This is a genomic window from Polaribacter sp. IC073 (assembly GCF_007997075.1).
In the GTDB taxonomy this organism is placed as follows: Bacteria; Bacteroidota; Bacteroidia; order Flavobacteriales; family Flavobacteriaceae; genus Polaribacter.
Map to the genome: position 1 here is coordinate 1 of NZ_VORS01000004.1, position 57671 is coordinate 57671.

General features: G+C 32.4%; 40 protein-coding genes and 1 pseudogene (1 of these 41 running past the window's edge). 28 read left to right on the plus strand and 13 right to left on the minus strand.

Annotated elements, in window-relative coordinates:
- Positions 1 to 302: 302 nt before the first annotated feature.
- From ES045_RS06970 to ES045_RS06980, 3 genes are all read left to right on the plus strand, one after another.
- The gene (locus ES045_RS06970; protein WP_147114533.1) at positions 303 to 1028 is read left to right on the plus strand and encodes a phospholipase D family protein; all 726 of its coding nucleotides are present in this window, start codon (positions 303 to 305) and stop codon (positions 1026 to 1028) included.
- Positions 1029 to 1277: 249 nt separating this feature from the next.
- Complete coding sequence (locus ES045_RS06975) at positions 1278 to 1532, plus strand: helix-turn-helix domain-containing protein (protein ID WP_147114535.1); 255 nt, start codon at positions 1278 to 1280, stop codon at positions 1530 to 1532.
- A gap of 19 nt (positions 1533 to 1551) precedes the next feature.
- Positions 1552 to 1911, plus strand: a complete 360-nt coding sequence (locus tag ES045_RS06980) for a DUF4870 domain-containing protein (protein WP_189663043.1) — start codon at positions 1552 to 1554, stop codon at positions 1909 to 1911.
- Between the two features lie 171 nt (positions 1912 to 2082).
- Here the strand turns inward: ES045_RS06980 and ES045_RS16595 are convergent.
- The 8 genes and pseudogenes from ES045_RS16595 to ES045_RS07020 all read right to left on the minus strand — a co-directional run.
- A pseudogene (locus ES045_RS16595) lies at positions 2083 to 2247 on the minus strand (IS1595 family transposase); the annotation flags it as partial.
- 930 nt (positions 2248 to 3177) lie between these two features.
- A complete protein-coding gene (locus ES045_RS06990; RefSeq protein WP_147114541.1) occupies positions 3178 to 5421 on the minus strand; it encodes a beta-N-acetylglucosaminidase in 2244 nt (747 codons plus the stop codon).
- 11 nt (positions 5422 to 5432) lie between these two features.
- Complete coding sequence (locus ES045_RS06995) at positions 5433 to 7193, minus strand: DUF4091 domain-containing protein (protein WP_147114544.1); 1761 nt, start codon at positions 7191 to 7193, stop codon at positions 5433 to 5435.
- 3 nt (positions 7194 to 7196) lie between these two features.
- Positions 7197 to 8765 carry a sulfatase gene (locus ES045_RS07000; RefSeq protein ID WP_147114547.1) on the minus strand — a complete coding sequence of 523 codons (1569 nt, stop codon included), beginning with the start codon at positions 8763 to 8765 and terminating at the stop codon, positions 7197 to 7199.
- Positions 8758 to 11055 (minus strand): family 20 glycosylhydrolase, encoded by a 2298-nt coding sequence (locus ES045_RS07005; RefSeq protein ID WP_147114550.1) that lies wholly within the window; start codon positions 11053 to 11055, stop codon positions 8758 to 8760. The genes ES045_RS07000 and ES045_RS07005 overlap by 8 nt, the downstream gene beginning before the upstream one ends.
- 2 nt (positions 11056 to 11057) lie before the next feature.
- Complete coding sequence (locus ES045_RS07010; protein ID WP_147114553.1) at positions 11058 to 12737, minus strand: beta-N-acetylhexosaminidase; 1680 nt, start codon at positions 12735 to 12737, stop codon at positions 11058 to 11060.
- Between the two features lie 21 nt (positions 12738 to 12758).
- The gene (locus tag ES045_RS07015; protein WP_147114556.1) at positions 12759 to 13715 is read right to left on the minus strand and encodes a M28 family metallopeptidase; all 957 of its coding nucleotides are present in this window, start codon (positions 13713 to 13715) and stop codon (positions 12759 to 12761) included.
- Positions 13716 to 14004: 289 nt separating this feature from the next.
- Positions 14005 to 18096, minus strand: coding sequence for an ATP-binding protein (locus ES045_RS07020; protein WP_147114559.1), 4092 nt, complete (start codon positions 18094 to 18096; stop codon positions 14005 to 14007).
- A gap of 290 nt (positions 18097 to 18386) precedes the next feature.
- Between ES045_RS07020 and ES045_RS07025 the strand changes: the two genes are divergently transcribed.
- The 8 genes from ES045_RS07025 (at position 18387) to ES045_RS07060 (ending at position 32827) form a co-directional block, all read left to right on the plus strand.
- Complete coding sequence (locus ES045_RS07025) at positions 18387 to 19730, plus strand: Gfo/Idh/MocA family oxidoreductase (protein WP_147114562.1); 1344 nt, start codon at positions 18387 to 18389, stop codon at positions 19728 to 19730.
- 141 nt (positions 19731 to 19871) lie between these two features.
- The gene (locus ES045_RS07030) at positions 19872 to 22889 is read left to right on the plus strand and encodes a SusC/RagA family TonB-linked outer membrane protein (RefSeq protein ID WP_147114565.1); all 3018 of its coding nucleotides are present in this window, start codon (positions 19872 to 19874) and stop codon (positions 22887 to 22889) included.
- A 13-nt stretch (positions 22890 to 22902) separates the two neighbouring features.
- The gene (locus tag ES045_RS07035; RefSeq protein WP_147114568.1) at positions 22903 to 24498 is read left to right on the plus strand and encodes a RagB/SusD family nutrient uptake outer membrane protein; all 1596 of its coding nucleotides are present in this window, start codon (positions 22903 to 22905) and stop codon (positions 24496 to 24498) included.
- A gap of 188 nt (positions 24499 to 24686) precedes the next feature.
- A complete protein-coding gene (locus ES045_RS07040) occupies positions 24687 to 25181 on the plus strand; it encodes a hypothetical protein (RefSeq protein WP_147114572.1) in 495 nt (164 codons plus the stop codon).
- 39 nt (positions 25182 to 25220) lie between these two features.
- Positions 25221 to 26573, plus strand: a complete 1353-nt coding sequence (locus ES045_RS07045; RefSeq protein ID WP_223267199.1) for a DUF3472 domain-containing protein — start codon at positions 25221 to 25223, stop codon at positions 26571 to 26573.
- Positions 26574 to 27022: 449 nt separating this feature from the next.
- Positions 27023 to 30277 carry a SusC/RagA family TonB-linked outer membrane protein gene (locus ES045_RS07050; RefSeq protein ID WP_147114575.1) on the plus strand — a complete coding sequence of 1085 codons (3255 nt, stop codon included), beginning with the start codon at positions 27023 to 27025 and terminating at the stop codon, positions 30275 to 30277.
- A gap of 11 nt (positions 30278 to 30288) precedes the next feature.
- The gene (locus ES045_RS07055) at positions 30289 to 31797 is read left to right on the plus strand and encodes a RagB/SusD family nutrient uptake outer membrane protein (RefSeq protein ID WP_147114578.1); all 1509 of its coding nucleotides are present in this window, start codon (positions 30289 to 30291) and stop codon (positions 31795 to 31797) included.
- 124 nt (positions 31798 to 31921) lie between these two features.
- Positions 31922 to 32827 carry a dihydrodipicolinate synthase family protein gene (locus ES045_RS07060; RefSeq protein WP_147114580.1) on the plus strand — a complete coding sequence of 302 codons (906 nt, stop codon included), beginning with the start codon at positions 31922 to 31924 and terminating at the stop codon, positions 32825 to 32827.
- Between the two features lie 219 nt (positions 32828 to 33046).
- Here ES045_RS07060 and ES045_RS07065 read toward each other — a convergent pair whose 3' ends face one another.
- Entirely contained in the window at positions 33047 to 33772 is a 726-nt protein-coding gene (locus tag ES045_RS07065) for a FadR/GntR family transcriptional regulator (protein ID WP_147114583.1), read from the minus strand.
- A 126-nt stretch (positions 33773 to 33898) separates the two neighbouring features.
- Between ES045_RS07065 and ES045_RS07070 the strand changes: the two genes are divergently transcribed.
- The 8 genes from ES045_RS07070 to ES045_RS07105 all read left to right on the plus strand — a co-directional run bounded on the left by ES045_RS07070 (position 33899) and on the right by ES045_RS07105 (position 45885).
- Positions 33899 to 35065, plus strand: a complete 1167-nt coding sequence (locus ES045_RS07070; protein WP_189663044.1) for an AGE family epimerase/isomerase — start codon at positions 33899 to 33901, stop codon at positions 35063 to 35065.
- A gap of 25 nt (positions 35066 to 35090) precedes the next feature.
- The gene (locus tag ES045_RS07075; RefSeq protein WP_189663045.1) at positions 35091 to 36224 is read left to right on the plus strand and encodes a sialidase family protein; all 1134 of its coding nucleotides are present in this window, start codon (positions 35091 to 35093) and stop codon (positions 36222 to 36224) included.
- Between the two features lie 26 nt (positions 36225 to 36250).
- Positions 36251 to 38323 (plus strand): GDSL-type esterase/lipase family protein, encoded by a 2073-nt coding sequence (locus ES045_RS07080; RefSeq protein ID WP_147114589.1) that lies wholly within the window; start codon positions 36251 to 36253, stop codon positions 38321 to 38323.
- A gap of 16 nt (positions 38324 to 38339) precedes the next feature.
- Positions 38340 to 39521, plus strand: a complete 1182-nt coding sequence (locus tag ES045_RS07085; RefSeq protein ID WP_147114592.1) for a glycoside hydrolase family 27 protein — start codon at positions 38340 to 38342, stop codon at positions 39519 to 39521.
- A gap of 10 nt (positions 39522 to 39531) precedes the next feature.
- A complete protein-coding gene (locus tag ES045_RS07090; RefSeq protein ID WP_147114597.1) occupies positions 39532 to 41583 on the plus strand; it encodes a family 20 glycosylhydrolase in 2052 nt (683 codons plus the stop codon).
- Position 41584: 1 nt separating this feature from the next.
- Positions 41585 to 42235 carry a GDSL-type esterase/lipase family protein gene (locus ES045_RS07095; RefSeq protein ID WP_147114602.1) on the plus strand — a complete coding sequence of 217 codons (651 nt, stop codon included), beginning with the start codon at positions 41585 to 41587 and terminating at the stop codon, positions 42233 to 42235.
- A 215-nt stretch (positions 42236 to 42450) separates the two neighbouring features.
- Positions 42451 to 45072, plus strand: coding sequence for a sodium:solute symporter family transporter (locus ES045_RS07100; RefSeq protein WP_147114607.1), 2622 nt, complete (start codon positions 42451 to 42453; stop codon positions 45070 to 45072).
- Between the two features lie 90 nt (positions 45073 to 45162).
- Positions 45163 to 45885 carry a tRNA1(Val) (adenine(37)-N6)-methyltransferase gene (locus tag ES045_RS07105; RefSeq protein WP_147114611.1) on the plus strand — a complete coding sequence of 241 codons (723 nt, stop codon included), beginning with the start codon at positions 45163 to 45165 and terminating at the stop codon, positions 45883 to 45885.
- 79 nt (positions 45886 to 45964) lie between these two features.
- Here the strand turns inward: ES045_RS07105 and ES045_RS07110 are convergent, their stop codons facing one another.
- Positions 45965 to 47335, minus strand: a complete 1371-nt coding sequence (locus ES045_RS07110) for a saccharopine dehydrogenase family protein (RefSeq protein ID WP_147114614.1) — start codon at positions 47333 to 47335, stop codon at positions 45965 to 45967.
- A 72-nt stretch (positions 47336 to 47407) separates the two neighbouring features.
- Here ES045_RS07110 and ES045_RS07115 point away from each other — a divergent pair, with 72 nt between their 5' ends.
- The 5 genes from ES045_RS07115 to ES045_RS07135 all read left to right on the plus strand — a co-directional run bounded on the left by ES045_RS07115 (position 47408) and on the right by ES045_RS07135 (position 50659).
- Positions 47408 to 47788, plus strand: coding sequence for a DUF423 domain-containing protein (locus ES045_RS07115; RefSeq protein ID WP_147114618.1), 381 nt, complete (start codon positions 47408 to 47410; stop codon positions 47786 to 47788).
- Between the two features lie 88 nt (positions 47789 to 47876).
- A complete protein-coding gene (gene pckA / locus ES045_RS07120; protein WP_147114623.1) occupies positions 47877 to 49487 on the plus strand; it encodes a phosphoenolpyruvate carboxykinase (ATP) in 1611 nt (536 codons plus the stop codon).
- A 267-nt stretch (positions 49488 to 49754) separates the two neighbouring features.
- Positions 49755 to 50087 carry a YtxH domain-containing protein gene (locus ES045_RS07125; protein WP_147114627.1) on the plus strand — a complete coding sequence of 111 codons (333 nt, stop codon included), beginning with the start codon at positions 49755 to 49757 and terminating at the stop codon, positions 50085 to 50087.
- Between the two features lie 3 nt (positions 50088 to 50090).
- Positions 50091 to 50438: a hypothetical protein gene (locus ES045_RS07130; RefSeq protein ID WP_147114629.1), complete on the plus strand. Its 348-nt coding sequence runs from the start codon at positions 50091 to 50093 to the stop codon at positions 50436 to 50438.
- 20 nt (positions 50439 to 50458) lie between these two features.
- Positions 50459 to 50659 carry a DUF6327 family protein gene (locus ES045_RS07135; protein ID WP_147114632.1) on the plus strand — a complete coding sequence of 67 codons (201 nt, stop codon included), beginning with the start codon at positions 50459 to 50461 and terminating at the stop codon, positions 50657 to 50659.
- A gap of 92 nt (positions 50660 to 50751) precedes the next feature.
- Here ES045_RS07135 and ES045_RS07140 read toward each other — a convergent pair whose 3' ends face one another.
- The gene (locus ES045_RS07140; RefSeq protein WP_147114635.1) at positions 50752 to 51786 is read right to left on the minus strand and encodes a helix-turn-helix transcriptional regulator; all 1035 of its coding nucleotides are present in this window, start codon (positions 51784 to 51786) and stop codon (positions 50752 to 50754) included.
- Positions 51787 to 51948: 162 nt separating this feature from the next.
- Here ES045_RS07140 and ES045_RS07145 point away from each other — a divergent pair, with 162 nt between their 5' ends.
- From ES045_RS07145 to ES045_RS07155, 3 genes are all read left to right on the plus strand, one after another.
- Complete coding sequence (locus ES045_RS07145) at positions 51949 to 52389, plus strand: hemerythrin domain-containing protein (protein WP_147114638.1); 441 nt, start codon at positions 51949 to 51951, stop codon at positions 52387 to 52389.
- A 210-nt stretch (positions 52390 to 52599) separates the two neighbouring features.
- Positions 52600 to 53049, plus strand: a complete 450-nt coding sequence (locus ES045_RS07150; protein ID WP_147114641.1) for a ferritin-like domain-containing protein — start codon at positions 52600 to 52602, stop codon at positions 53047 to 53049.
- Between the two features lie 177 nt (positions 53050 to 53226).
- Complete coding sequence (locus tag ES045_RS07155) at positions 53227 to 53388, plus strand: DUF1328 domain-containing protein (protein WP_147114643.1); 162 nt, start codon at positions 53227 to 53229, stop codon at positions 53386 to 53388.
- Positions 53389 to 53447: 59 nt separating this feature from the next.
- Here the strand turns inward: ES045_RS07155 and ES045_RS07160 are convergent, their stop codons facing one another.
- Complete coding sequence (locus ES045_RS07160; protein ID WP_147114646.1) at positions 53448 to 54452, minus strand: App1 family protein; 1005 nt, start codon at positions 54450 to 54452, stop codon at positions 53448 to 53450.
- 210 nt (positions 54453 to 54662) lie between these two features.
- On the opposite strand from ES045_RS07160, the gene ES045_RS07165 reads away from it, so the two are divergent.
- Positions 54663 to 55250 (plus strand): hypothetical protein, encoded by a 588-nt coding sequence (locus ES045_RS07165; protein ID WP_147114649.1) that lies wholly within the window; start codon positions 54663 to 54665, stop codon positions 55248 to 55250.
- Positions 55251 to 55407: 157 nt separating this feature from the next.
- Here the strand turns inward: ES045_RS07165 and ES045_RS07170 are convergent, their stop codons facing one another.
- Positions 55408 to 57671: the 3' portion of a sodium-translocating pyrophosphatase gene (locus ES045_RS07170; RefSeq protein ID WP_147114652.1), read on the minus strand. 160 nt of this gene lie beyond the right edge of the window; the window shows 2264 of its 2424 coding nt (coding positions 161-2424); its start codon lies off the right edge, out of view; the stop codon is at positions 55408 to 55410.

A 57671-nucleotide genomic window follows, 5' to 3' on the forward strand; every position in this document is an offset into this window, starting at 1 on the left:
TACGAAATCTGTGTAGAAAAGAGAGGTGATTTTCAATGTTGACGAGATCTATAGTCTCTGCGTATAAAATAACCTTAATCCCCTCTTTTGTGCTTTCTAATTTATATTGTTTAAGTTAACATATTTAGTATAATGCTAAGTTAAGCCGTATATAATTTATTGCTGGGTTCTTGCCTACTTACGAAAGTCCTCGCGGACTTTCTTGGTCGGTAATTATTTACTAAATTAGTTGCTTAAAACACGCAACAAAGCATATACAACAACATAAAACATTAAAAGAAAAATTGTAACTAAAATTTAAAATGGCGAAATATTTAAGAACTTCAAGTATAAGTGCAGAACTGGTAAATTTAATCAAAGATGCTCGAAAAGAACTTTATCTAATTAGTCCATATCTTAAACTTTCAGACCAAGTTAAAGAACTTCTAAATGACAAAGAAAGAGAAAAAGTTGATGTACGAATAATTTTCGGAAAGCAAGAACTTGCACCTTCTGAAATGAGTTTTTTAGAAAATTTAAAATATGTAAGACTTTATTTCTCTAAAAATCTTCATGCTAAATGTTACCTTAACGAAAATAAAATGATAATTGCATCAATGAATCTTTATGAATATTCTCAAGTACATAATCGAGAAATGGGAATTTTAATTGACCTGGAAAACGAAGAAGATAAAAAGATTTATGAAGATGCAACAAAAGACATTGAATCTATGATTCATAATAGTGAAGACTTTTCATACATCAAAGCGCCACAGAAAAAAATACAACCTAAAAAAATATCTAAACCTGAAAAGTCTAACCAAGCAAATTTTTCAAAATCTGTTTATAAAACGACAAAGGAATTATCTCAAGAAACCGAATTAAGTAGTAGGAAAATTAATTCTATTCTTGTCAAAAAGAAAATGATGATTAAGAAAGATGATGATTGGTTTGTCACAGAAAACGGAAAAGAATTTGGCGGAATTGAAAAAGAAGGACAATATGGACAATTTGTGATTTGGCCAGAAGAAATAAAAATTGAAATTTAGGAATAATAACGTTTTACAATACTTTGTGTATTTAATTGCTGGTAAATCGCTTACTTACGAAAGTGCAAACCAACTTTCTGGGGTCGTGTTTTATTTACTAAACTCACTGCTTAAAAGACAAGTTTAAAACCTTTACATGTCATTAGTGCTGAACATTGGCGTACATGTCATAAGATTGACATAGAAATGACGCAACCAATAGCACAACATAAAAATATCTTTGCTGAGTAATCATTAAAACAAATCAAAATGAATAATCAAAACTTAGCAATCAAAATTAAAGACTTACGGAATCGAAAAGGATTTTCTCAAGAACAATTATCGGAAGCGTCAAAATTAAGTATAAGAACAATTCAGCGAATTGAAAAAGGAGCGTCAATTCCTAGAGGAGACACGCTTATAAAATTAACGCGTGCTCTTGGGGTAACACCAGATGACCTTTTAGAATGGACAGATATTGAAGATAAAGGGTATTTAATTCTTTTAAATTTAAGTGCAATTTAGTATTTTAATTCAGCCGCTATTGGGAATAATAATTCCTCTTGTGATGTGGGTTTTAAAAAGGGAAAAGATAAAACTTGTAGATGATTCTGGTAAAAAACTAATCAGCTTTCAAATTACTTGGACTTTAGTGCTTTATGTAGTTTTAATGATAGCAACGAAGGGATTATATGTGTCAATTAATTTTAACTTAATACATTCATTTCCCGTATTTATAGCTGATTACTCAATATTCACAGTAACGATATTATTCTTATACTTCTATAATATAATTTTCATTATTTTAAACATTAGAAGAAGTAAAAAAGGATTAAAAAATAAATATGTACCTGCAATTCCTTTTTTAAAACCCGAGTTCGATGTAAGAAATTTAAATAAATAACAGGGAAAAAGACAGGGAAATAGTATACTTAAGCTCTGAAAATAAAATATGTAACTAATCTTTTACCTTATAATTTTTATAGATAAAGCAACAACTATTATTTGTGATATTGACGACTTTTGCCAAGTCTTTGAACCTTCTTTAAATAAAAGTTTGTATGACTGTAAGTATTCATAACCCTGTAATAGTAGCAATTACGAGCCTATTAAATATTTTTTCGCAAAAGTATCTTCTGTTGCGTTTTTAAACAAATTCATTTAAGTATAATTGCAAGTGTTTCTTCTTTGTTTTGTGATAATTTCCTGTTAAGTTTCGTTTCGCATTACGAATTGCAATCATTGTTGGCTGATTAAAACGAGTTACAGAATAATTAATTAGTGTAGCCTTTACGCTTATACAATTAGTTTTTTTTAAATTTACTGGACACCAAAAAATTAGCGAAGTAGTACTGGGTTATTTTGGTAGTATGTTTTTGTTATTTGTTACTAGAGAGTTTTGTCATTGTTACGGCAGAGTTAGAACATTGTTACGGCAGAGTTTTGTAAATATACTAGCATAATTTTATAAATATACTAGTATATTTTTATGAATATACTAGTATATTTTAATATTTAATGTAGTGTTTTTTTGTTACTTGTAAAAAGCAAGCGTAGAAAGGGCTACAGCAAGGTACAAAGAATTAAATTAAAAAATAGCATTACGGTACAGAATTACTAAAAGAAGCACTACTATTGGCAATAAGAAAAATAAAAATATTTTACCGGCAATAATTACCAACCGTCTTTAAAACTGAAAAGAAAATTACACACGGGTATTGATGCTTTTAAAAAAGGTAGTTTGTAGCCTTGTTTTTAGGAAGACATAACCCTATAGTTTGTTATTGCGCGTGCAGCATAACCCGAGCATCTTTACACGAAACACTGTGGGTATTTTAAACGCTGTAAATTGTTTTATTATAGTAACATGTTTATTTGATTACAGAAAATAAATAGTTGTTATTATTCTGCGAACAATAGCCAGTTGGCAGGCAGTTCTGCGTAAACCAGCTATAAAATTTGAAAAATAAAATCCTACACAATTAGCACTTTTCTGCGAATCGTTAAGGCGAACTCAGGTTTAAAATAAAAAAAGTCAGTTGGCAAGACCTTGTAAAATTGCTTTCTTTTAACAAATAAAAAATCTCAAAACGAATTTCATTTTGAGATTTTTGTTTTTTTATGAATTGCTAAACGAACCAGCTTCATCATTTTTATTTTATAGCGTATGTTATTTCACTTCAATTTTAAAATGAACAATCTTAGTCTCTATGTTTTCTGTGCTCGAATTTACAATTCGGATGTATTTTACCTGTTTGTTTAGGCTAACATGAATGGCGTCTTTTTTAACTTCCGTTTTTATAGTTGCCCAAGCAGTTCCATTAGTAGAAGTTTGTAGTTCTAAATTTTTATAAATAGAAGTATTTTCTAATTGATACTGAACGTTAGGCACGCGCGTTGTTTTGTCTAATTCGAAACCAAAATAGGCATTGGCACCCATTTGAATTACTTCTAATGGCGGATTTAAAACCAATGTTCTGTCTGTTAAACTTATTTGTTGGTTCTGTAATTGTTTAATATTTGTAAATAAAAGATGTGGATTGTAATTGGATGCTACCGCTAAATTTTTATTAAATTCTTTGTTGTAAGCAGCTGTTAAATAAGCAAAACTGTCATCAATTAAAGGGGAAGCCACTAAAGTAGCCGTTTTTACTCCTGGTTGATACGGGTTTTGGTTTTTTGTACGATCAATTTGATACATTTCTGCTTTAACTGCAATAATAGCATTGTAACTTCTTTCGAAATCATCAGTTTGTTTTGCTTGTAAAGATGTGTACATATGTAGCATACCAAGCCCAGATTGACCTAATAATTTAAATTGTTGTACCCAAGGACGAATTTCATCTAAAAGCACCGCATTGTCTGAACTGTTTAGTAAAATATATGAAGCTTCTACCATTGCATGAAACTCATTTTCTACTGCTTTAAAATTATCAATATTTTCACCTGCTTTTAACTGTTTAAGAAAAGCGGTTGCTTTCGGCGAAAAAGACACAGATTCTTTTCGTCTGTATCGATGTCCATTCGAACCTAAATCGCTGTTATGACGAGCGAAAACCTCTAGCGCTTTATAACTTTTTGGCATCACTACTTTTAAAGCGTCTAACCAACTTTTTTGAGGTTGGTATGCTGCCATATTCCAAGAATAATCTGCAACACCATAAATAGCAATTTTAGAAGCTTCTGCATGTTCCATCGGGTTAGAAACAAAGCCAGATACATCATTGGCAATATCTTTTCCGTTTCCGTAGGTAGGGCCTAAAAGCATATGATTTCTTACATAATCGGATACTGGAAAATTCCACCAAATAAAAGCTTTACGCTGTATTTTAGCATTAATCCAATTCATTGTTTCCTTATCAATATCAGCAACAACGCTGTTTCCTGTCCACATAATTCGAACAGAAGCATCTAATTCCTTACCTAAAGTTTCTAAATAACCACCCTCTGGTTTAGACCAACCTTTGTTGTATTCTGTCGGACACATAATTAAAGGTTTTACATCTTTTTTAACTGTGATAAAGTTGTTGTGCAAATAGTTTAATAATTTTGCTTGCTGACTAGGGTTTGTACCTTCACCAGAAATATCATCAAAAAAAACAGCGTAGGCACGCACACCTAAATCATACATCAATTCAAATTTATTTAATAGATTTTTTCTGTCTTCATCATTCCATTTGATGTCTTTTCCTGGGTGAATTGCCCACACAAAATCCACTTGATTCATTTCAGCTCTGTCTATTAATTTTTTTAATTGCGCTGCTTCATTTTCTGGATAGGGTTTTCTCCAATTTGGTGAACTATGATAAGGGTCATCTTTTGGTCCATAGATATACGTATTTAATTTATTTTCGCCATAAAAATCTAGCTGACGAATTCTATGTTCAAAACTCCAAGGAGTTCCGTAAAAACCTTCTACAGTTCCTCTTGCCGCAACATCTGGATAATCTAAAATTTCTCCTAAAGGCATTTTTTCATTTTGCAATAATGCCAATAATGTACGAACACCATAATAGGTTCCTCTGGCATCTCTACCAATAATAGTGATGCTTTTTTCGGTACTTTTAATAAAATAACTTTCTGCTTTCCCAGGAACTTTTCTTCTTAGTTTTCTGGATATTTTACTATCAACATCGCCAATAATGATAGAAAAGCCTGTAGCATCTGTATGATCAGTAGTAAAAAAAGAGCTCAATAAATGTTGTGTAGCTTTGTCTGTATTTTTCTGTTGAATATTAAAAATAGTTGGCATTTCCATACTTCCTTCACTCATAAATTGTTGAGGTGTAGGATTTATATCTAAACTTTGTGCAACACTAAAGTTGGATACTAAAACGAAAGCTATTAAAAAAGTAAGACGCATCTTTAAGTTCGTTTTGTTTTTTTTCTGTTGATGATTTTTCTGGATTTTCATTGTATTCAATTTTATTTTTCAGCGAAAGCATTAATTGTATTTTTTGCATCTTGTAACATCTTTTCTAAATCTGCTGGTTTAGTAGTGATGTTAAAAGTGGCTACTAAATTATTTAAGGATTTTAGTTCCGCTAACATTTCTTTTTTAGAAAACTCTTCTCTTAAAATTCTAATTTTTTCAGCATCCTGAATCCCTTCTCGAAGCGTTTCGAAACGAATAGAACTTCTATTTTTAGGATACACAATATACGTATCGCCCGCAGGCCACGCTCTAAAACGAGAATCTTGCAATGGGTTTTCTGTCCAACTATTGTAAGACCAACGTAAAAACCCATCAAAATTTGCAGCCATGGTGTACCAGCCTATAAAAACACCTTCTGCAGGAGGAGAAAAGGTAAACGTATTCGGAAATTTATCTGTACAACACACATAATGGGTACTGATATGACCAACTGCTTTTCTTTGCTGTAAGTCTTTTTCGTCTACAGGATGCCCAAAAGCAACAGACATATCTTTTAATTCATCTGGATATAATTTATAACTTTTATGATTATCGGCAAAAGAAACGCCAAATTCTGGCGCATGCTCATTTAATAATTCAAGCATTGCTTTCATTTCTTTAGGACCGCGTTCATCCATTGCAATTCTTGTGATTTTATTCCATCCTTTTTGCTCTACATGTATCTTAAACTGTTTTAAAAACGGAATCCATAAATCTTCGTAAGCTTTGGTTCCTGGTGCTGCAGCTATTTTAATTTCCTTGTTTTCTGTTTCATCAAAATAATAAAACTCATTTCCCCAAGGAACCATAGAATAACAACTAATTTGATTTTTAATTCCTAAATCCATCATCAACTGCACCCAATTGTCAAAAACAGTAAAATCATAGGTCCAAGTACCGTCGGTTTTCTTTTTCCAATCAATCATAGCCTCAAACGGGTCAAAAGTTTGACCATTCCAAGGGCGTTTATTTAGCGATACGGTAATTACTTTTTGTCCGGCATCTGCAAGTCTTTTCATCACGGGTTTTAATAGCTCGATATGCTCCGAAGACCAAGGTTTTACATTGTGAACACGTGCAACGGCATACGGATTTTGCCATAAATCTAAATGAAATTTCCATTCGGTTGCTGGTGGCAATACTTTATCAATTACATGTAAAGTGAATTCGAATTCCTGAGTCTTTTGTCCGTTTATTACTATTTCAAAAGTACTTTTATAGCTTCCTGCTTTGGCGTCGGATGGTGTGTTTATCGCAATCCAAATTGGTCTTGTTTCATTTGCTTTAATAGCATAAGAACTCACAGGGTCTAAAACATCTGCGGCTAAAGAAGCGGCGAAATCTTCTGGTTTTCTATAACCACAACCGTTCGCAAATTCATCGGTAATTAGATATTTCACAAAACTGATTTCAGCAATATTAGAAGGTAAAACGTCCCCAGTATCAGATTTGAAAGCTGAAATAGTCGTTTTTACTTCTGTTATAGAGTCCGTGCTCCAAAGTACTAATTGTGCAGATGTTCTTTCGCCTTTCCAAACATTTCCAGACCAAATGTTTTGTGGTTCTATAGTTGGAATTTCACTTCTAACAAAACGAATGTTGGTAGAAGTAATAGCTGCTTGTAATCCTTTAGGAACGGCAGCCCAATTGTCATCTAAACTAGGTGACGGATCTTTTGGCTCTTGATACGTTTGTTCAATTTTAAAGTCTTGTTTTTGACAACCAAAAGCGATAAGACTGATACTTAAAAATAGTAAAATACGATAACTCATAATTTATTTTATATAAGATTTTAATACGAACTCATTGTCTGGTAAAGGCACAAGCTCATTGGTGTTTGTGTTCGTTGGCATTTGAGCATCTACACTTCTTAAGTAAGTACTTAACTCGTTTGCTAATGCGTGTAGCTTTTCACCCTCTTTGGATGCTAAATTGGTTGTTTCACCAATATCTGCAGTAATATTAAACAACTCGAAACTGCTGTCTAAATGATAATAAATTAATTTCCAATCTCCTTTTCTGATGGTGCTTGTTGCTCCAATTCCTGGGCCTGTTGGTCCCCAGTTATTAGGATAATGCCAAATTAAGGATCTGTTGGTATTGTCTTGTTTTTCTCCTTTTAGAATAGGAGTAAAACTTTTACCGTCTATCGTTTGTACGGTTTTGTAACCATCTATTTTTGCAAGTTCAAGAATGGTAGGAAAAAAATCTTCAATAATAACAAAATCGTTACTTATTGAGTTTTCTTTGGTAATTCCTGGCCATTTTACGAGCATTGGTTCGCGAATACCACCTTCGTGCACAGAACCTTTTCCGCTAGACAACGGTTTGTTATGCGTATGTTTTTCACCTCCGCGAGCAACTGCGCTTAAACCTCCATTGTCTGACATGAACAGAATAATAGTATTTTCTGCAATGCCTTTATCTTCCAAATGATCCATTAAATCACCCAAACTTTTATCCATTCCTTCAAGTAACGAAGCGTATTTAGCTTCTGTTGGATGCAATCCTTGGTCAATATATTTTTGTTCAAACCTAGAATCTCCTTGAATAGGAGTGTGTACTGCGTAATGAGACATGTATAAATAAAAAGGTTTATCAATAGCAATAGCATTGTCCATTGCAATGATTGCTTCTTTTGTAAGTGCTTCTGTAAGAAAAATATCTTTTCCGTGGTATTTTTCTAAACCAGGAACATCCCAAATGGTGGTTTGACTGTTTAGATTTCTAAAATCATCCGTCCCGTAATAACTTCCGGGTTGTCCTGCAGCATGACCACCAATATTTACATTAAAACCAAGCATTTTTGGATCTGCACTAGGCGTACCAATTGCACCAAAATGCGCTTTACCAACATGAATGGTTTCATAGCCATTGTTTTTTAATAACTGTGGTAACGGCGTAATATGAACAGAACGTGGAACTGTATCTGTAGGTTGCGCTCCATTTAAATTCCAAAGGGGCATTTTTAACCCTTTGGGAGGCGTTACCATAGAAATATCTCTTTTAAAAGTCCAGTTGGTTACTTTATGTCTCGCAGCATTCATTCCCGAAATTAAACTCACCCGCGTTGGCGTACAAACCGGTGTTGCGTAGGCTTGTGTAAATTTCATACCCTGACTTGCAAGACGTTCCATATTTGGTGTATGATACCGACTATTAAAAGCTGTTTTTTGTTTCCAAAACGGAACAGAAGTATCTTGCCATCCCATATCATCTACCATAAATAAAATGATATTTGGTTTTTTTTCATTTATTTTAGTGTCTTTATTTACAGTTTTACAACTTGTAAAAACAGCAAGAAATAGTAGAAAGTAGATGTTTTTTCTTTGTGAATTAATCATGTGCAATTGTGTTACCTTTTAAAATTGTCTTTTCGCCATTAGGAGCCGTGTACCAAACGGTTAATTGTCCGCCACCAGTTGCTTCATGAAATTTTACGGTAAGAGGATGCCATCCTTTTTTTAATGCGACCATTCCATTTTTTTCAATTGCAGAATGGTTTCCACCATTATCTACCACCAATTGATCACCAATATAAAGTAAACTTCCATCGTCAGATTTTGTAGCAAACTCAAATAAACCCTCTTCTTCAGCATAAAAATATCCTTTAAAAACCATTGATAATTGTGGTACAACATCATATTTTTCAATATTAATAGCAGCAACCGAAGTAAAAGAAGCTTTTTTAGGCAATACAATAGCATCCACTACTTTAAATTTTTTAACACCTACCCAACGTTTTATTAAACCCTTCTTAGGAGTAATCGTTACAGGCTCTAAATACGTTTGTTTTTCGATACTAGCAGCCCTTGTATCACTAGCAATATCGCCTCTAAAAGCAATGGTGTTTAAGGTAATTTTTTCTGTAAATTCTAAAGGAGCAGTATATTTTTTAGATTTTTTCGAAGGAACGCTTCCATCTGTCGTGTAATAAATATCCATTCCTTTCAATGGAGGATTTAAGGTTACAATTGCTGTATCTAAAAAGGCTACTTTGTCTTTAAAACCAGTTACAGACGGAATGTGATATTGAATATCTAACGCATCTAATCGATCATATTGAATGGCCATTCGTTTTTGAAAGGCTTCATAGTTTTTATTACTTTTTAAAGACCAAGCTGTTTCTGCCATTGCTAACATTCTTGGAAAAGCTTGATATTGTAATCGCTTAAAGTTAGGAATCATTTCTGACCATAAATTGGCTTGAATTCCTAAAACGTGTTTAGATTGCGCTTGTGTAAATCCTTCAGGAATCGGTTCGTATTTGTATACTTTTTCAAATGGCGTTACCTCATGTTTTGCATCAAAATAATACTCGAAACAAGGCGTAATAATCATATCACTATCATTATTTGCAGCAATATCTCGCATTTTAGGTGCCCAGTTACGCCACCACATCATCGTGGCATCTTTAGACAAACCACCTTCCACAATTTCATCCCATCCCATTAGTTCTTTTCCTTTTGTTTTTAAGAAAGCTTCAATGTCTTTGTTGAAAAAAGATTGCAATTCATGTTCGTTCTTTAAGTTGTTGTGCTTTATCGCTTTTTGACAAAGTGGACATTCTTCCCAAGATTCAATATTTACTTCATCACCACCAATATGAATGTATTTTGAAGGGAATAAAGCGGCAATTTCAGCTAAAATATTTTTTGTAAACTCATATGAAGATTCCTTTCCCAAACATGCCGGAGTTGAGAAATCTTTACCCCAACCTGGTTTTCCTGTACAAGATAAATACGGATAATTATCGATAGCAGATTTAAAATGTCCTGGCATATCAATTTCTGGAATTACCTCAATTTGTCTTTCTGAAGCATACGCAATAATTTCTTTAATTTGTTCTTGTGTAAAGAAACCTCCATACATTTTTTTACCATCTCTTTGGTGGTAATGCTGCGGATCTATTGTGTAAGAAGGATCTGTTTTAGCCAATTCGTTACATGTTTTATCATGAGAACTTTCTACGCGCCACGCACCTTTTTCTGTTAATAAAGGATATTTCTTTATTTCAATTCGCCAACCTTGATCATCTGTTAAATGCATGTGGTATGTATTTAACTTGTACAATGCCATGTAGTCTAAAAAGGTTTTAACCTCATCGATACTAAAAAAATGACGACTAAAATCCATGTGCATTCCTCTCCAAGAAAAACGAGGAGCATCATTAATTACAATGCTCGGAATTACCCATTTTTGTTCTTTATTCGCGGTCTTCTCTATATTTGAAGGAAGCAATTGACGGATGGTTTGTACACCATAAAAATAACCTGCAGCATCACTTGCTTTTATAATTATTTTTTCTGGACTTACTTCTAAATGATATGCTTCTGGCTCAAGACTTGCGTCTTTCATCAAAATAATGCTTGCATTTTCTACTGTTTCTGAAAACGGAAGCGCATATCCTACAGCATTTTCAAATAAATCTGATAAATAGTTTGCAGCTGGTTTTTGCGCCTCTTCTTCAATTAAAATAGAAGTATTTTTAGAAAACGAATACGAACCTTCTCCTATAATGGTTTGAATAGGTTTCGGTACGATAGAGATTTCTGCTTCTGTAAATGTTTTTGTTGGTTTTTGACAGCTAAAACAGATAAGTAGTACTGCTGATAGTATCGATATATATTTCATTTTTATTCTTTTTTATTCTTTTTTGCTGCTGCTTTTGCTTTCAATTCAGCTTCAATCTTATCGCTATCTTTAAAGTAATTAATCCCTAGGGTGTCCCAATGTTTTTGCATTTTTTTAAGAGCAACTTTAAAACTTTCGTAATCTTTATTGTCTAACGCAGTCCAACCAACTTCTGCATACGCAGCAATTCTAGGAAAAGTTTGACGTTCTACATCTGCATTTGTAGGGGTCCATTCGCTCCACATTTGACTTCCTAAACCATAAATATTTTTATGATATTGGGTCTCTAAACCTGCTGGAATAGGATTGAAATTATAAGCCTTTTCTAATGTAATATTTCTGTGATTATAGTCTAAATACGTGCTGCTATGTAAAGAATTTACAATACTGTATCCTTTTTTTGCAGCATCTGTTAATAGTTCTAAATTACCTTTCCAAAAATGTACGACTACGTTTTTTGCCAATGCTGTTTCTGCCTCTTTATCACCTTTTTTTTCTGCAAAATCGGTATGAATATTTTTACCTAAAATTTCATTCCAACCCATCATTCTGCGGTCGTTTTTTTCCATGAACTTAGAGATACTATTCGTAAAATCTATTTGTAAATCTGCAGGAGATTGAATCTTGTTTTCTTTCATGTATTTTTGAACCGATTTAGAATTCTCCCAAACTTCATAACCAACTTCATCACCACCAATATGGATTACTTTCGAAGGAAATAACTCAAAAATCTCTGTTAAAACATCTTTAATAAATGTTATTACTTCTGGTTTTGTAACATCATAGTTATCATACAGACGACCAAACTTAACAGGAACATCGATATCTACACCAGCAGTACCCAACCAAGTGTATGCAGCAATTGCAGCACTAGAATGCCCGGGCATTTCAAATTCTGGTACAATATTTATACTTCTGTCTTTAGCATACGCAACAATATTTTTTATTTGTTCTTGGGTATAGAAACCACCATGAGGTTTGCCAGATGTTTTGCCACTTTTCCAGGTTCCAATTTCACTATCTGAACGAAAAGCACCTACTTCTGTTAACAAAGGATATTTTTTTATTTCTATTCTCCAGCCTGCATCATCAATTAAATGCCAGTGAAAAGTATTCATTTTTAACAAAGCCATTTGATCTAACAGTTGTTTTACAAATTTTTCGCCATGAAAATAGCGAGACTCATCTAACATAAATGCACGCCATTTAAAACGCGGATTGTCTGTAATTGTAATTGCAGGAATTAAATAGACCGTTTTTTTAGTTTCTGCTGAAGTTTCAATAGATAATAACTGTTTTAAAGTTTGCACTCCGTAAAAATAACCTGCGGCATCACTTGCTGTTATATTAATATTATTTGCATTTACGACCAACTCATACGCTTCAGAAGCTAATTCTTCATTTTTGTAAAAAGAAATAGAAGCATTTGTACTTTCGCCAGTATTCATGTTAAAACCAGCAGTTTTAGAAACATAGGTTTGTAAATCTTTTACGGCAATTTGTTGCGCGTCAAGATCTGCAAAAATTATTTGTCCGTCTTTAAAAGCAAAAGAACCCTCTTTTAATGTTGATGAAGTCGGTTTTGGTAATAAGGTAATTTCAGACTGTGAAAAAGTCCTGTTATTTTCGGTACATTCTGTAAATGCAAAAAGCGTTATGAAGGCTAGTAAAATAAATCTCATGTTTTTTAATTTTAGTAGTTGTTAGTCTTGTTTTATAAATTTCATGTTATAATTTGTAGTTGCAATTTCCATCAATGCTTTATAAATGTAGTCGCTTACTTGTTTCTCTCCAGCAATATTTATCAATTCTAAAGTATCTTCTGGGGTATGGTATTGGGGATGGCCACCTGTGTGTAATCCTAAAACGGAGATGTCTTTTTTATAAAAGGACACATGATCTGAACCGCCAACAGAACCGGCATGCACAATCGGGTTTAGACCTAAAGATTCTCCTAGATTCTGCATGAAACTTACGCCGTTAGGAAACGTACCAGCACCACCCATGTATATATGTTTTTCGGTATTTAATCGACCAATCATGTCCATATTTATCATCAATTTTATTTGAGAAATAGGAATTGGTAAATTATTTACAAAATATTCACTCCCTAATAAACCTTGTTCTTCTGCACCAAATGCAATAAAAATAACACTGCGTTTTAGGTTTTGTTGATGGGCTACTATTTTTTCTGCAATTTCTAGCAAAGCAGCAGTTCCACTGGCGTTGTCATCTGCGCCATAATGGATTTTATTTTTTTTATCAGATTTAGAAGAGGGGCCTCCCAAACCTAAATGATCGTAATGTGCACCTAAAATGATATACTCGCTTTTAAGGATAGGATCTTTGCCTTCTATAAAACCAACTACGTTTGAAGTCTTTACAAGTGGTTGTTCTGGAGTTCCCTTTTCTACACGCAAGCGTACTTTAAACTTTTGTAGGTATCGTTTATCAAAAGAAAGAAGCCCTTGTTTTTTGAACTCTTTCTGTAAATATTTTACCACTCTTTTTGTTGCTTTTGTACCTGGATAACGGCCTGCATTTTTTTCTGAAGCTAGGAACTCTATGTGCTTTCTAATTTCTTTTTCTGTGATGTCATCTTGCGAAAAAGTATGGAAGCCAAGTAGTATAAAGACAAAAAATAAAAGTGTTTTTTTCATAATTATTTCAGTTGTTTTGCTGTTTTGAATTGTGTTTTTTTGTGCTATGGTAATCTAATATTTATTGCTTATTTTAATGAATTAAGAATCGTAATATATCTTTAAATGAACTTCAGTATTTTTATGATTATACTTTGAAATCACTAATTATTTTAAAATTAGACCAAATACAAATCTACAAATTATTATGTTATACATAATTTAATTGTTTCTTTTTAATTGTTCTTTTACAATACTCAAATAAGGAAAGTTGTGCCTGTCTTTTTTATTTCGTATTTCTGATTCACGCTTATAAAATAGATTCTACTTTATACTTACTCAAATATTCATTTACGCCTATTTTTTGAGCTTCACTTTTAAAGTCCATCGGATTTTTTTTGAACTGTTTTTTAAAGCATTTAGAAAAGTATTTAGGATCATTAAATCCTGTCATAAAAGCAGTTTCAGAAACGGTATACCCTAATTTTGTAATTAAGATTGCTGCCTTTTTTAAACGCAGTATTCGAACAAAATCTACCAAACTATGGCCTGTTAACGCGTGGCATTTTCTATAAAGGCTAGAATATCCCATGTTTAAAGAAACCGCTAATTCTTCCATTTTAAATTTAGAATCTTCAAATCTTAAATTGATATTGGCAACTAAGTTTTCAAGAAAAATTTCGTCTTGAGATTTCTCTAATGAGACTTCGGGTCTAGAAATAACTTCTTTTCTGTATTTAGAAATAATATGCTCTTTAGAAACAAGAATATTCTGAATTTTAAGAAGCAGTTCATTTGTATTAAATGGTTTATTAATATATTCTATTGCACCAGATTTTAAGCCTAATATTTTAGAATTGGTAGAGTTTTTTGCGGTTAATAAAATAACAGGAATATGTTTTGTAAGATGGTCTTCTTGTAGTTTCTTACACATGGCAATACCATCTAAATCTGGCATCATAATATCACTTAAAATAAGATCTGGAATATTACTTTTTGCGTAGTAGTATCCTTCGTTACCGTTTTCAGCTAAAATAATATTGTACTGGTTTTGTAAAAGTTCTTTTAAAAGTTGCTGTAAGTCTAAGTTATCTTCTACAATTAAGACTGTTTTCTTAAAGGCATCATCTTCATTTTTACGTTCTATTTGCGCTGTTAAATCTTCTACTTTTATCTGGGTTGCTTTGTCTTCAGTAACCGATATAATTCTTTCGAGATCTGTATATGCTTCTTCATTTATAGGAAAAGTAATTGTAAATGTTGTGCCTATTATTGGGGAAGATTCAACTTCAATTTTTCCTTTATGCAAATCGATTAATTCTTTAGTAAGTGCTAACCCAATACCAGAGCCTTTGTACTTTTTGCTGGTGTTAGATTGATAAAATAATTCGAAAATGGTGTTTAATTCTTCTTTAGAAACTCCAGAGCCAGAATCTACAACAGATATTTTTATCATTTTTTTAGAATTAATAGGCAATACCGTTACTTGAATGTTGCCTTCTTTTGGTGTAAACTTAAAAGCGTTTGATAATAAATTGTAAATAATATGTTCTATTTTTTCTTTGTCGTACCATGCTTCCGTTAAGTTTTTAGGACAGTTAATAGCAAAGTCTATATTTTTTTTTCTTGACAGTTCTTTAAACGATTGGGTAATCTCTTCAATATTTGTATGCAAATTATTTTTAGTAATATTTAATCTTAACTTATCTAATTCTTTATTTCTAACCAAGGTTAATTCGTAAGCTATTTTAGAAAGACGATTGGTATTATAAGCAATAATATTAAGACGCTGCTTTAGAAGTAAATTGCCATTCTTTTTCGCATTATTTAGCATGTCTTCTATAGGGCCTAAAATTAAGGTGATAGGCGTTTGTATTTCATGAGACATTTTTGCGAAAAAGTTCATTTTTAGTTGATGTAACTCGTGCTCTTTTTTATTATTTATTTTCTCTAATAATAATTTCTTTTTCAATTTGTACCAATGCCTAATGGTATAGGCAATTAAAGATAAAAAGGCTAGGTACAATATCCATGCCAGTGGTTTGTTCCAAAAAGGTTGTTCAATGGTAATTTCTATCCTTTTTGTAGGAATGTTCCAAGTATCATTTTTTGTACCAGCTTTCACTTCAAAAGTATAATTACCAGCAGGAATGTTTGTGTAGGTTGCCAATCGTTCTTGACGGCTAATTATCCAGTTTTTATCAAAACCTTTTAAGCGATAGGCATAATAATGTTTAGGATTTAGGATGTTTTGCAAAGCTGCAAATCGAAAGGAAAAAGAAGATTGATTGTACTTTAATTTTAGTGACTTTACATTGGGTGTACTACTTTTTATTTGTTGTGGTAGTAAAACCTCTGCGGGTTGGTTTAGCACTTCTATGGTATTTATTTGTAGCGTAGGTTTTGTGTGTTTTTTTTCTAAACTTTCTGGATAAAAATAATTAAATCCTTTTAAGTTTCCAAAATACAACATGCCTGAATAATCTTTAAAGGCACTTCCCAACATAAAATTATTGTCTTGAAGACCATCTGAAACGGAATAAGTGACAGCGGTAGTATCTTTAGCATTAAAATTTACAATACCATTGCTTGAGCTAATCCATAAATTGTCATTACCTGCGTTTATTACAGCAGTTAAATATCTAGTTGTAAAAGATTTTACATGATCAAACGTTTCAAATGAATTTTTTCTAGTGTCGTACTTTAATAACTGTCCTAAATCATTAATTAGCCATAGTGTATTAAAAGCACCAACAGAAATATCTTTAACACTATTAACTCTGTCTAATTCTGCATTCAGTATAGATCGATCTATAAAGGTAGAAGCATTTAAATTGTTAAGATTTTCATTAAACTGAAACAATCCTCCAAGAGAAACACCTAACCATATGGTACCATTTTGTTCTTCTGTAATAGTCTCTGTAATTGTTCCTTTTAGTCCGTTTGTGCTATGTTCAAAAGAGGCTAAAAGTTTTAATTCATCTGAATAGATATTTAAACAAGTGTTAGAGGCTGCCCAAATTCTACCTTTACCATCTGTATACACCTTTCTAACATCAGAAGCTTTTTGATTTTTAGCATTTACTATTGGTATTTGTTTAAATGAATCTTTCTTAGAATTATAAAACCATAACCCCTTTTTATAAGTTCCAAACCAAAAATTACCATTATTGTCTTCTGTAATCGCTTGTATGTAAAAGCCTTTGTGAGTCGTGAAATTATTAAAAAATTGTTGTTCATTGGTGCTTCCATCTGTGTTAAAAGTTATTTTGGTTAATCCAGAACCATCTGTACCCGCCCATAACACATTATTAGAGCCTTTGTAAATACTTAAAATTCTTTGAGGTGTTTTGTTTTCCGAACCTTCATGATACTTAATATTATTATGGGCATTTGGTAAAATATTTAAATCACCATAATTCGGAACAATCCAAATATTCTTATGACTATCTTCATTGATGTGTAAAATGGTATTGCTACTTAAAGAAAAGTTGTTTTGTGGTTGGTTTGTGTATAAAAAAACTTTTCCAGTAGTTAAATTCACTTTATACAAACCACCTCCATCGGTTCCACCCCATAGATAACCATTACTATCACAAAATAAATCTAGAAACAACTCACTTCTTATATTATATGTGTTTCCTGTTAGAAAAGAGTCTTGAATAAAATTTTTAGAAGCAATGTCGTACAGAAAAAGCCCTTGCGTCTCTGTACCAATCCACAATCGATTGTGTGTGTCGGTTATCAGTTTTAGGTCTTCATGGTAATTATTAAAAGGGGCAACAAGCGATTCTATTTCTTTTGAATTTATGCTGTACATAAAAACATGTCCATCTCCCGTGCTCACAAAAAGTTTATTAGACTCAGATATGGCTATGGTTATAACTTTATTGGTCTTATTTTTTAATTCAGGAATGTTTGTAATGTTTTCAAACTTAGAATTTGCATAAGAAAATATTTCACCCTTGTTTGTCGCTAACCATAGTTTCTCGTTCTTAGAAGTGATGGCACTCACTTTTTTATTGTTCAATAAAAGTGTTAAGTTTTCAAAAATACCTTCAGAGTTACTATACCTCGCTAAAATTCCGTTGCTTGAAAGAATCCATATATCATTAGCATCATCAATTATAATATCATTTATAGGAGAAAAAACAGCACTCTTCGGAAAAATTTTTTGATTGGGTATCAGTTTGTAATTATAACCATCGTACTTATAAATACTTCCACCTTGAACCATCCAAATATTACCAGCAGCATCTTGTATCGATTTGCTTATTGCTATTGGTCTATTGTCTAAAGAGGGAGATAAATGCGTAAAACTTACATGCTGCTGTGCTTTTGTTAAAGAAGTGAATGCAATAAGACAGTATACTATAAGTAGTTGTAATTTAAGTTTACACATAAGATAAAGGTTGATTGTTTATAATCATTTAATCGAATAGATAAAGATGATAATTAATTGTAAAAAATAGGTTCGGAAACTTCTGTAAATATATTAATAAAAAAAATTGAAGACACTTTAAATATTCTAGTAAAATAGGTGTTTTAAGGAACTTTTCGTCAAAAAGGAGTACTATTTAGGCATAAAATAAATTAGCTCTAAAATTGCATAAAATGTCGACTACATATTGTAGATGAAGTAGCACATTTGAAGAATAACAATTTTTTAACAAAACAATAACTTTTAGCAAAATGGGTTCAAGAAGAGATTTCGTAAAGCGTACAGCAGCTGTTGGAGCGGGTTTATCTATATTTCCAAATTTATCATTTGGATCAGTATTAGGAGACGCTAGTCAAAAATTAAAGATGGCCTTTATAGGAGTAGGTTACAGAGGTTGTAGTCATTTAAATAATGCATTACTAAGAAAAGACACAGAAATTACTGCAATCTGTGATACAGATCCTGCCAGAATAAAGGTTGCCTTAAAGATGATTGCAGATGCAGGTTTAAAAAAACCGAAAGTATTTGATAAATCAGAACTAGACTATAAAAACTTATTAGCATCAAAAGATGTAGATGCAGTAATTATTGCTACACCTTGGCTTTGGCACACAAGAATGGCAGTAGATGCCATGAGAGCAGGAAAATATACTGGTTTAGAGGTTTCTGCAGCAAATACTTTAGAAGAATGTTGGGATTTGGTAAATACACATGAAGAAACAGGTACGCACCTAATGATTCTTGAGAATGTAAATTATCGAAGAGACGTTCTTGCCGTATTAAATATGGTCAAACAAAACGTATTTGGTGAGTTAGTTCACTTTAGATGCGGATACCAACATGATTTGCGTGGTGTGAAGTTTAATGGTACATCTGGAGCAGAGTTTGGTGAGAAAGGAACTTCTGAAGCAAAATGGCGAACACAACATTCTTTGTTAAGAAATGCAGATGTATATCCAACACACGGTGTAGGACCAATAGCTGCTATGTGCGATATCAATAGAGGAAATCGTTTTATGTCTTTAACATCACATGCATCTAAAGGAATTGGCCTGCATAATTATGTTGTTGATAAGGGAGGAAAAGACCACCCAAATGCAAAATTAAAGTTTAAACAGGGAGATGTTATTACAACTACCGTAGAAACTACCAATGGAGAAACTATAATTATAACGCATGACTGTAATTTACCAAGACCTTATTCTTTAGGCTTTAGAGTGCAAGGAGCTAATGGCTTGTGGGAAGTAGATGGCAGTAGAATGTATATAGAAGGTACTTCTAAGCCTCACCAATGGGACAAGGCAGATGAATGGTTAGAGAAGTATGATCATCCATTATGGAAAAAATACGGAAAACTAGCAACAGGAGCAGGTCATGGAGGTATGGATTTCTTTGTAATGAATTCTTTTGTAGAGTCTGCTAAAGAAAATATTGCACCACCAATGGATGCTTATGATGCTGCTGCTTGGAGTGCTATTACACCACTTTCGGAAGCTTCTATAGAAAATAACGGAGAACCTCAAGATTTTCCAGATTTTACAAGAGGCATGTGGTTGAAAAGAAAACCTTACAATTGGATTAAGGATACTTATTAATCAATCGCTTTGATTTTAAATTAAATGAATAACACTATTTCCGTTGAACGTATGATTTTTTATGCTATGAGAGCTATTTTATAAGGCTTCAATATGTTCAACATTTTTTTTAATATTAACTAATAATTCATCTTTAAACTTATGAAAAAACAACTACTTGTCTTATTCCTTTCAATGTTATTAACATCCGTTATAGCACAAGAAAAAGAATTTACCGTTAAAGGTGTAGTTATAGACGGTGCTTACGACCAGCCAATACCAGGAGCAAGTATCATTGAGAAAGGAACCAAAAACGGTGTAGTTTCTGATTTTGATGGAAATTTTAAATTGTCCGTTAAAAATAAAAATGCAACAATTATTATTTCTTACATGGGGTATGTGACTGTTGAGGTTGCAGTAAATAATCGTTCTCAAATAAATGTAAGTTTAGAAGGAGCTTTTACTAGTTTAGATGAAATTATAGTGGTTGGCTACGGTACGCAAAAAAAGGTAAACCTTACGGGCTCTGTTGCTTCTGTAGATGGGGACATGTTAGAAAGTAGGTCAATAACAAGTGTTTCTGCAGGACTTTCGGGTTTATTACCGGGTGTATCTGTAAATCAATCTTCAGGTATGCCGGGAGCTGATGGAGGTACAATTAGAATTCGTGGTACGGGCACTTTAAACCAAGCTTCTCCTATGGTTTTAATAGATGGTGCTGAGGGGTCTTTGAGTGATGTGCAAGCAAACGACATTGCGAGTATTTCTGTACTGAAAGACGCTGCATCAGCAGCTATTTATGGTTCGAAAGCTGCAAATGGTGTGATTTTAATTACAACTAAATCGGGTAAAACAGGAGAGCCTGTAATTAGTTTTATGAGTGATATAGGATGGCAATCTCCAACGAGATTACCTGATTATTTAGGATCTTATGATTATGGCTCTCTATACAACGAGGCTTTAGTAAATAGCGGAAAACCACCTAAGTTTAGTGATAACGATTTAGAACTATTTAGAAACGGCACTGATCCGTTTGGTCATCCAAATACAGATTGGCAAAACCTCTTATATAATGGGTCAGGATTTGTTAATACAAATAATTTAGGTATATCTGGAGGCTCTGAATTTACTAAATATCGTACTTCTATTAATCATCAAAAACAAAATGGTATAATTAAACATACAGGAAAAGATGAATACAATGTAAGGCTTAATCTGACTGTTACTCCAAAAAAATGGCTTACCACAAATATGAATTTATCATATACACAAATGGATCGCGAATCACCAAACAATGCGTATGTAGGTGGTGGAGTTGATCAAATAATAAGACAAACAAATAGAATAGCACCTTGGATACCTTATAAAAATGAAGATGGAACCTATGGAACGATCTCAGATGGTAATCCGATTGCATGGCTTGATATGGGTCCGCAAATCAATTATCAGCGTAAAACATTTGTGGGGATAGGCTCAGTTCAAGTCGATTTATTTGAAGGTTTCAACGTGAAAGCTTTAGTGTCTCATAGAAATGTGGAATCTGACAATTCAGAAATGAATAAAGAGATTCAGTACAATCCATCAAAATACCACGGTCCTACAAAGTTAACAGAAGACCTAAGTACAAGTACCCGAAATACATTTGATTTGACAGCAAACTACAATAAGACGTTCTATGAAAGACACAATTTAGGTGTTTTAGCTGGGTATCATACTGAATCGTACGATTATAAGAGAACAACAGCGTATCGTGAAAATTTCCCAAATACAGAACTACCTAATTTAAATGCTGGATCTACCAACGGTATGAAAAACACTGGATATACCCGTGAGTTAAATATGGTGTCATGGTTTGGTCGTGTCAACTATGATTATATGGGACGATATTTGTTTGAAGCAAATGTAAGAGCCGATGCTTCTTCGCGTTTTGCTAAAGATAATAGAGTGGGAGTATTTCCTTCTTTTTCTGCAGGTTGGCGTATATCTGAAGAATCTTTTTTTGAAAGTTTTAAAAATACGATGAATGATTTGAAAGTTAGGGTTTCATGGGGACAATTAGGTAATCAGGATGCATTAGATGATTACTACCCTACCATTCCAACATTGGGACTTGGAATAGATTATCCTTTTAATAGTGAAATCAATTCTGGAGCAGCCGTGACAAATGCAAAAAATGCGAGATTAATTTGGGAGAAAACAACGAGTTATGGCTTAGGTATAGATACTCGATTATTTAGAAAAATAGATGTCACTATTGATTTATATAAAAAACTGACTGAAGGTATAATTATGAAGGTGCCTGCTCCCAATGAATTTGCTTTAAATAATTTTTTTGATAACGTTGGGCAATTAGAAAATAAAGGGATTGAAGTAAGTCTTAATTATTCAGATAGATTTGGAGAATTTGATTTCGGATTTGGTGGAAATATAGCCTTTAATAAAAATGAGTTAGTACAATTAGCCGATACAGATCAAGTAATTAATGGGCGTAAAATACGACAATTAGGTGAATCCTTAGATTCTTGGTATGGTTACAAAACAGACGGTTTGTACCAAAGTCAAGATGATATAGACTCTTATGCAACTAATACTATTTATGGTAATCAAATTCAACCAGGAGATTTACGTTATGTGGATGTTACTGGAGATGGAAAGGTTGATGCCGATGATCGTGTATTACTGGGGAATTCTATGCCTGATTTAATTTTTGGATTTAACCTTAGCTTAAGTTATAAAAACTTTGATTTCTTAGCGCTTTTCCAAGGAGCTTTAGGGGGTTATGGTTACATGGATTTTGATGCCGTGGGAGCAGTAAATGGTGATGGTCAAAAACCGTCAGCAATTTGGTTGGATCGTTGGACTCCAGAAAATCCCAATACTAGTGTGCCTCGTCTCATTGCAGGAATCAATGGACCTAGCATGCCACAAAACTCAACAACAAGCTACTGGTTGAGAAGTACAGATTACCTAAGAATGAAAAATCTTCAAATTGGGTATAATATTCCGTCAGAAATATTGGAGAATTGGAAGATTTCACGTCTTAGAGTTTATTATAGTTCTCAAAACTTATTTACACTAACGTCTTATCTTAAAGGATGGGATCCAGAAGCTCCATCGGGACGTGGTAGTAGTTACCCAGTTGTTGCGACAAACTCAATTGGAGTTAATTTAACTTTTTAATTTATAATATAAGATGAAAAAAATAATATATTTATTAGCTATAGTTGTTATATTCAATGCTTGTAGCGAATCTTTTTTAGACACAGTACCTAATGATGCTCTTTCTCCTTCTACTTTTTGGAAAAGCAAAAAAGATTTAGATTTGGCTTTAACAGGTTGTTATAACGGTTTTGAAAATGGGGGTTCAATCATGTATCGTGATTGTGGCTCTGATAATGCATACAATAACTTCCCTTGGGAAGGATGGACAAATATAGGGAATGGTAAGATGTCGCCAGCAGACCCAGGTGCTAGTTACTATGGTTTTGGTACTATTAACAGATGTAATGAATTTCTGGCAAATGCAGACAATGCAACAGCAGTGCCTGAAGGTGATAGAGAAATTTATAAGGCTCAGGCGCGTTTTATTCGTGCTTATAGTTATTATACTTTGACAACAAACTATGGAGATGTACCTTTAATTGTAGAAAACTTTGCTACTCCAGAAGAAGCTAAAGTACCAAGGGACTCGCAAGAGGTATTACGCACATTTATTGAAGATGAATTAAAGTCTGTGGTTGGCACTCTACCTGAATCTTATTCTGCTGCAGAATATGGCAAAGCTACAAAAGGAGCTGCTCAAGCGTTACTTATGCGTTATTATCTTTATTTTAATGACTATAAAAATGCATTAATAACGGCAAACAGTATTAGTGGTTATTCTTTGAATCCTACATTTGAAGGACTCTTTGATCCGGCTAACGAGCAGAATAGTGAAATAATTTTATCGGTACAACACACTCCAGATCTTTATGCAATAGGTTTTACTCCCTTTTTACCGAATGGAATTGGTGGTTGGTCTTCAGTAGTACCAACGCAGTCACTGGTTGACGCTTTCGGAATGTTAGACGGAAAAACGATTCAAGAAGCGGAAAGTGATGGGGAATACGATCCAACAAATCCATATGTAAACAGAGATCCTAGGTTAAGAGCTTCTGTTGTTTATTCTGGTCAAGAGTTTGGAAGTAAAGTTTATCGTTCAGTTGAAGAAGAAAGTAATGATTATTTTAACAAAGCTGATAATGCGTCTAAAACTGGATATAATTTTAAAAAATATACGACGTTTATGGAGTTAGACCCAGGTGCACCATATTGGAATATGGGCAATGATATCTTTATATTTAGATATGCAGAAGTACTTCTAACAATTGCAGAAGCAAAGTTAGAATTGGGACAAATAGACAACGAACTTTATAAGGCTTTAGATGATGTACGTTTGAGAGCTGGTATTCCTCCGGTAGACAGGATGAAATACGCTAATGAATCAGACCTAAGGAAGCTGATAAGAAATGAACGTAGAGTTGAATTTGCAATGGAAGGTCTTCGTAGAGACGATATTATACGTTGGGATATTGCTTCAGACGTTCTTAATGGTGATTTAATGGGGACAAAAAGAGGAACAGTATTAGGAACAATACAACCAAACGGAGATTATAATGTTTCTTTAACTCTACCATCAAACCTAATTGAGAACAGATCTTTTCAAGCTCCTAAAAACAATCTTTTACCAATCCCACAAGGAGCAATTGACAAGAACCCAAACTTGGCGCCTAACAATATTGGATATTAAGTAATTAAGGTTTAAATAAAAACAGATATTTAAAGAGATAAGTTTTATTTATTTGATTAGTATATCCCGTCAATTATTTTATTACTGACGGGATTTATCAATTATAAAATAAAGCTGTTCATTACAATTTAAGAGAATAATTGGGTTATTTTTAAATAACAAACTTTTAAAATAAAGACGTACACGAAGTGATTAGAGTAAATGAGAACCCAGCTTCTTCTGGAGCTGCGCAAGTAGAATTTGCTAAGATTTGTTCTGATATTGCACAAACCGATTTAACCGATTTCTTTATAGATTGGGGTTTTCTAAAAGTGGTAAATGCAGATTTAGATGACTATGGCCAAGGAAATATTAATGTAACACAGACAATGGTAGATGACGCAATTGCTTCTATACAATCTAAAGGCTATCCGAAACCAGCAATGAAGTTACAGTTTTTACATGAACAAAGCTTAAGTACGTTTAAAAGTAAAGCAACGCTTAGTGTAGGTAGTGCATCTGTATCTGGCAATACAATAACAATTTCAGGAACAAACAACGCTGCCGTTTATCAGCAAGAAAAAGAAGGTGTTGTTGTGCATATTTCAGCTAGAAATAATTTTACTGTAAGCTCTTTTGAGGCTTCGGACAAAATATTTGCAGTTGGTTATGATGGGGAACGTCAAGAAATTACAGTACAGTAATTGTCGATTCTAAAAATAATTTTTAGCAAAAAAAAACAAATGATATTTAATAAAATAAAAAACACATTTTCAGGTATTTCGATAATCACGCTATCTGTGTTTATGATGGGGACTGTATCTTCATGTAAAAGTGATAAAAAACCGAATCAAATTGCTGCGACGAAAATTAAACATCTTTCTTTCGAGATACCAGCAAAAGGAAATAGCTGGGTTACAAATAATGTAGCGTCAAACAATAGCATTATTAGAGAAAATGGAATTAGAAATTGGAAAGATTCTGAAACACGAATTAAAACCTATTTTAAAACAGAAAAGACCGGAAAGATTAACTTAGTTTTAAAATTAAACACAATAGAAGAATCATCAAAAATTAGAATTTCTTTAGGTAACGATACGAAAGAGGTTACCATAAAAAAATCTGATAAAAGTGAGGTTTCTTTGGGAGAATTTAACATTTCTAAAGCAGGTTATCAAACCATAGAAATTCAAGGATTACAAAAAGATGGCGCTGTATATGCAGATATCGATGCTTTTATTATTGAAGGATCTGCTACCGCGGGAAATGTTTACTTTATTAAAGAAGATTTCTATTTTGGTAGACGTGGACCATCGGTACATTTATCTTATGAGTTACCAAAAGAAAAAAAAATAACCTATTTTTATAATGAAGTAAATGTTCCAGAAGGTGAAGATGTTATTGGTTCTTACTACATGGCAAACGGATTTAAAGATGGTTATTTTGGTATTCAGGTAAATTCAGAAACAGAACGTCGCATTCTTTTTTCAGTTTGGAGTCCTTTTGACACACAAGACCCGAATGAGATTCCAGATGATCATAAAATTATTTTGTTAGGAAAAGGAAACGGCGTAACATCTGGTAAGTTTGGTAACGAAGGTTCTGGTGGACAAAGTTATAAAGTGTATAACTGGAAGGCAAATACTACGTATAAATTTTTATTAAAAGGCGTTCCTGCAAAAAATAATTCAACAGATTATACGGCTTATTTTTACGCACCAGAACAAGACAAGTGGAACTTAATAGCTAGTTTTAGAAGACCACAAGCGAGTAGGTATTTACAAAACCTGTATTCTTTCTTAGAGAATTTTGACACAAAAACTGGGTATATTTCGCGCAAAGCAAATTATAAAAATCAATGGGTATACACCAGAGATAATGAATGGATAGAATTAACAAAGGCGAAGTTTACGGCAGATGCCACTGCTAGAAAAGAATCTCGATGGGATTATGCAGGTGGGGTTGAAGGCAATGATTTTTTTCTTGAAAATTGTGGTTTTTTTAGTGATACTACGCCAATTGATTCTGATTTTACAAGAAAAGCAAACGGAGTTGCACCAAGTATAGATTTTGCTAAGTTGAAAACTTTAAACTGATAAAATTTTTTGATTTGAGTTGAGTTAGTTTGTCAGAAACCCCAAAAAATTTATTTTTTGGGGTTTCCTTATTTTTAAACTGTTTTTAGAAAGTGAAAATTTAATTTCTGCAATTTAAATTTTTCTTAAAAACAGTGTTTTCAAATAATTTACATAGCATAGAGCTATTTTAATGCTTTACATTCTATTTTAAAAGAGTTCCTGTTTCTGCTAATTTTTACAAGGTTACTCTAAGTTTTCTACTATTTAACCTTGTTTTTTATTCTTTAATTGTGCGTGTGTACTTTATGTTTTTTTGTCTTTAATTATCTGAACTTTATTTACATAAGTTAAAAATTTCTTAATTCTTTTTTTGTTAAGTTAAAAAATTACGATATCATTGCATTATGTACGACATAATACTAATGTGAATTGTCAACTTAATTTTAATAATTTTAAACTGTTTTAGTATGAAAAAAAAAGATTCCAATATCATTTATATGATATTTATTTTGCTTTTTACCTTACCAACATTAAGTTATGGCCAGGAAAAAACAATTACAGGAACGGTGGTTTCCTTAAGAGATAACATCCCTTTTCCTAGTGCCACTGTATTTATTAAGGCAACAAAAACAGGTACAGCAACAGATTTTGATGGTAAGTATACCATTAAAGCTAGTGTAGGAGATGTGCTAGTATTTAGTTATGTGGGGTATAAAACAACCGAAGTTAGGGTTGCAAATCAAGCAGTAATTAATGTCGCTTTAGAAGAATCTAGTGCCATGTTAGACGAGATTGTAATTACGGGTTATGGTAAACAATCGAGATCTAAATTAACAACATCTGTATCTAAATTAGATACAAAGATTTTAGAAAATTCAACAAGATCTAATGCAGCAACAGCGTTACAAGGTACTATTGCTGGTTTAAGAGTAACAAATACTACGGGGCAACCAGGTGCTACACCACAAATTGTTTTACGTGGTGGTACTAATTTTAATGGTACAGGTTCTCCTTTAATATTAATTGATGGTATTCCTGGTTCTTTTTATGCTTTAAATTCAGATGATATCGAATCTATAGAAGTATTAAAAGATGCAGCTGCAACGGCTATTTATGGTGCAAGATCTGCAGATGGTGTTATTTTAGTAACCACTAAAACAGGTAAAGTAGGGAAGTCTTCTATTAATTATAAGTACAAATATAGTATGAATAATGAAAGAGATGATCAAAAATATATTGGTGCCGCAGACCACATAAACTATAACAGACAATCAATTGCATGGTACAGAGAAGTTGCTGGTAACAGTGGTGCTTTTGGTGCTTTTTTAAATGGAAGTAATAGTGCAGGTATAGGTAATAATACAACGACCGATCCTTTTACAACACAACTTTTAACACCTGCAAATCAATATTTATTAAATCAACCAGGTTGGGCATCTATACCAGATGTTTTAGATCCATCACAACAAATTTTGTTTTTTAACAATCAAGAAGTGGGAGATCGTATTTATCAAACAAGTGAATCAAAAGATCATTATTTGTCTTTTGATGGAGGTAATGAAAAAGGGACTTATTATTTAGGTTTGGGTGTTTTAGATAATGATGGTTTGGTTTTAGGTTCTGGTTTTGAAAGATATTCAGGGAAATTTAGCGGTTCTTATGAAGTTGCAAATAATGTAAAAGTAAACTCAAATATTTTATACTCTCATTCTAGTTTAAATAGAAGTCCTTTAGGGGGGGATGACACCGTATTTAGAAGATTTCAAGGGCAAGCATCAACCTCTAGAACTTTTAATTCGAATGCAGATGGTACGCTAACAAAAGATTATGCACCAGGGCAAAATCAAAGTTTTGGTAACCCATTATATTACCAAGATAAATTTGTTAGAAAAAACTTAGAACAGCGTTTGTCTGCTTCTGTTGGTATCAATTGGGAAATTATAGACAATTTAGATTTATCTGTAACTGGAAGTCATTTTACAATTAATAATCATAATGAAAGTTTTAATAGAGCCTATAGAGTAGGTACTACTAACGGCCCATTACGTACAGGGCGTGAAGCATCAGTTAGCTTACAAAGAACGTTAAGAAACCAGTTAACAAGTACTTTAAATTATACCAAAAGAGTTGGAAAACATAATTTTAACGCATTAATTGGTGCAGAATATTATAAAGACAACTATTTTAGTACATCGGCGGGTACAAGAAACTCTCCAACAGATTTAATTGAAACATTAAACGCAGGAGCAGAAGCGAATGGTATTCCTACTAGTTTTGAATCTGAATATGTTATTATCTCTAATTTTGGTAGATTATTATACGATTATGATGATCGGTATTTATTCGGATTTACCTATCGGAATGATGGCTCATCTCGATTAGGGAATAATAAATTTGGCTTTTTTCCAGGGGTTTCATTTGGTTGGAATGCACATAAAGAAAGCTTTTTTGAAGATTCTTCAATTAGTAATGTAGTTACTAAATTAAAACCAAGATTAAGTTATGGTGTAAATGGTAATTTAGAGGTTTTAAGTAATTATGGCGTTTATGGTTCTTACGGAAGTCAGGGTGTTTATAACGGACAAACCGGTTATGCAAATTCATCATTACCAACCTTAGATTTATTTTGGGAAAAATCAACAACGTTAAATGCTGGTTTAGATGTATCATTTTTAAATGATAGAATCTCAATTATTACAGACATCTACTCAAGAGACATTAAAGATAAATTGGCAAACCTTACGTTGCCTTACTACACAGGTTTTAGTGGTATCTTAACAAATAACGGAACCATTAGAAATAGAGGTTTTGAGTTACAAATTAATGGTGATGTTGTTAGAAATAATGATTTAACTTGGAATGTAGGTGCTACGTTTACTACCAATAAAAATTACGTTGTAAAACTTCCTAAAAATGACAACGATTTAAACAGACAAGGAGGAACCTTAATTTGGAATGCTGATACTCAATCTGAAGAATGGGTTGGTGGTTACCAAGAAGGACAAAGATCTGGTGGAGATTTAGTAGTTGCTTTTGAACAAGCAGGTATTTACGCTACACAAGCAGAAGCAGATGCAGATAATGCCATAACAGATGAATACATGCCAGGTGCAAGTAGAAATAAACGTTGGGCAGGAGATGTAAAATGGGTAGATCAAAATAAGGACGGTGTCATTAATGGTCTAGATAGAAAAGTTATTGGTCGTACTACTCCAGATTTTGTTGGTGGTATTACAACAAATTTAAATTATAAAAACTTTAACCTATTTGTTAAAACAGATTTTGCGACAGGTCATTTAGTTTGGAATCATGTTAAAAATAAAGGGTACGGACAAACACAAGGTAATTTAGCACAACCAATTGAAGTGTTAAACTCTTGGTCGCCTACCAATACAGATACAGATTTACCACGTTTTGTTTTTGTGAACGGAGCTAAAAATATTTGGAGAGGTAGTGAAGGTCGTGGGAGTTTACAAAATTATGCAAATAATAAATTCTGGGAAAAAGGAAACTACTTGGTATTGCGCGAAATAACGTTGAGTTATAACGTACCAACGGCATATTTTAAAGATGCTATTAAAAGATTAAGCGTATATGCAACAGGTACAAACTTGCATTACTTTAAAAGCATGAGTGGAGATACGCCAGAAGTAGGTGGTGTACAATACGGACAATTTCCTGTTCCGAAAACAATTACAATAGGATTTAACCTAACATTTTAAATTTTAAAAAAATGAAGAAGTATTTATATATATTTATTGCTGCATTAACTTTAAGTGCCTGCGAAAGTGAGCTTGATTTAACAAGCCCTAGCCAGTTAACAACAGCCGGTTTCTGGGATACAGAAGAAGGAGCAAAAACAGCACATACAGGTATGTTTGCAAACCTAAGATCATCTGCAGGAACGCTGTGGTTATTAGGCGAAATGAGAAGTGATATTTGGGGAGGACGTACCTATGAGTCGCCTGCTAACGAGTCTTTAATAGAATCTAATATTACAGTTGCTACGGCGCCTTTTGGGGGTTGGGCAGGATTGTACACTAGAATTCATAGAGTAAATGATTTTCTAATTAATGTACCCAATATTCCTTTTAATAATGCATCAGAAAAAAAGCATTTATTAGGGCAAGCATATGGTTTAAGAGCTTTATACTATTATACATTACTAAAAACTTGGGGAGATGTACCAATCATTTTAGAACCTTTTACAGATGTAGATCCTGCTAATTTAAGTAGAATAAGAGCTCCAAAAAATGATGTTATGGCTTTAGTTAAATCAGATTTAGAAGCATCTTTAACCTCGTTTGGTTCAGATGGAAGTTACTGGGAAAGTAGTAAAGTATTTTGGTCTAAGGCTGCAACTTTAACACTTAAAGGTGAAGTATTCATCTGGTCTGGAAATTTACTTGGTGGTGGTGCTGCAGATTTTACAGTAGCTAAAACAGCGTTACAAAAAGTAGCAAGTTTAGGAGTAAGTTTAGAATCTAGTATTTCTAATTTATGGGGGGTTCCGAATGAAGGTAACAGTGAATTTATTTTTGCAATACAATATCAGCAAGATGAAGCAAGTAATTTTTATAATGGCTTAACTGGTAGAAGTACAGAAATCAATCCGCAGTTTAATGATGCAGGTGATGCTATGAGCGATTTTATTATTGCAGGTGCAAACAGATACGGTCAATCTGAAAAGACAATATTATTGTTAGATGATAGCGATGATGCTCGTGGAGCTGCAACATTTATTAAATTATATACAGATGATAATGGAGGAGCTGGTTACCCAACATACAGCGAGCCAACATATTTTGGTTCTATCTTTAAAAAGTTTTTAGGACAAGTAAATGGTTCTGAGCGTATTTTTGAAAACGATGTGCCATTATACAGATACGCAGATGTTGTTTTACTTTTAGCAGAAGCTAAAAACTTATTAGGAGAAGATCCTACAGCAGAAATTAATCAAATTCGTGCAAGAGCTTATGGAGCAAATTATGTAGTTGCAAACCATGCGTATGTAAATGGTTCGCAAGCAGATAATACAGATGCTATTTTAAATGAGCGTTACAAAGAGTTTATCGGAGAAGGTAAAAGATGGTGGGATTTAAGAAGAGCAGGAGATAGCTTTGTTATTAACAATACACCTTTCTTATCACCAGGAGATGAGTATAAATTAGTTTTACCTATTACTACAGGTATGATTGGAAGAAACCCATTATTAGATCAAACAAATGGTTATGCAGATTAATCATTACACAATTTCATTTGTTAATTTGAATTAGTTGAAGAGAGAGTTTTAGTTGTATAACTAAACTCTCTTTTTATCCTTATTAAAAAAAAACTAAATATTTAAAAATAATTAATTTCGCTTTATGAAAATAAAAAATTTAATAGCTGCAGCGTATGCACCTATGCATAGTGATGGCTCGTTAAATACTGCCAAGATAAAAGACTACACTCAGTTTTTAATCAATAATAAAATCGCGGGAGTATTTATGAATGGCTCTACTGGAGATTTCGCATCATTATCAACAGAAGAACGCAAACAAATTACATTAGCTTGGTCTCAAAATAAATCGAAAGATTTGTATTTAATAGATCATGTTGGACATACCAGTTTAAGGGAAGCAAAAGAATTAGCAACCTATGCAGCCGATAAAATGGATGCTATCGCTGTGTTAGCACCTTATTATTTTAGACTAAATAGTTTAGATAAATTAGTAGAATATTGTAGGGAAATTGCAGCTTGTGCACCTAATCTTCCTTTTTATTATTATCATATACCTGTATTAACTGGAGCTAATTTTAATATGGCTGAATTCCTGAAAAAAGCAGAAAATGAAATTCCGAATTTAGCAGGAATAAAATTCACCAATAATAATTTAATAGATTATCAACATAGTAAAAAAGTGGCTAACGGTAAGTTTAACATACTTTTTGGTTATGATGAAATATTTTTAAACAGTTTGCCAATGGGCGCTACAGGTTGGGTTGGTAGTACCTACAATCAATTGGCACCACTATACTACAAAATAAAAGAGTTGTTCGATAAAGGAGACATGGCAGCAGCTTCAGAATTACAAGTAAAAGCCATTCGGTTTGTAGAAATATTAGATAGCAAAGGAGGGTATAATGGTGTCGGAAAAGGTTTTATGAGAGTTTTAGGTATAGATTGTGGTCCAAGTAGATTTCCACACACCACACTAACAGATGCTGATTATAAAGTTATTAAAGAAGAATTAGACGCTACGGGTTTAGCAGATTTGTTTAGTAAATAAGACAGGTTTCTAATAAATAAATTAGCTATAAATCTAACTTTAAAAGCCAACTTTAAATAATTTTAAAGGTGGCTTTTTTTATTGAGAGGCTTTATTTTTAATAAGTAATTTAAAAATGACAAACCTCTAATTTTTTACTAAAGAGAATTTATGCAGCTTATATTTTGAATAATTTCTGCTTAATTATTGATGCACTTTGGTTCATGTTCATATGAGTTTTTACGCTTTAATCAAGCTTAAAACTCTCTCGAAATGTGGTTCTAGATGGTTTCGCATAGCCTCTCTAAAATCTTCTGCATTCCCGTCTTTTAAAATATTTAATAAATCTCTATGCGACACAAATTTCCCTTTTGAGTACTGAAAGTTTTTTGCACTTTCTGGCATATCGTCATGTACATAATTAAATACGGGTAACAATAAATCTTGAAACCTTTGTAGGGTTAAGTTGTTAGACATTTGGTATAACTTACTATGAAAAGTAATTTCGTGTTTTAAACTAAAAACGACGTTACCATTTTCTTCCTTTTCTATTTTAGACACAATTTTATCCAACGCGTTAATATCTTCTTCCGTTTTTCTGGCAAACAATAAATCTGCCATACCTACTTCTAAGATCAATCTAAGCTCAAAAATATCAACTAAAGCTTCTTCACCTAGTAAATTATATTCAATAGCTTTTTCAAAATTTTGAATAATATCTGGTTGCGTCAATATCATACCACTTCGCTTTTTAGATTGAATGACACCAATTGTCCTTAATCTTAAAAGTGCTTCTCTAATTACAGTTCTACTAACACCTAATGCTTCAGCAAATTCTAGTTCTTTTGGTAGTGAATCGCCAATCTTTAAATTATTTTCTTTAAAATATTCTTTCAATCTAAGCTCCACTTTATCAACTAAAGACAAGTTTTCAAGTGGCTTAATTTTACTAAGTTTCGTTTTCATCTAATTATTTTATTAAAAACATGACATACAAATACATAATTCCTTATTTTTGTATTATGTCACACATATAAAAGTACACTATTTTAATCAAAAAATAAAAACTAATATATAAAATTTTATTTGGATATGAATTTTTCTGAACACTACAAAGATACATTACTTAAGGATGTTATTCCCTTTTGGGAAAAATATTCAATAGATAACAAAAATGGCGGTTATTTTACGTGCTTAGATGCTCATGGAAATGTATATGATACAGATAAGTTTATTTGGCTTCAAGGAAGACAAATTTGGACTTTCTCTATGTTATATAACAAAGTAGAAAAAAACAAAAAATGGCTTGCAATAGCTAAAAATGGTGTAGATTTTTTACGCAAATACGGTATGAATAGTAAAGGAGATTTTTATTTTTCTCTAACAGCAGAAGGTAAACCTTTAGTAGAAGCATACAATATTTTTTCAGATTGCTTTGCTGCCATGGCGTTTAGCCAGTACGCCATTGCCTCTGGAGATGAAGAAATAAAAGAACTCGCAAAAAAAACGTATTTCAATATTTTAAGCAGAATTGACAACCCGAAAGGGGTTTATGAAAAAAACACAGATACTAGACAATTAATTGGTTTTTCATTACCAATGATATTATCTAATTTAGTGTTAGAATTAGAAGGGATTTTAGATCCAGAAGAGGTTCAAAAAACGATAGATTATAGCATCCATCAAGTGATGGAGGTATTTTTAGATAAAAAAACAGGGTTAATTTTTGAAAACGTTTTACCGAACGGAGAACACCATGATAGTTTTAACGGACGTTTGTTAAATCCTGGTCATGGTATTGAAGCCATGTGGTTTATGATTGATATTGGTGTGCGTAAAAATGACCAAGCACTCATCAATAGAGCTACAGAAACTATTTTAACTATTTTAGAATATAGTTGGGATAAAAAATATGGTGGAATTTTCTATTTTATGGATTCAAAAGGGCATCCACCACAACAGTTAGAATGGGATCAAAAACTATGGTGGGTTCATTTAGAAACGTTGGTTGCATTATCAAAAGCGTATGAACAAACGGAGCATCCTGAAATTTTAAAATGGTATACAAAAGTGCATGAATATGCGTGGTCTCATTTTTCAGATCCAGAAAATGGCGAATGGTTTGGGTATCTAAACCGCCAAGGAGAAGTATTATTAAATTTAAAAGGGGGTAAATGGAAAGGTTGTTTTCACGTACCAAGAGCCATGTACCAATGTTGGCAATCTTTTGAAAAAATAAAAGCAAAAAATAATAAATAATTAGAACTGATTAAAATAAAAGAAAATGATTAAAAATGCAATTTTACTACTAGTTACTGTACTTCTTAGTTCGTGTGGAACGAAGGTTAATACCACAAGTGAAGAAAATATAAACAAAGCTCCAGAATTTACAGCACTCTTTAATTCTGGAATGGAAGAGGGGGTTTCGTGTTACAGAATTCCTGCAATTGTTACGGCACCAAATGGCGATTTAATAGCAGCTATTGATCAACGTGTGCCAAATTGTGGCGATTTAAAATGGAGTAAAGACATAAATGTTATCATTAGAAGAAGTAGTGATAATGGTAAAACTTGGACGCCTATTGAAATGGTGATTGATTTTCCAGAAGGGAAATCTGCTTCAGATCCATCTATGATTGTTGATGAAGTTACGGGTGATATTTTTATGTTTTACAACTATATGAATTTAGATACCGAAAAAGATATTTACTACTTACACGTCATGAAAAGTGCTGATAACGGAAAAACGTGGAGTAAACCAGAAGATATTACTTCACAGATAGCAAAATCAGAATGGAAAAAAGATTTTAAATTTATTACTTCTGGTCGTGGTATTCAAACGCGTTCTGGAAAATTATTACACACCATGGTGAACTTAAATAGCGGTTTGCATTTATTTGGAAGTGATGATCATGGTAAAACATGGTACTTTATAGATACGCCTGTTTTACCTGCAGATGAGTCTAAAGTTATTCAATTAGCAGATGGTTCTTTAATGATTAATGCACGTGTAAACGGTAAAGGGATGCGTTATGTGCACACTTCAAATGACGAAGGGAAAACTTGGGAAACAAACCCAGTACCAGAATTAATAGATCCGGGGTGTAATGCAAGTATTGTACGTTACACGTCAAAAGACGATGGTTTTGATAAAAATAGAATTATTTTCTCGAACGCGAAATCGGTAAAAGGACGTGTAAATATGGCGGTTCGTATTAGTTATGATGAAGGAAAAACATGGAGTGAAGGAAAAACAGTGTATGAAGGTTCTTCTGCATATTCTTCTTTAACTATTTTAGAAAATGGTGAAATCGGATTGTTTTTTGAAAAGGATAATCACAAGAAAAATGAGTTTACGAGCTTTTCATTAGCGTGGTTAACAGACGGAAAAGACAGCTACAAAAAGGCTAAAAAGTAATCATTGTAAATAAAAATTAAACCAACATGAGCTATAAAATTATGTATAAAAATCTGTTCCTTCTACTTTTTTTTACAAGTATTAGCTTCGGACAATCGATTAAAGTAGCTTGTGTTGGTAATTCTGTTACCTATGGAGCAGGTATTAAAGACAGGGAAGTAAATTCCTATCCACAGCAATTACAAAATTTACTTGGCGACTCTTATAAAGTCGCCAATTTTGGTTTTTCTGGAGCTACATTACTTAAAAACGGACATAAACCGTATTGGGACAAACCCGTATTTAAAGAATCACAAGATTTTGAGCCCAATATTGTTATTATTCATTTGGGGTTAAATGATCAAGGCAATAACAATTGGCCAAAACATAAAGACGAATTTATTGCAGATTATTTAGAGATGATTACTCTTTACAAAAACCTGCCCTCTAAACCGAAAGTTATTATTGGTAAAATGACACCTACTTTTTCTGGGCATCATTGGTTTGAAGAAGGCATGCGAGAGAATTTTAAAGAGATTCAAGCTAAAATTGAAAGCATCTCAAAAAGCGCAAGTGTAGAAATGATAGATTTACACGAACCTTTATATCGGTACCCAGAATATTTTCCAGACAATTTACATCCGAAGAAAGCTGGTGCAAAAATAATAGCAGAAAAAGTATACAGTGCAATTACAGGTGATTTTGGAGGATTAATACTGCCTAAAATCTATGGAGAAAATATGGTTATCCAAAGAAATGAACCAATACATTTTAACGGATTTGCTAATTTTAATGATGTTGTTAAAGTTGAATTTAACAATAGAATAAAAACAATAAAAACAGCTCTTAGTGGTGAATGGAAACTAGCGTTTCCTTCGATGAAAGCTGGTGGTCCTTATCAATTAAAAATTTCGACAACTACAAAAACTATCGTAATAAATAAAGTATTTATTGGCGAGGTTTGGTTGGCTACTGGGCAGTCTAACATGGATTTTAAAGTTCGTGATATGAAAAATGCTGCAACTGTTTTAAAAGATTCCTTGAATCCAAATATTTTTGTGTTTTCGATGGATCCAAAAGTTTTAGGCGGAAATACATTTACAAAAGAAGATTTCGAAAATATCAATGCCAACGATTATTTTAAATATTCTGGTTGGCACAATGAGAAAGGTGAAGTATTAGAGAATTTCTCTGCAATAGCCTATGCTTTTGCGCACAATCTTCAAAAAGAATTAAACGTACCTATTGGTATTATTTGCAATGCAGTTGGTGGTTCTCCAACCCAAAGCTGGGTTAGTAGAGAACGCATGGAACAAACACACGAAACCGTGAGCATGTTAAACGATTCTTGGCAAAATCCGTTGATAGATTCTTGGGTTTCTAAACGAAAATCTGAAAATTTTGGAGGGAATAAAAACCTAAAAGCAAGGCATCCTTACGATCCTACTATTTTATTTGATGCAGGTATTTTACCACTTATAAATTACAACTTTAAAGGTGTTCTTTGGTATCAAGGCGAATCGAATGCAGAACGAGTTAACTTGCATGCGCGATTATTTAAAATGTTGGTGAACGATTGGCGCATTCATTTTAAAAAACCAGCACTTCCTTTTTATTATGTGCAATTAACGAGTATGGAAAGACCTGGTTGGGGATCATTTAGAGATTCGCAGCGTAAATTATTATCGATTCCAAATACAGGAATGGCAGTAATTACCGATGTTGGAAATCGTACAGATGTACATCCAACTCAAAAATGGGTTGTTGGTAAAAGATTATCAAACATCGCTTTAGCAAAAACCTATCAAAAAAATATTGCATATTCTGGTCCTTTATTCGATTTTGTAAATGTAATAGATACTAAATTAGAAGTACATTTTCAATTTTCAGAAGGTTTAAAAACCAAGGACAATCAACCTGTAAAAGACATCAAAATTGCTGGAGTTGATAAAGTTTTTAAGTCTGCCAAAAGCAGGATAAAAAATAATATTATAGAAGTTTGGCATCCTGAAATTAAAAACCCAAGATATGTTCGTTATGGGTATTCGCCATTTACAGAAAGTAATTTAACCAACAAAAGCGGTTTACCTGCATCAACATTTTCAAATATTTTAGATTAATTTAATACAACATCAAATGAAATCATTTTATCTTTTTTTAGCTGTTTGTTTTTTAACTTCAAGTGTAATTTTTGGACAAAAATTTGAAAATTTAGCATTAACACCTCCAATGGGTTGGAATAGTTGGAACACTTTTGAATGCGCTGGCGTTAACGAAACTGTAATTCGAGAAATGGCAGATGCCATGGTTGGAAAAGGTCTAAAAGATGTTGGTTACGAGTATGTTGTTATTGATGATTGTTGGCAAATAGGAAGAGATGAAAACGGCTATATTATTGTTGATAAAGAAAAATTTCCATCAGGAATTAAGGTTTTAGCGGATTATGTACATTCTAAAGGTTTAAAGTTCGGAATTTATTCGGACGCAGGAACAATGACCTGTGCAAAACGACCAGGAAGTAAAGGTTTTGAGTATAAAGATGCAGAAACCTATGCGAAATGGGGCGTAGATTATTTAAAATACGACTGGTGCTATACGGAAGGACAAGATGCAAAAACAGCATACAAGTTAATGCGCGATGCATTATATAAAGCAGGCAAACCAATTGTTTTTAGTATGTGTGAATGGGGAGAAAACAAACCTTGGGAATGGGCAGAAAATGTAGGGCATTTATGGAGAACTACTTTAGATATTGATATGAAAGGTAGGTTTGATGGAAATATTAATGGAAATTTAATTGGATGGTCAGATTTAGTAGACCTGCAAGTTGGTTTAGAAAAATATGCAGGTCCAGGACATTGGAATGATCCAGACATGTTGGCTGTAGGAAATAACGATATGCCAATTAATGAAGCAAGAGCACATTTTAGTATGTGGGCAATGTTGGCAGCGCCTTTAATGGCTGGAAACGATTTAAGAACAATGTCTTTTAGTGATCAAGAAATTTTAACAAACAAAGAATTAATAGCTATAAATCAAGACGTTTTAGGAAAACAAGGTTTTAAGGTTAAAGATTACGGAAACTTTGAAATTTGGCAAAAACCTTTAGAAAATGGAGATATTGCTATCTGTTTATTTAATAGAGAAACTTCAAATAATAAATATCAAGTAAATTGGAAACAGATGAATATTAAAGATTTTTCTGGAGAATATGCTGTTAAAAATTTATGGAAAAATAAAACAATTGGTACGACAAGCACTAATTTTTTAATTGAAGTGCCTGCTAGAGATGTTGTGGTTTTTAGACTGACAAAATAAAATAATAAGTATGAAATTAAATTTAGTTAAACTAAAGAACATCGTTTTTATTAGCTTTTTATTTTTCTGTTTTAGTGGATGTGCTCAAAACAATGCAATCGATTTTGAAGCTACCTATCCTATAATTCCTGTGCCAAATCAAATCAATTTTGGCGATGCAGAAATTCAGTTTGAAAGTGTACACATAATTGCAAATGATTTTAAAAATGAAGGAAATATTTTAGCTGGTTTTTTCAATGAAAAAGGCATAAATTCATTAGTAAACGGCTTACATATTCAACTTAAAAAAGAAAATAGTTCTGTTGATGAAAATAATGAAGAAGCCTATAAATTAAGCATTTCTGATAAAATAATAATTACGTCAAATTCTGATAAAGGTATTTATTACGGAATTCAAACTTTAAAACAAATCTTTAGAAAAAGTAAAACAAAAGGCGTTTTCCCTAAAGTTGATATTTTAGATTTTCCTGTGTTTAAAATTCGTGGTTTTATGCACGATACTGGTCGTAATTTTCAATCGGTAGCACAATTAAAAGAACAGATTGAAATTTTATCACAATACAAATACAATGTGTTTCATTGGCATTTAACAGACAACCCTGGTTGGAGATTAGAGAGTAAAATATATCCAGAATTACAATCGCAAGAAGCAACTTCAAGACAAAAAGGGAATTTTTATACGCAAGAAGATTTCAAAGATATTATAGCTTTTTGTAAAGAAAGAAAAATCACGTTGATTCCAGAATTCGATATTCCAGGACATACAGATGCGTTTAGAAAAGCGTTGCAAATTGATGAAATGCGCGATCCAAAAGTAAAACCTATTTTACTCAATTTATTTCAAGAATTAATGGATTTGGCAGACGCAAAAACAATGCCTTATATTCATATTGGAACCGATGAAGTTAGAAACGATTTTGAGCGAGTTTCTAACGATGTTATTTTTGAATTGATGCAGCTCATCGAAAAAAACAATAGAGAGGTTATTGTTTGGAAAGAAGGGATTGTGGTAAAAAAAGATACCACTTCTATCAATCAACTTTGGGCGTATCACGAAGGTCGAAAAGGGCACAGATTTATAGATTCGAGGAGTAATTATATCAATCATTTAGATCCTTTTGCAGGAATGGGAAGGTTGTTTTTTCAGCAACCAGCTAGACAACCAAAAGGAGATGCTTTAGCACTTGGAGGAATTTTAGCTGCGTGGCCAGACAATAACATTCATAACGAACGCGATATTTTAAAGCAAAATCCTATTTATCCATCCATGGTATTTTATGCGGATGCAATTTGGAATGGTAGAGCAAAAGATTATCCGGAATATTGGGCAAAATCACCCCCAAAAGAAACGCAAGAATTTAAAGATTTTAAGGCTTTTGAAGCAAAAGTAATTACACATAGAGATTTGTTTTTTAAAGGAAAAGAGTTTCAATATATAAAGCAAACCGATAAAGAGTGGAAATTAATTGGCCCTTTTGATCATAATGGAAATGTAGAAAAATCATTTCTTGTTGAAGAGATAATTAAAGAAAGCTATAAAGTGGATGGAGAAGAATTTTCTTGGACAGATAATCACGTTGGGGCAACCATTCATTTAAAACATTTCTTCGGATTTCCTGCTGTAACGGAAGCAAAACAAGGAACCTATTATGCGTATACAACTATTTATTCTCCGGAAGATAGGGTGCAAGATTTTTGGATTGGCTTTCAAGGTTGGTCAAGATCGGGAGGAAGACGCGTTGGTCCTTTTCCTGGTTTAGGAGACTGGCACACTACAAAACCAAAAATTTGGGTTAATAATACTGAAATAGCTCCGCCAGCTTGGAAACAACCAAATTTAGGAACAAAGACAGATGAAATTCCGTTTATTGATGAAGATTACTTTTTTAGAAGTCCGACAAAAATCACTTTAAAAAAAGGTTGGAATAATGTGTTGTTAAAAATTCCACAAGATAGAAATTCTTGGAAATGGATGTTTACTTGTATTCCTGTAAAGGTTACCAAAGACGGATTTAGAGAAGTATCAGACTTAAAATATAGTACTAATTTCGAAAATAAGTAGTATGAAAAAAATCCTAGTTATTTTATTACTAACTTTTGTAAATATAGGTTTTGCTCAAAATTATTCTGAACATTATTATAATAGAAAAGCAAAATTTGAAAAAGAAGCAGACACTAAAAATGAAATTATTTTCTTAGGAAATAGCATTACAGAAGGTGGAAAGTGGAAAGAATTATTTCCTGGTAAAAATGTTGTTAATCGCGGAATTAGTGGTGATGTTACTGATGGAATTTTATTTAGATTGGATGAAGTTACCGCATCAAAACCAAAAAAAGTATTTTTATTAATTGGTACCAATGATATGGCGCGTGGTAAAAGTATCGATTATGTTCTAAAAAATACAGCAAAAATTATTTTACAAATCAAAAGTCAATCCGAAGAAACAAAAATATATGTACAGAGTATTTTGCCTATCAATCCAAATGTTGGCACAAGGTTTTCTGGACATAAAAGCAATCATCAGAAAATTATAGAAGCAAATAAACGTTTAGGAAAATTAACGAAAAAATTGAATGTAAAGTTTATCAATTTGCATAAAAAAATGAGAAATAGTAAAAAACACATCAAACTAAAATATACGTATGATGGTTTGCATTTAAGTGCTGAGGGTTATGAAAAATGGAAAAAAATAATCCGAAAAGATGTTCGTTAAAATAAATATAAGACTATGTAAGTTAGGCTAAAAGACATAATTAAATTTAATATGTAATACATAATACATTTAAAATTATTTTATTAACTTGCCTTACAATTTTTATATTAAAAATTTATTTCATTTCATTGCAGTGGTTTAGAAAAAGTAACGAAGTAGCAAAGCTCTAAAACGATTTGAAAAAAACGAATTATTTACAAAGTAATCTCAATAAAATGAAGAAAATTCAGAAGGCAGTTCTCTTATTGGCCGTAATTTTAATTAGTGTTCAATTTTACGGACAAGAAATTTCCAAATTAAAACTTACAAATCTACCTAGTTTGCCTGCTCAACAAAATACAACTGAATCTCTTGGTTTTGCTGGTATGTTAGGAGGAGCTCACAACGGAGTTTTTTTGGTTGCTGGTGGTGCTAATTTCCCTGAAGGTTTGCCTTGGGAAGGTGGTAAGAAAGTTTGGAGCAAAGATATTTACGTTTTTGAAAACAACAAATGGCGATTATCTTCAAAACAATTACTGGAACCACTTGGCTATTCGGCTTCTATAAATACAGACCAAGGTATTTTATGCATTGGCGGTAACAATGCAACTTCGACTAGTAACAGTGTTTTTATGCTGAGTTATAATAGCGCAAGCAAAGAAGTTGAAATAACAGCATATCCAAAATTACCAGAATCTTTAGCTTTTTCTTCTGCAGTGGTTGTAGATGACTTTGTATATTTAGTTGGTGGTAAAAATGCAAAACGTAGCACAAATTCGTTTTATAAATTAGATTTAAAAAAGAAACAAAGTTGGGCGAAGTTAACTGATTTCCCCGGGCTTCCTAGAGCACTTCATACTACGGCGGTTCAAGAAACAAAAGAAGCAAAAAAACTATTTGTTATCGGGGGAAGAAATGAAATAGCAGGACAAAAATCTAAAGCTTTAACTACGTATTTGTCTTATGACTTTAAGAATGAAGTGTGGCATGAAGAAGGAGAGTTATTGATTGATGACAAACCACTCGTTTTAATGGGAGCTTCTGCAGAAGTTATGGGTTCTATGCATATTATGGTGTATGGGGGAAGTGACGCATTACTTTTTGATGAATTAGAAAATATTGGTTTAAAAATGAGTAGTGAGCAAGATGCTGCTGTAAAAAACGAATTAACTGCCAGAAGAGATGCTATCTTAAACAAGCACCCAGGGTTTTCAAAAGATATTTTAGCATATAATACCATCACTAAAAAATGGTTTGTGTATGATACTCTTCCGACTAAAATTCCTGTAACGGCGCTTTCATTTAAAAATAACGATGCTTTTGTCATTGTTTCGGGTGAAGTTTCTCCAGGTATTCGAACGCCAAGTGTGCAAACGTTTAAAATTGCAGATGCTGCACATCCTTTCGGGATTCTTAATTATAGTATTCTTGCACTTTACCTATTAATATCTGTATTTATTGGTCTTTATTTTGCTCGTAAACAAAAATCTACGGATGATTACTTTTCAGGAGGCGGACGTATTCCTTGGTGGGCTGCAGGTTTAAGTGTTTTTGGTACCTTGTTAAGTGCCATCACTTTTATGGCAATTCCTGCGAAGGCTTTTGTTACAGATTGGTCTTTCTTTTTTCTTAATATTACGGCCATATTAATTACACCATTAATCGCTTTTATATTCATTCCTTTCTTTAACAGACTAAAAATAAAAACAGCTTATGAATATTTAGAGGACCGTTTTAATTACGCAGCACGTGCTTTTGGAAGTTTATCTTTTATCTTATTTCAGTTAGGAAGAATCGGTATTGTATTGTTATTACCTTCATTAGCAATTTCAATTGTAACAGGAATTCCCGTTGAAACCAGTATATTGATTATGGGAATACTTTGTATCTTCTATACCACTTTTGGAGGAATTGAAGCAGTAGTTTGGACGGATGTTATGCAAGTAATTGTGCTGTTAGGAGGAAGTGTTTTGGCAGTTGTATGGATTATGATGCATACAGAAACCTCATTTGGAGATATGATAACGTATGCGTCAGATCGAGAAAAATTTAATATTGCTAACCTAGAATTAAACTTTACAGAATCTACTTTCTGGGTAGTATTTATTGGAGGGCTTGCCTCTGCTATGGTTACACAAGGAACAGACCAAACTATTGTGCAGCGTTATTTAACTAGTTCTAGTGTTAAAGATTCTCAAAAAACCTTGTATACAAATGCAGTATTAACATTACCAGCAACCATTATCTTTTTTGGTTTAGGAACCCTTTTGTTCATATTTTATTCAGAAATGCCTTCTAAACTTTCACCAGCAATTTCTAATAACGATTCTATTTTTCCTTGGTACATTGTTAGAGAACTGCCCATGGGGATTTCTGGTTTATTGGTAGCCGGAATTTTTTCTGCGGCAATGTCTAGTATTAGTAGTAGTTTAAATTCGGTTTCAACCGCTTATTGTAACGATTTTCACTTACATTTTAAACCTAAAATAAACGATGTTAAACTATTAAAAATAGCAAGAGTAGCAACAATGGTGACAGGTGTTTTAGGAGTACTTTTAGCACTTTGGATGGCGAGTTCAGAAATCAAATCACTTTGGGATCAATTTTACCGTTTTTTAGGACTTTTCACAGGAGGACTAGGAGGAATGTTTCTTTTAGGAATGCTTACCAAGAAAGCCAATGCTACTGGTACCTTAATTGGGTTAGTGGTAAGTGCACTTGTAATATGGTATATAAGTGTGTTTACAGAAATTAACTTTTTAATGTATTCTTTCTTTGGTGTTGCTTCTTGTTTTAGCTTCGGATATATTTTTAGTTTGATCTTTCCAGATAAAAAGAAAGCAATTAAAGTTTCGTGAAATAATAAATATTTTATTATTTAGCATATATTAATACTTAACAAGACTTTAAAACCCTGTTAAGTATTTTTTTTATATTATTTTTGAAGGATGAAAAAACCATTCCAATTTAAAGAGTTTACCATTCATCAAGATAAAACAGCCATGAAAGTTGGTACAGACGGCGTTCTATTAGGAGCTTGGTGTGCTGTTGATCATTATCCGGATGCTATTTTAGATATCGGATCTGGCACAGGGGTTATTTCTTTAATGATTGCACAACGCTCAGATGCAATGACCATAGATGCAGTTGAGGTAGATGAGAGTGCCTACGAGCAAACTGTAGAGAATTTCGAAAAATCTGATTGGGGAGATCGCCTGTATTGTTACAATGCTACATTTATTGAATTTGCCGATGAAATAGCAGAGGAGGAAGAAAGCTATGACCTAATTGTTTCCAATCCGCCTTTTTATACAGAGGATTTTGAAACAGAAGATGCTGCGAGGAATAAAGCAAGATTTACTTCTTCACTTTCTTTTTCCGCATTAATTGAGGGAGTTGTTAAAATTTTATCAGAAAACGGAATTTTCGCAACCATCATTCCTTTTAAAGAAGAAGAAGAATTTATCAATCTTGCTAAAGAACATCATTTAATTATAAATAGAGTTTGTCGAGTTCAAGGAAATGAAACTTCAGAAATTAAAAGAAGTTTACTCGAGTTTTCTTTTCAAGCATCAGAAATAAAAGAAACACACTTAATTATAGAAACGGGTCGTCATCAATACACAGAAGATTATATTAATTTGACAAAAGATTTTTATTTGAAGATGTAATGTTTTTTTTAATCATTGCGAGGAACGGAGTAATCTGCTTATAATTAGAGATTGCTTCGTTCCTTTCAATGACAGAAGTTTACCCAATTACATTATTAGGATTATAGCCTAAATAAGGCACTTCCTTCTCAGAAAATTTAATTCCGTAATTTTCTAGTTCTTTTAAAATAGGTTCATAGACTTCTTTTGTAATAGGAAGCTGAACTCCTGGAGTTTTAATTTCACCTTTTAGAATTTTTAAAGCTGCAATTCCAACAGGTAAACCTACTGTTTTTGCCATGGCGGTGTAGGTTTGGTTTTCTCCAATAACAACCAAACTACTTTCAATTTGACGTTTTTCTCCGTTCATTTCATAACCGAAAAGATGCTGCATTACAATCATATCTTTATCATTTTCTTCTAAAGTCCAAGAATCTTGTAATATTTTTTGAAGCATTTTAGCCGGAGTTGCATTTTTTAATCCAATTTTTTTCTTCGGATTAAAAAGATCTAACTCTACTAATTTGGCCCACATTACATCATCTTGATCTATTTTTAGGTAAGAACGCAATTTTAATTCAACAGAATCTGAAGGAGAATAAGCAAGAAAAAGATTTATAAAATCTCTGTAACTCATGTTTTCAGAATCTTCAATCGCATACGAATCATCGGTCATACCTAGTTGCACAAAAATATTCCAGGCTCTAGAAAACCCTACTTTTCTAATGGTTCCTCTGTACATTGTAGGAATTTCATCCAAGCCATAAACACTTCTATACTTTAGTGAATCTCTATTTGCGTAGGCCTCAAAATTGCCACTTCCATTTATTTTTAGAAATTCTGTTCTTCTAAATAATTTATGATACGGAATGTATTTATAGGTGCCTTCTTGTACAAACATTGCAGCACCACCTTGTCCTGCTAAAACTACATTTCTAGGATTCCAAGTAAACTTATAATTCCATAAATTGTTATCACTCTCTGGGGCAACAATTCCGCCACAAAAAGATTCAAATAACAACATTTTACCTCCTGCATCTTTAATTTTATCAATTATATGCATTGCACTCATGTGGTCAATTCCTGGGTCTAGCCCAATTTCGTTCATAAAAACCAAGCCTTTTTCTTTCGCTTGAGCATCTAAAGCTTTCATTTCTTCTGAAATATAAGAAGCCGTTACCATGTGTTTGTTAAACGAAATACAATCTTTAGCAACTGCTATATGAAACCTTGCGGGCAGCATAGAAATAACAATATCTGCTTTTTTCACGTATTTTTCACGCTGATTTTTATCAAAAACATCTAAAACAATTGCTTCAGCATTTTTATGATTATCAATCAATTTATTCGCGTTTTCTGTGGAAATATCTCCGATAGTTAAAAAAAGATGCTCTTTATGAGATTTGTCAAGTAAATATTTTATCAAAGAAGAACTTGACTTTCCTGCACCAACAATTAGAATATTTTTCATAGAATAATATGTATTTTTGTATGAATTACGAAGATACATTAATTGTTTAAAATTCAACAAAAACCATCAAAAATGTTTAAAAATTTAATAATTACTAGTTTTTTAGGAATGTTGGCCATCATTTTAGGAGCTTTTGGCGCACATGCATTAAAAGACTCTTTGTCAATTGCAGAATTATTAAGTTATGAAACCGGAGTGCGTTACCAAATGTATCATGTAATTGTATTGCTTTTTGTGAATATGTATAACGGCTTTTCTTCAGCTCAAAAAAATACGATAAGTTGGTTGTTTTTCTCCGGTATATTTTGCTTTTCGGGATCTATTTATGCAATTCAATTAACAGAAATAACAGCTAAATCTATTTGGTTTATAACACCTCTTGGCGGATTATTGTTGGTAATAGGTTGGCTATTTATGACGCTTTCTTTCTTGAAGAAAGCACTGATAAAATAAGAAATTTATAAAAAAGTTTAAATTAACTGCTCTGTGAAATTTTTTTGTTTAATTTTGCATGATAACAAAACACAACAAAAATATTGATATGGTAGATACAAGTACGAAATCGATTTCGTTAAATAATCTAGGAATCAAAAATGCAACAATTCGTTACCAATTATCGTCTAACGACTTACATGCAGAAATTTTAGAAAAAGAACAAGGAGTTGCATCTTCTTTAGGTGCAATTGCCGTAAACACAGGTGAATTTACAGGTAGATCGCCCAAAGACAGGTTTATTGTAAAAGACAATATTACAAAAGATGAAGTTTGGTGGAGTGACATCAACCTTCCTTTTGATACAGCAAAATTTGATAAGCTTTACAACAAGGTAGCAGCGTATCTTTCTGAAAAAGAAATTTTTGTGAGAGATTGTTATGCTTGTGCAGATGAAGATTACAAGTTAAACATACGAGTAGTAAATGAATATCCTTGGAGCAATATGTTTGCTCATAACATGTTTTTACGCCCGACAGAAAAGGAACTAAAGAGTTTTGAGCCAGAATGGACCGTAATAAATGCTCCTGGTTTTATGGCAGACCCCGAAGTAGATGGAACGCGCCAACACAATTTTGCAATATTAAACTTTACAAGAAAAATAGCTTTAATTGGTGGAACTGGTTATACGGGGGAAATTAAAAAAGGAATTTTTTCTGCCTTAAATTTTATATTACCTGTTTATAAAAACACCTTGCCAATGCATTGTTCTGCAAATGTTGGTAAAGATGGGGATACTGCAATTTTCTTCGGATTATCTGGAACCGGAAAAACAACACTTTCTACAGACCCTGAAAGAAGTTTAATTGGAGATGATGAACATGGTTGGACTGCAGAAAACACCGTTTTTAATTTTGAAGGTGGTTGTTATGCAAAAGTAATTAATCTATCGCAAGAACAAGAACCAGAAATTTTTGCTGCTATTAAGAAAGGAGCAATCTTAGAAAATGTTGTGATGGATGACAAAGGAGTTATCGATTTTGCAGATACTTCAATTACCCAAAACACAAGAGTTAGTTATCCTATTTATCACATAGACAATATTAAAAAACCCTCAATAGGTAAAAATCCAAAAAATATTTTCTTTTTAACAGCAGATGCTTTCGGAGTTTTACCTCCAATTTCTAAATTAACTCCCAACCAAGCAGCGTATCATTTTATTTCTGGTTATACGGCAAAAGTTGCAGGAACAGAGGCAGGAATTATAGAACCAACACCAAGTTTTTCTGCTTGTTTTGGCGCACCTTTTATGCCTTTGCATCCCACGAAGTATGCAGAAATGCTAAGTAAAAAGATGAAAGATGCCGGCGTAAATGTTTGGTTGATAAATACAGGTTGGTCTGGTGGCCAATACGGAGTAGGAAGAAGAATGCCTTTAAAATATACCAGAGCAATGATCTCTGCTGTTTTAAATGGTGATTTAGGAAGCTATAAATATGAAGATTATCATATTCATTCTGTTTTCGGAGTAGCGCAACCTAGAAGTTGTCCTGGAGTTCCAACAGAATTACTAAGTCCGAGATCTACTTGGAATGATGATGAAGCTTATTATAAAACAGCTTTTAAATTATCGAACGCATTCAGAAATAATTTCACGCAATTTGAAGAAGCTGCAAGCGAAGACATACGAAGAGGAGGCCCTCAACGATATGCTTTTTAGTTATATTTTTTTTAGAATTAAACACCTCATCTAGAGGTGTTTTTTGTTTTTATAAGTATATTTAATGATTGTATAACAAAATGAGTATTTTTGCTGTCAATAATGAATAAGTAAATTGGTTTATTGTAAACTTGTTTGAGTCAATATTTACTTTTATTGAGTTAATTAGAGCTTTACTTTAAATTTATCTTTGTTATGTGCAATGTTGGTATAGATATTGTAGTAGATTTAACAAAGAAATTAGTTTAACTTTAAAAAATTAGCAAGATGAGTAACAGTAGTAACACAATAGTAGGTTTATTAGCAGGAACAGTAATAGGTGCAACTTTAGGTATTTTATTTGCTCCAGATAAAGGCGAAAAAACAAGACAGAGAATTTCTGATGAAGCTTTGGCAGCTAAAGATAAAATGGCAGAGAGAGCTTCTGAAATCAAAACACAAGTTTCTTCTACAGTATCAGAGAAAAAAGAAAGTTTAGACACACAATTAGAAAACGTATTTTCTAACGTAACTAGTAAAGCTGAAGATGTAATTTCAACTCTAGAGAAAAAATTAAAAGAATTAAAAGATAAAAGTAAGAAATTACAAAAACCTGCATAATACATGAGTTTATTTAATAATTTAAGTAATTCTGCCGATACTGGAACAGATGCAACCAAGCAATTTGTTACAAAGACGTATGAGCATACAAAGTTGAAAGTTTTTCAACTATCTGCTTTAACATCTGCTGTAATAGTGAAACTTTTTATTATTGGAGGTTTGGCTTTTCTAGGTTTAATATTTATAGCCTTTTCTTCTGCAATCGCTCTAGGTGAATACCTTCAAAACGTTGCATTAGGTTATTTATGTGTAGGGTTAATTATATTAGTAATATCTCTATTGTTATTTTTCATGAGAAAAACTTTTGATAAAATAATAATTTCTAAGCTATCTAAAATATTTTTTGATTAACCCAAATTAAAACAACAGTAATGAGAACATACCAAAGTTTTGAGGAAATAGATAGAGATTTAAAGTTATTATCTTTAGAGAAAGAAATAGCTCTTGAAGAACTAAAAGTTGTTAAAAATGATTTTGAGGAAAGTCTAAGGCCAATCAGTATTTTAAGCAATGGTTTAAAATTTGTAAGTAAGTACGGTGCTTTAATGTTTATCAAGAAAATTTTTAAATAAACGAAGAATAAAATAAAGTGCTGCTTTTTATTAATAGTGCGTATAGTTGGTAAAAGATAAGCCTCAATGTTTCTACATTGAGGCTTATCTTTTTATTTTGGTTTTAAAACAATTTGTAACTTCTTCTTAAATTGATTTGGAGTAATGTCATACTTTTCTCTAAAAATTTTAGAAAAATAACTTCTACTACTAAAACCAATTGTATAAACTATTTGAGAGATATTTAAATCTGTAGTTCTTATTAAATCTCTTGCAGATTCTAAACGAACGTGTCTTATATATTCTGTTACAGTTCTATTATATAAGAATTTAAAACCATCTTGTAGTTTAGATTGAGTTAAGCCAGACTGTAAAGAGAGTTCATCTAAAGAATAATCTTTTTCTGGGTTTTTTAAGATGATAGTACTAAACTTTCTTATTATTTTTAGTTCACTTCTTACAAGAGAGGTAGGTAAAGGCACTCCTTCTAAGAGCCTATTATGTTGCTGTATATGCAAGGATAAAATTTCGTAAACCCGAGCTTCAATTTTAAGAATGCGCAACATTCCTGTTCCTTTTATTTTTTTCAAGCCTTTTATAAGGTCAGCCATTTTTAGGTTTAAACTACCAAAATTAGAAAACCTGTTTTCATGATCTGTATCTACAAAAACTTCATGTAACTTTTTATTAAGAGTAGATATTTTTGTTGTTCTTTTTCTTAAAAAATCTTTTCTAACTATTTGAATAATGTTTATTTCTAAAGCTTCTTCTTTAGGGAAATGAATATAATTATATCCCCCTATTTTATTTGTAAAGATTAATGATTGAAATTGTTCTATGACTTTTTCTTTATTATCAAAACCAAACCGATGTTTAAAAGAACCTCGTGAAGAATATAAAAACCGAATAGGATTAAATTTACTATGTGCTTTTACTTTTAAAATAACTTCTTTGTGAAAAGTGATATCGAAATCTAACAAATTAACACCCCAATCAAAAGGAGTAAATTTAACTTGGCCTGAAGCATTTTCATTGTCAATAATTAAAGTACACTCACTCCAATGTTCTTCTATATAACCTCCTAAAACTTCTTCAAGTTGCTCAAGTGTATCTTTCGGACTATCCGCAATTATTTCAATTGTAATCATAAATTCAGCTTAAAAACTTATTAATATTTTGTTTAAAAATAGTTTATAAAGATAATTGAAAAAGTATATACATATACCATATCGATTAAAATTTTTATGTATCAAGACAATTTAACAACGATTTGAGTATTACTTTTGATGAAAGAAAAAAAAAGAAACAAGATGAATATTTACGAAGAAATTAGAAAAGACCATGACACGCAAAGAGAACTTTTAGGTAGGTTAGTAGCAACTTCAGGGGATTCAAAAAAGAGAGATGCAATATTTAAAGCTTTAAAGAATGAACTAGAAATACATGCAAATGCAGAAGAACGTCATTTTTATAAGCCATTAATTTCTAATGATATGATGCAGGAAAAGGCTAGACATGGTATTGCAGAACACCATGAAATAGATGCGTTAATAGTACAATTAGAAGAAACAGCTTATGATTCTTCTGCTTGGTTAAAATTAGCAAAAGACTTAAAAGAAAAGGTAGAACATCATTTAGAAGATGAAGAGCATCAATTTTTTCAATTATCTGGAAAAGTGTTTTCAGAAAGCGAAAAAAAATCTTTGGCAAAAGCATATAGAGATTATATGAGTGAAAATATAGAAAAATAAAATGGATTTTAATCAAAAGTTATTTTTGATTTACATTTAAAGGAATCAAAAAAAAGTATGCGATTTATTTTGATTGAGTTAAGATATAAGGTGTTTGAATTAATGAGTTTTTAAGTATTTAGTTAATTTTGTAGAGTATAGAGATAAGTAGATGTAAAACGTTTGGCATCTTAAAATTAAGCGAGCGTTCATTAAAAAATTAGATTTAAAATGAATACTTACACAAAAGAAGTTGGTGAAAAATTAAATGCACTATTAGAGAAAACGTATGATGCAGAAAAAGGGTTTACAAAAGCCGCTGAAATTGTTAAAAATGAATCTTTAAAAAAATATTTTACTCAAAAAGCTACTGAAAGAAATACATTTGGTCAAGATTTAAAGAAAGAAATTAGTTCTTTTAATCAAGGTATAGATAAAGGTGGAAGCTTAGTAGGAACAGTTCATAGAGCTTGGATGGATGTAAAATCTTTATTCTCTTTAGATGATGTAGAGTCAATGTTAGAAGAGGCAATTAGAGGTGAAAAAGCATCGATAGAAGAATATGACGATGTTTTAAAAGAGATAGATTTACCATCGAGTACAAAAGATGTTTTAGCTGTCCAAAAAAATATAATAGAAAACGGACTTTATAATATAAAGTCCTTAGAAGAGAGACTGTAAAGTTATATCTTAGATAGAGTTTTAAAAAAGATGCTTGTGGCATCTTTTTTTTATGCAATATTATTTGAGTTAATATTCAGTTTATTAGAGTTAATTTAAGTTATACTATACTTGTAGATTTGTATTACAAGAAATAGAAAACAACTATTTAATTACTAACTATAAAAACTTTAAAATATGTTACGTTGGACAATCACATTTGTAGTAATCGCATTAATAGCAGGAGTATTAGGATTTGGTGGAATTGCAGGAGCTTCTGCAGGAATCGCTAAAATATTATTCTTTGTGTTTTTAGTATTATTTGTATTATCATTAATAAAAGGTGGTCTTAAAAAATAAATTACTAAAATAGCTATGAAAAAGGAGACTGTTTAAATTAAATTTTAACAGTCTTTTTTTTATGCAATAAAGTCCTGTTTTTTAGCATGTATAATTGCTTCTTTAGTATCGTTTACAATGATAAATTGAGTATCAGAATAATTTTCAATAAGCATTTCTATCCTTTTCATTTTTTTAGTATGCAATACACTACGTAGGTAAATAGCTTTAATTCTATTAGGATAATTTTTAGTAATTTCTATGTAGATATCTGCATCATTCTCACCAGCATCACCAATTAAAATAAATGGTAAATGAGGGTATGTTTTTAGAATATTAATAATTTCTTTTTGCTTTTGGGGTTTTTCTTGAAGTGATTTTTTTTGAAAAATATTTCCAAAGCTTCGCAATAAGATAGCTCCTTTAGGAAAGTTGTTCTTTTTTAAAAAATAGTCTAAATAGCGATATAAATTCCATGGACTGTGGCTTACGTAAAAAAAAGGATTTGCGTTTTTACCTGATTTTCCTAAATGTAACAAACTGTAAAAATCAGCGGTACCAACTAATGCCTTTCGCTTAAGAGGAGATCTAAAAAAAGTATTTATTAAAAGTTTCCATTTTAGTTTAGAAATAACGCCCGTATGTAAAATAGTGTCATCTATATCGCTTGCTACACCAAATTCTGCTTTTTCAGAAGGAATTAACAATGCACCAGAAAATTTATTATTTTTATTTATATCTCTATTAATTTTGCTATTTGTGTAAGAAACTTCAAAGAGTAACCAGCCTTCGCTATTTGTTAATTCAGATAGATTTTCTAAGTTTTTTTCTACAACAAAATATCCTTTATTATCTGTGCTAGTTTCAATTTTATAGCTGTTTGGTAACGTTATTGTTAAGGCGGTGTTTTTAACTTCATCGCTTTCAAAGCGTTTCCAAGAATTGATCAATAAACTAAAAATATTTTTTCTTTCTAAATTGATGTTCTCATCCTGTAAAGCTCTTCCTCTAATATAAAAATGATTATTTATACCATAGCTTTGAAAAACAATAATCTGTAGCGGATCTTTGCTAAATAATGCCATTTATTAAATTGATATAAAATGAATAATTAGTGTTTGAATATCAAAAATACTTATTAAAATAATTAAGGCAAGCCTCAAATCAGTTTTAATTAAATTTATTATTTGAGTTAATATTCGTTTTTTTTGAGTTAACCTCAATTACATATATCTGTTAATTTTGTCGAGTACAAAAAATGTACTTAAATGAATTTAACCAAGAAATAGAAGATTATGAAGAAATTAATGATGACAGTTTTAGCAGCAACCGTATTCTATAGTTGTGATATTGATCAAACAAAAAAAACCAAATTACCAGAGGTAGAAATTGATGTAGATACAGCTTCAGGTCAATTACCATCTTTTGATGTAGATTGGGCAGATGTAAATGTAGGTACAACTACAAAAATGGTTAAGATACCTAAAGTTGTAATTGTTATGGAAGAAACTGAGGTAGAAGTACCTTATGTAGATGTAGATATGCCAAATGAGAATGGAGATATGGAAAAAGAAGAGCAGACTTTAATGGTAGAGGTAGAGGTTACCGATAAAGAGCACGCTATTGCTATTAAAGAAATTAGAGCGATGAATAACAACTTAGTTGTGGTTTCTATGTTAGAAGAAATGAGTCAAAGTATTGGTGATAAAAAAATGAGAGTTTCAGATCAGATAACATTAAATGCACCAGATTTAAACGTAAAATATTATATTATTGGTGAAAAACCAAATAGAGTGTTTAACGGAAAATATAAGTATTTTAAAACTATGGATGCATTAAATGAGAAAGTAGGAAGTGATTACCAAGTGATTTATAAAAAATAATTTTATAATTACTAGAGACTTAAAGGGATGTGAAAATATCCTTTTTTTTTATGCCTTTATTTTTATCTTAAAAGATTTATATGATGCATCTAAAGGAAAAAAAGCTGCATAAATTGCAGCTTTTTTGTAATTACATACAAAAGGAATCATTTTGTTATTAGTTTTTAACAATTACTTCAGTTTCCTTTGTTTTTTTAGTTTTCTCAACATTAACAGAAACAATGGTTCCTGCTTCATTTACTTTCTCTTCTATTTTGGCAACAGTGCCTTCGATTGTTTCAACTTCTGTAATAACTTTGCTACCTTCTATTCTTGTTGTAGTAAGTGTAGCTATTGCAGTATCACCGGAAGATTGTTGAATGTTTACTTTTACCTCTTTTCTAATTTCATTACCTGTTGCTTTCTCTTCTGCATGTCCTCCTAAGATAGGGGCAATAACCAAACCTATTAAACAAGTAAGCTTAATTAAAATATTCATGGAAGGTCCAGAAGTATCTTTAAAAGGATCTCCAACTGTATCTCCGGTTATGGCAGCTTTGTGCGCTTCAGAACCTTTGTATGTCATAACACCATTAATTTCAACACCGGCTTCAAAAGACTTTTTAGCATTATCCCAGGCTCCACCAGCGTTATTTTGAAAAATAGCCCAAAGTACACCAGAAACAGTAACACCAGCCATGTAACCGCCTAACATCTCTGCAACCAACATGTTATTCTCTTGATATGCTAGTTTACCTACTAATACCACAAGTATTGGAAAACCTATGGTTAAAATACCTGGCAACATCATTTCCTTTAAAGATGCTTTGGTAGAAATAGCAACACACTTATCATATTCTGGTTTTCCAGTTCCTTCCATAATTCCAGGAATTTCTCTAAACTGTCTCACCACTTCGTTCACCATTTCCATAGCAGCTTTACCAACAGCATTCATCGCTAAAGCAGAAAAAACAACAGGCACCATTCCACCAACAAATAACATTGCTAATACCGGTGCTTTAAAAATATTAATTCCGTCTATTCCTGTAAAGGTGACATAGGCAGCAAATAGCGCTAATGAAGTTAATGCCGCAGATGCGATGGCAAAACCTTTACCTGTTGCAGCAGTTGTGTTTCCAACAGCATCTAAGATATCTGTTCTTTCTCTAACAATAGGATCTTGTTCACTCATTTCTGCAATACCACCAGCATTATCTGCAATGGGACCAAAAGCATCAATAGCTAATTGCATTGCTGTTGTTGCCATCATAGCAGATGCAGCCAAAGCAACACCATAAAACCCAGCTAAAGCATAAGAAGTCCATATTGCAGCCGCAAATAACAATACAGAAGAAAATGTAGAAATCATACCAGTAGCTAAACCAGCAATAATGTTTGTTCCTGCACCAGTGCTAGATTGTTGTACAATTTTTAAAATAGGCTTCGAACCTAAACCTGTATAATATTCAGTAAACGCAGAGATCCCTGCACCAACAACTAAACCAACTAAACAAGCGTAAAAGACTCTCGTAGAAGAAATATCTTGAAGACCTTCACCAAAGAAGTCCATTTGCATTGTTTGTGGCAACATCCAAGTTACCAAACCATAACATGCGGCAGCTACCATTAAGATTGAAGCCCAGTTACCTATGTTTAATGCTTTTTGAACGTCTACTTCTTTTGCGTCATTAGATGAAATTTTCACTAAGAAGGTTCCAATAAGAGAAATAATAATTCCAACTCCAGCGATAGACATTGGTAATAAGATGGGACCAATTCCGCCAAAAGCATCTTGAATTGCGCCCCCCATATCTTTAATTACGTAGTTTCCTAAAACCATTGCAGCTAATACAGTTGCTACGTAAGAACCAAATAAATCTGCTCCCATACCTGCAACATCACCAACATTATCACCAACATTATCTGCAATTGTTGCAGGGTTTCTTGGGTCATCTTCTGGGATGTCTGCTTGTACTTTACCTGCTAAATCAGCACCAACATCTGCTGCTTTGGTATAAATACCTCCACCAACTCTTGCAAACAAAGCAATAGATTCTGCTCCTAAAGAGAAACCAGCTAATGCTTCTAGGACAATAGTCATATCTTGCGTAGTTGTCCATTCACCGCCCATAAAGAGGTAATAGAACCCAATAAAGAACATGGTTAAGCCCAATACAGCTAAACCGGCAACGCCAAGTCCCATTACAGTACCACCACCAAAAGAAACTTTTAATGCATTTGGCAAACTAGTTTTAGCCGCTTGTGTGGTTCTAACATTTGTTTTGGTTGCAATTTTCATTCCCATGTTTCCTGCAAAAGCAGAAAATATAGCTCCGATAATAAAAGCAACTACAATGAGGTATGTACTATCCATATAAAAAGCAATTCCAGCTAGAACAACACTTGCTCCAACTACAAAAAATGCAAGTAATCTATATTCAG

Excerpts from the sequence above, each read along its gene's own strand:
- ES045_RS06970 (WP_147114533.1), top strand. The coding sequence starts at position 303 with ATGGCGAAATATTTAAGAACTTCAAGTATAAGTGCAGAACTGGTAAAT.
- ES045_RS06975 (WP_147114535.1), top strand. The coding sequence starts at position 1,278 with ATGAATAATCAAAACTTAGCAATCAAAATTAAAGACTTACGGAATCGA.
- ES045_RS06990 (WP_147114541.1), bottom strand. The coding sequence starts at position 5,421 with ATGAAAATCCAGAAAAATCATCAACAGAAAAAAAACAAAACGAACTTA.
- ES045_RS06995 (WP_147114544.1), bottom strand. The coding sequence starts at position 7,193 with ATGAGTTATCGTATTTTACTATTTTTAAGTATCAGTCTTATCGCTTTT.
- ES045_RS07000 (WP_147114547.1), bottom strand. The coding sequence starts at position 8,765 with ATGATTAATTCACAAAGAAAAAACATCTACTTTCTACTATTTCTTGCT.
- ES045_RS07005 (WP_147114550.1), bottom strand. The coding sequence starts at position 11,055 with ATGAAATATATATCGATACTATCAGCAGTACTACTTATCTGTTTTAGC.
- ES045_RS07010 (WP_147114553.1), bottom strand. The coding sequence starts at position 12,737 with ATGAGATTTATTTTACTAGCCTTCATAACGCTTTTTGCATTTACAGAA.
- ES045_RS07015 (WP_147114556.1), bottom strand. The coding sequence starts at position 13,715 with ATGAAAAAAACACTTTTATTTTTTGTCTTTATACTACTTGGCTTCCAT.
- ES045_RS07020 (WP_147114559.1), bottom strand. The coding sequence starts at position 18,096 with ATGTGTAAACTTAAATTACAACTACTTATAGTATACTGTCTTATTGCA.
- ES045_RS07025 (WP_147114562.1), top strand. The coding sequence starts at position 18,387 with ATGGGTTCAAGAAGAGATTTCGTAAAGCGTACAGCAGCTGTTGGAGCG.
- ES045_RS07030 (WP_147114565.1), top strand. The coding sequence starts at position 19,872 with ATGAAAAAACAACTACTTGTCTTATTCCTTTCAATGTTATTAACATCC.
- ES045_RS07035 (WP_147114568.1), top strand. The coding sequence starts at position 22,903 with ATGAAAAAAATAATATATTTATTAGCTATAGTTGTTATATTCAATGCT.
- ES045_RS07045 (WP_223267199.1), top strand. The coding sequence starts at position 25,221 with ATGATATTTAATAAAATAAAAAACACATTTTCAGGTATTTCGATAATC.
- ES045_RS07050 (WP_147114575.1), top strand. The coding sequence starts at position 27,023 with ATGAAAAAAAAAGATTCCAATATCATTTATATGATATTTATTTTGCTT.
- ES045_RS07055 (WP_147114578.1), top strand. The coding sequence starts at position 30,289 with ATGAAGAAGTATTTATATATATTTATTGCTGCATTAACTTTAAGTGCC.
- ES045_RS07060 (WP_147114580.1), top strand. The coding sequence starts at position 31,922 with ATGAAAATAAAAAATTTAATAGCTGCAGCGTATGCACCTATGCATAGT.
- ES045_RS07065 (WP_147114583.1), bottom strand. The coding sequence starts at position 33,772 with ATGAAAACGAAACTTAGTAAAATTAAGCCACTTGAAAACTTGTCTTTA.
- ES045_RS07070 (WP_189663044.1), top strand. The coding sequence starts at position 33,899 with ATGAATTTTTCTGAACACTACAAAGATACATTACTTAAGGATGTTATT.
- ES045_RS07075 (WP_189663045.1), top strand. The coding sequence starts at position 35,091 with ATGATTAAAAATGCAATTTTACTACTAGTTACTGTACTTCTTAGTTCG.
- ES045_RS07080 (WP_147114589.1), top strand. The coding sequence starts at position 36,251 with ATGAGCTATAAAATTATGTATAAAAATCTGTTCCTTCTACTTTTTTTT.
- ES045_RS07085 (WP_147114592.1), top strand. The coding sequence starts at position 38,340 with ATGAAATCATTTTATCTTTTTTTAGCTGTTTGTTTTTTAACTTCAAGT.
- ES045_RS07090 (WP_147114597.1), top strand. The coding sequence starts at position 39,532 with ATGAAATTAAATTTAGTTAAACTAAAGAACATCGTTTTTATTAGCTTT.
- ES045_RS07095 (WP_147114602.1), top strand. The coding sequence starts at position 41,585 with ATGAAAAAAATCCTAGTTATTTTATTACTAACTTTTGTAAATATAGGT.
- ES045_RS07100 (WP_147114607.1), top strand. The coding sequence starts at position 42,451 with ATGAAGAAAATTCAGAAGGCAGTTCTCTTATTGGCCGTAATTTTAATT.
- ES045_RS07105 (WP_147114611.1), top strand. The coding sequence starts at position 45,163 with ATGAAAAAACCATTCCAATTTAAAGAGTTTACCATTCATCAAGATAAA.
- ES045_RS07110 (WP_147114614.1), bottom strand. The coding sequence starts at position 47,335 with ATGAAAAATATTCTAATTGTTGGTGCAGGAAAGTCAAGTTCTTCTTTG.
- ES045_RS07115 (WP_147114618.1), top strand. The coding sequence starts at position 47,408 with ATGTTTAAAAATTTAATAATTACTAGTTTTTTAGGAATGTTGGCCATC.
- pckA (WP_147114623.1), top strand. The coding sequence starts at position 47,877 with ATGGTAGATACAAGTACGAAATCGATTTCGTTAAATAATCTAGGAATC.
- ES045_RS07125 (WP_147114627.1), top strand. The coding sequence starts at position 49,755 with ATGAGTAACAGTAGTAACACAATAGTAGGTTTATTAGCAGGAACAGTA.
- ES045_RS07130 (WP_147114629.1), top strand. The coding sequence starts at position 50,091 with ATGAGTTTATTTAATAATTTAAGTAATTCTGCCGATACTGGAACAGAT.
- ES045_RS07135 (WP_147114632.1), top strand. The coding sequence starts at position 50,459 with ATGAGAACATACCAAAGTTTTGAGGAAATAGATAGAGATTTAAAGTTA.
- ES045_RS07140 (WP_147114635.1), bottom strand. The coding sequence starts at position 51,786 with ATGATTACAATTGAAATAATTGCGGATAGTCCGAAAGATACACTTGAG.
- ES045_RS07145 (WP_147114638.1), top strand. The coding sequence starts at position 51,949 with ATGAATATTTACGAAGAAATTAGAAAAGACCATGACACGCAAAGAGAA.
- ES045_RS07150 (WP_147114641.1), top strand. The coding sequence starts at position 52,600 with ATGAATACTTACACAAAAGAAGTTGGTGAAAAATTAAATGCACTATTA.
- ES045_RS07155 (WP_147114643.1), top strand. The coding sequence starts at position 53,227 with ATGTTACGTTGGACAATCACATTTGTAGTAATCGCATTAATAGCAGGA.
- ES045_RS07160 (WP_147114646.1), bottom strand. The coding sequence starts at position 54,452 with ATGGCATTATTTAGCAAAGATCCGCTACAGATTATTGTTTTTCAAAGC.
- ES045_RS07165 (WP_147114649.1), top strand. The coding sequence starts at position 54,663 with ATGAAGAAATTAATGATGACAGTTTTAGCAGCAACCGTATTCTATAGT.